The sequence below is a fragment of the Streptomyces sp. NPDC101152 genome, from assembly GCF_044768275.1.
GTDB lineage: Bacteria > Actinomycetota > Actinomycetes > Streptomycetales > Streptomycetaceae > Streptomyces.
In genome coordinates this window covers 1-55886 of record NZ_JBIWPO010000035.1, presented here as the reverse complement: position 1 = coordinate 55886, position 55886 = coordinate 1, and the positions used below count along the sequence as shown (strand labels likewise).

53 protein-coding genes, 1 pseudogene and 1 riboswitch (1 of these 55 running past the window's edge) are annotated in these 55886 nt (G+C 71.1%); of the genes and pseudogenes, 33 read left to right on the top strand and 21 right to left on the bottom strand.

Translation table 11 applies throughout. From position 1 onward, the window contains the following. Nucleotides 1–255 carry the 3' end of a cation acetate symporter gene (locus ACIRVK_RS32705; protein ID WP_404253513.1) on the top strand. The gene continues 1338 nt to the left of window position 1, outside the view, so only the last 255 of its 1593 coding nucleotides appear in the window; its start codon lies beyond the left edge, outside the window; the stop codon is at nucleotides 253–255. Nucleotides 256–298: 43 nt separating this feature from the next. On the opposite strand, the gene ACIRVK_RS32700 is transcribed toward ACIRVK_RS32705, so the two are convergent. Further along, complete coding sequence (locus tag ACIRVK_RS32700) at nucleotides 299–991, bottom strand: response regulator (protein WP_404253511.1); 693 nt, start codon at nucleotides 989–991, stop codon at nucleotides 299–301. Between the two features lie 161 nt (nucleotides 992–1152). Here ACIRVK_RS32700 and ACIRVK_RS32695 point away from each other — a divergent pair, with 161 nt between their 5' ends. From ACIRVK_RS32695 to ACIRVK_RS32685, 3 genes are read left to right on the top strand one after another with little or no spacing between them, the layout of a single operon-like run. Then, nucleotides 1153–1968, top strand: coding sequence for an ABC transporter ATP-binding protein (locus tag ACIRVK_RS32695; protein ID WP_404253509.1), 816 nt, complete (start codon nucleotides 1153–1155; stop codon nucleotides 1966–1968). Further along, on the top strand, nucleotides 1958–2836 hold the full coding sequence (locus ACIRVK_RS32690; protein WP_404253507.1) for an ABC transporter permease: 879 nt from the start codon (nucleotides 1958–1960) through the stop codon (nucleotides 2834–2836). The genes ACIRVK_RS32695 and ACIRVK_RS32690 overlap by 11 nt, the downstream gene beginning before the upstream one ends. A 51-nt stretch (nucleotides 2837–2887) precedes the next feature. After that, nucleotides 2888–3949, top strand: a complete 1062-nt coding sequence (locus ACIRVK_RS32685; RefSeq protein ID WP_404253505.1) for an ABC transporter substrate-binding protein — start codon at nucleotides 2888–2890, stop codon at nucleotides 3947–3949. 54 nt (nucleotides 3950–4003) lie between these two features. Here ACIRVK_RS32685 and ACIRVK_RS32680 read toward each other — a convergent pair whose 3' ends face one another. The 4 genes from ACIRVK_RS32680 to ACIRVK_RS32665 form a co-directional block, all read right to left on the bottom strand. Then, nucleotides 4004–4684 carry a response regulator gene (locus ACIRVK_RS32680; RefSeq protein ID WP_404253503.1) on the bottom strand — a complete coding sequence of 227 codons (681 nt, stop codon included), beginning with the start codon at nucleotides 4682–4684 and terminating at the stop codon, nucleotides 4004–4006. Continuing rightward, on the bottom strand, nucleotides 4681–6342 hold the full coding sequence (locus tag ACIRVK_RS32675; RefSeq protein WP_404253501.1) for an ATP-binding protein: 1662 nt from the start codon (nucleotides 6340–6342) through the stop codon (nucleotides 4681–4683). The genes ACIRVK_RS32680 and ACIRVK_RS32675 overlap by 4 nt, the downstream gene beginning before the upstream one ends. 164 nt (nucleotides 6343–6506) lie before the next feature. Continuing rightward, nucleotides 6507–7451 carry a sucrase ferredoxin gene (locus ACIRVK_RS32670; RefSeq protein ID WP_404253499.1) on the bottom strand — a complete coding sequence of 315 codons (945 nt, stop codon included), beginning with the start codon at nucleotides 7449–7451 and terminating at the stop codon, nucleotides 6507–6509. Between the two features lie 78 nt (nucleotides 7452–7529). Next, complete coding sequence (locus tag ACIRVK_RS32665) at nucleotides 7530–8807, bottom strand: citrate synthase (RefSeq protein ID WP_404253497.1); 1278 nt, start codon at nucleotides 8805–8807, stop codon at nucleotides 7530–7532. Between the two features lie 118 nt (nucleotides 8808–8925). Between ACIRVK_RS32665 and ACIRVK_RS32660 the strand changes: the two genes are divergently transcribed. Then, nucleotides 8926–10101, top strand: coding sequence for a citrate synthase/methylcitrate synthase (locus tag ACIRVK_RS32660; RefSeq protein ID WP_404253495.1), 1176 nt, complete (start codon nucleotides 8926–8928; stop codon nucleotides 10099–10101). A 168-nt stretch (nucleotides 10102–10269) separates the two neighbouring features. On the opposite strand, the gene ACIRVK_RS32655 is transcribed toward ACIRVK_RS32660, so the two are convergent. Together ACIRVK_RS32655 and ACIRVK_RS32650 are read right to left on the bottom strand one after the other, a co-directional pair. Continuing rightward, the gene (locus ACIRVK_RS32655; protein ID WP_404253493.1) at nucleotides 10270–10506 is read right to left on the bottom strand and encodes a hypothetical protein; all 237 of its coding nucleotides are present in this window, start codon (nucleotides 10504–10506) and stop codon (nucleotides 10270–10272) included. 150 nt (nucleotides 10507–10656) lie between these two features. Then, nucleotides 10657–11184, bottom strand: coding sequence for a DUF6082 family protein (locus ACIRVK_RS32650; protein WP_404253492.1), 528 nt, complete (start codon nucleotides 11182–11184; stop codon nucleotides 10657–10659). A 320-nt stretch (nucleotides 11185–11504) separates the two neighbouring features. Here ACIRVK_RS32650 and ACIRVK_RS32645 point away from each other — a divergent pair, with 320 nt between their 5' ends. Next, entirely contained in the window at nucleotides 11505–12569 is a 1065-nt protein-coding gene (locus ACIRVK_RS32645; RefSeq protein ID WP_404253490.1) for a CobW family GTP-binding protein, read from the top strand. On the opposite strand, the gene ACIRVK_RS32640 is transcribed toward ACIRVK_RS32645, so the two are convergent. Next, complete coding sequence (locus ACIRVK_RS32640; RefSeq protein ID WP_404253488.1) at nucleotides 12566–15019, bottom strand: DNA topoisomerase (ATP-hydrolyzing) subunit A; 2454 nt, start codon at nucleotides 15017–15019, stop codon at nucleotides 12566–12568. The genes ACIRVK_RS32645 and ACIRVK_RS32640 overlap by 4 nt on opposite strands. 268 nt (nucleotides 15020–15287) lie before the next feature. Between ACIRVK_RS32640 and ACIRVK_RS32635 the strand changes: the two genes are divergently transcribed. The 4 genes from ACIRVK_RS32635 to ACIRVK_RS32620 all read left to right on the top strand — a co-directional run bounded on the left by ACIRVK_RS32635 (nucleotide 15288) and on the right by ACIRVK_RS32620 (nucleotide 20094). After that, on the top strand, nucleotides 15288–16682 hold the full coding sequence (locus ACIRVK_RS32635) for a M16 family metallopeptidase (RefSeq protein ID WP_404253486.1): 1395 nt from the start codon (nucleotides 15288–15290) through the stop codon (nucleotides 16680–16682). After that, nucleotides 16679–18067: a M16 family metallopeptidase gene (locus ACIRVK_RS32630; protein WP_404253484.1), complete on the top strand. Its 1389-nt coding sequence runs from the start codon at nucleotides 16679–16681 to the stop codon at nucleotides 18065–18067. Before ACIRVK_RS32635 ends, ACIRVK_RS32630 begins: the two co-directional genes overlap by 4 nt. Before the next feature lie 203 nt (nucleotides 18068–18270). Beyond that, nucleotides 18271–18434: riboswitch (cyclic di-AMP (ydaO/yuaA leader) on the top strand. A 13-nt stretch (nucleotides 18435–18447) separates the two neighbouring features. Beyond that, nucleotides 18448–19212 carry a M23 family metallopeptidase gene (locus tag ACIRVK_RS32625; RefSeq protein ID WP_404253482.1) on the top strand — a complete coding sequence of 255 codons (765 nt, stop codon included), beginning with the start codon at nucleotides 18448–18450 and terminating at the stop codon, nucleotides 19210–19212. 189 nt (nucleotides 19213–19401) lie between these two features. Then, nucleotides 19402–20094 carry a GntR family transcriptional regulator gene (locus tag ACIRVK_RS32620; protein ID WP_404253480.1) on the top strand — a complete coding sequence of 231 codons (693 nt, stop codon included), beginning with the start codon at nucleotides 19402–19404 and terminating at the stop codon, nucleotides 20092–20094. 140 nt (nucleotides 20095–20234) lie between these two features. Here the strand turns inward: ACIRVK_RS32620 and ACIRVK_RS32615 are convergent, their stop codons facing one another. Further along, nucleotides 20235–20516, bottom strand: a complete 282-nt coding sequence (locus ACIRVK_RS32615) for an HPr family phosphocarrier protein (protein ID WP_007385204.1) — start codon at nucleotides 20514–20516, stop codon at nucleotides 20235–20237. Between the two features lie 198 nt (nucleotides 20517–20714). Here ACIRVK_RS32615 and ACIRVK_RS32610 point away from each other — a divergent pair, with 198 nt between their 5' ends. Genes ACIRVK_RS32610 through ACIRVK_RS32595 form a run of 4 tightly spaced genes read left to right on the top strand, consistent with a single transcriptional unit; the run spans nucleotide 20715 to nucleotide 26112 of the window. Then, the gene (locus ACIRVK_RS32610) at nucleotides 20715–23537 is read left to right on the top strand and encodes a GNAT family N-acetyltransferase (RefSeq protein ID WP_404253478.1); all 2823 of its coding nucleotides are present in this window, start codon (nucleotides 20715–20717) and stop codon (nucleotides 23535–23537) included. A 43-nt stretch (nucleotides 23538–23580) separates the two neighbouring features. After that, nucleotides 23581–24177: a DUF5998 family protein gene (locus ACIRVK_RS32605; RefSeq protein ID WP_404253554.1), complete on the top strand. Its 597-nt coding sequence runs from the start codon at nucleotides 23581–23583 to the stop codon at nucleotides 24175–24177. Then, a complete protein-coding gene (locus ACIRVK_RS32600; RefSeq protein WP_404253476.1) occupies nucleotides 24177–25421 on the top strand; it encodes an alkaline phosphatase family protein in 1245 nt (414 codons plus the stop codon). Before ACIRVK_RS32605 ends, ACIRVK_RS32600 begins: the two co-directional genes overlap by 1 nt. A gap of 43 nt (nucleotides 25422–25464) precedes the next feature. Continuing rightward, complete coding sequence (locus tag ACIRVK_RS32595; protein WP_404253474.1) at nucleotides 25465–26112, top strand: thymidine kinase; 648 nt, start codon at nucleotides 25465–25467, stop codon at nucleotides 26110–26112. Between the two features lie 23 nt (nucleotides 26113–26135). Here ACIRVK_RS32595 and ACIRVK_RS32590 read toward each other — a convergent pair whose 3' ends face one another. Next, nucleotides 26136–26939 carry a VOC family protein gene (locus tag ACIRVK_RS32590; RefSeq protein WP_404253472.1) on the bottom strand — a complete coding sequence of 268 codons (804 nt, stop codon included), beginning with the start codon at nucleotides 26937–26939 and terminating at the stop codon, nucleotides 26136–26138. Nucleotides 26940–27146: 207 nt separating this feature from the next. On the opposite strand from ACIRVK_RS32590, the gene ACIRVK_RS32585 reads away from it, so the two are divergent. Further along, complete coding sequence (locus ACIRVK_RS32585; protein ID WP_404253470.1) at nucleotides 27147–27998, top strand: sulfurtransferase; 852 nt, start codon at nucleotides 27147–27149, stop codon at nucleotides 27996–27998. A 73-nt stretch (nucleotides 27999–28071) separates the two neighbouring features. On the opposite strand, the gene sepH is transcribed toward ACIRVK_RS32585, so the two are convergent. From sepH to ACIRVK_RS32570, 3 genes are all read right to left on the bottom strand, one after another. Continuing rightward, entirely contained in the window at nucleotides 28072–29112 is a 1041-nt protein-coding gene (sepH, locus tag ACIRVK_RS32580) for a septation protein SepH (protein WP_404253468.1), read from the bottom strand. 414 nt (nucleotides 29113–29526) lie between these two features. After that, nucleotides 29527–30846, bottom strand: a complete 1320-nt coding sequence (locus tag ACIRVK_RS32575; protein WP_404253466.1) for a D-arabinono-1,4-lactone oxidase — start codon at nucleotides 30844–30846, stop codon at nucleotides 29527–29529. Beyond that, nucleotides 30806–32044 carry an MFS transporter gene (locus ACIRVK_RS32570; RefSeq protein ID WP_404253464.1) on the bottom strand — a complete coding sequence of 413 codons (1239 nt, stop codon included), beginning with the start codon at nucleotides 32042–32044 and terminating at the stop codon, nucleotides 30806–30808. Before ACIRVK_RS32570 ends, ACIRVK_RS32575 begins: the two co-directional genes overlap by 41 nt. Before the next feature lie 163 nt (nucleotides 32045–32207). Between ACIRVK_RS32570 and ACIRVK_RS32565 the strand changes: the two genes are divergently transcribed. Next, nucleotides 32208–33335, top strand: coding sequence for a ferrochelatase (locus ACIRVK_RS32565; protein ID WP_404253462.1), 1128 nt, complete (start codon nucleotides 32208–32210; stop codon nucleotides 33333–33335). An 8-nt stretch (nucleotides 33336–33343) separates the two neighbouring features. Continuing rightward, nucleotides 33344–34162, top strand: coding sequence for an inositol monophosphatase family protein (locus ACIRVK_RS32560; RefSeq protein WP_404253460.1), 819 nt, complete (start codon nucleotides 33344–33346; stop codon nucleotides 34160–34162). A gap of 95 nt (nucleotides 34163–34257) precedes the next feature. Here ACIRVK_RS32560 and ACIRVK_RS32555 read toward each other — a convergent pair whose 3' ends face one another. Next, nucleotides 34258–34422 carry a hypothetical protein gene (locus tag ACIRVK_RS32555; protein WP_404253458.1) on the bottom strand — a complete coding sequence of 55 codons (165 nt, stop codon included), beginning with the start codon at nucleotides 34420–34422 and terminating at the stop codon, nucleotides 34258–34260. Between the two features lie 473 nt (nucleotides 34423–34895). On the opposite strand from ACIRVK_RS32555, the gene ACIRVK_RS32550 reads away from it, so the two are divergent. From ACIRVK_RS32550 to ACIRVK_RS32535, 4 genes are all read left to right on the top strand, one after another. Further along, nucleotides 34896–35549 carry a response regulator transcription factor gene (locus tag ACIRVK_RS32550; protein WP_003993508.1) on the top strand — a complete coding sequence of 218 codons (654 nt, stop codon included), beginning with the start codon at nucleotides 34896–34898 and terminating at the stop codon, nucleotides 35547–35549. Nucleotides 35550–35555: 6 nt separating this feature from the next. Beyond that, nucleotides 35556–36797 carry a sensor histidine kinase gene (locus ACIRVK_RS32545; protein ID WP_404253456.1) on the top strand — a complete coding sequence of 414 codons (1242 nt, stop codon included), beginning with the start codon at nucleotides 35556–35558 and terminating at the stop codon, nucleotides 36795–36797. 394 nt (nucleotides 36798–37191) lie between these two features. Then, nucleotides 37192–37488: a DUF4193 domain-containing protein gene (locus tag ACIRVK_RS32540; RefSeq protein ID WP_003997302.1), complete on the top strand. Its 297-nt coding sequence runs from the start codon at nucleotides 37192–37194 to the stop codon at nucleotides 37486–37488. Between the two features lie 13 nt (nucleotides 37489–37501). Then, nucleotides 37502–38443, top strand: a complete 942-nt coding sequence (locus ACIRVK_RS32535) for a hypothetical protein (RefSeq protein WP_404253454.1) — start codon at nucleotides 37502–37504, stop codon at nucleotides 38441–38443. Between the two features lie 18 nt (nucleotides 38444–38461). Here the strand turns inward: ACIRVK_RS32535 and ACIRVK_RS32530 are convergent, their stop codons facing one another. Next, on the bottom strand, nucleotides 38462–38926 hold the full coding sequence (locus tag ACIRVK_RS32530; protein ID WP_404253452.1) for a DUF3093 domain-containing protein: 465 nt from the start codon (nucleotides 38924–38926) through the stop codon (nucleotides 38462–38464). 58 nt (nucleotides 38927–38984) lie between these two features. Between ACIRVK_RS32530 and ACIRVK_RS32525 the strand changes: the two genes are divergently transcribed. From ACIRVK_RS32525 to ACIRVK_RS32490, 8 genes are all read left to right on the top strand, one after another. After that, a complete protein-coding gene (locus ACIRVK_RS32525) occupies nucleotides 38985–39569 on the top strand; it encodes a PaaI family thioesterase (RefSeq protein ID WP_404253450.1) in 585 nt (194 codons plus the stop codon). Beyond that, nucleotides 39566–40117 carry a dUTP diphosphatase gene (dut, locus tag ACIRVK_RS32520; RefSeq protein ID WP_404253448.1) on the top strand — a complete coding sequence of 184 codons (552 nt, stop codon included), beginning with the start codon at nucleotides 39566–39568 and terminating at the stop codon, nucleotides 40115–40117. Before ACIRVK_RS32525 ends, dut begins: the two co-directional genes overlap by 4 nt. Before the next feature lies 1 nt (nucleotide 40118). Further along, nucleotides 40119–40880 carry a DUF3710 domain-containing protein gene (locus tag ACIRVK_RS32515; protein ID WP_404253446.1) on the top strand — a complete coding sequence of 254 codons (762 nt, stop codon included), beginning with the start codon at nucleotides 40119–40121 and terminating at the stop codon, nucleotides 40878–40880. Between the two features lie 92 nt (nucleotides 40881–40972). After that, nucleotides 40973–41668: an ABC transporter ATP-binding protein gene (locus ACIRVK_RS32510; protein ID WP_404253444.1), complete on the top strand. Its 696-nt coding sequence runs from the start codon at nucleotides 40973–40975 to the stop codon at nucleotides 41666–41668. Nucleotides 41669–41897: 229 nt separating this feature from the next. Then, nucleotides 41898–44441, top strand: coding sequence for an ATP-binding protein (locus ACIRVK_RS32505; protein WP_404253442.1), 2544 nt, complete (start codon nucleotides 41898–41900; stop codon nucleotides 44439–44441). Then, complete coding sequence (locus ACIRVK_RS32500; protein WP_404253440.1) at nucleotides 44438–45124, top strand: response regulator; 687 nt, start codon at nucleotides 44438–44440, stop codon at nucleotides 45122–45124. Before ACIRVK_RS32505 ends, ACIRVK_RS32500 begins: the two co-directional genes overlap by 4 nt. 90 nt (nucleotides 45125–45214) lie before the next feature. Next, nucleotides 45215–45613, top strand: coding sequence for an OB-fold nucleic acid binding domain-containing protein (locus ACIRVK_RS32495; RefSeq protein ID WP_404253438.1), 399 nt, complete (start codon nucleotides 45215–45217; stop codon nucleotides 45611–45613). 3 nt (nucleotides 45614–45616) lie between these two features. Further along, nucleotides 45617–46357, top strand: coding sequence for a DUF3159 domain-containing protein (locus tag ACIRVK_RS32490; protein WP_404253436.1), 741 nt, complete (start codon nucleotides 45617–45619; stop codon nucleotides 46355–46357). Nucleotides 46358–46520: 163 nt separating this feature from the next. Here ACIRVK_RS32490 and ACIRVK_RS32485 read toward each other — a convergent pair whose 3' ends face one another. Together ACIRVK_RS32485 and ACIRVK_RS32480 are read right to left on the bottom strand one after the other, a co-directional pair. Continuing rightward, nucleotides 46521–47198, bottom strand: a complete 678-nt coding sequence (locus ACIRVK_RS32485) for a potassium channel family protein (RefSeq protein ID WP_404253434.1) — start codon at nucleotides 47196–47198, stop codon at nucleotides 46521–46523. Beyond that, nucleotides 47198–47869: a potassium channel family protein gene (locus ACIRVK_RS32480; protein ID WP_404253432.1), complete on the bottom strand. Its 672-nt coding sequence runs from the start codon at nucleotides 47867–47869 to the stop codon at nucleotides 47198–47200. Before ACIRVK_RS32480 ends, ACIRVK_RS32485 begins: the two co-directional genes overlap by 1 nt. A gap of 424 nt (nucleotides 47870–48293) precedes the next feature. On the opposite strand from ACIRVK_RS32480, the gene ACIRVK_RS32475 reads away from it, so the two are divergent. The 3 genes from ACIRVK_RS32475 to ACIRVK_RS32465 all read left to right on the top strand — a co-directional run bounded on the left by ACIRVK_RS32475 (nucleotide 48294) and on the right by ACIRVK_RS32465 (nucleotide 52642). Further along, nucleotides 48294–50357 (top strand): APC family permease, encoded by a 2064-nt coding sequence (locus tag ACIRVK_RS32475; protein ID WP_404253430.1) that lies wholly within the window; start codon nucleotides 48294–48296, stop codon nucleotides 50355–50357. A gap of 92 nt (nucleotides 50358–50449) precedes the next feature. Then, the gene (locus ACIRVK_RS32470; protein WP_404253428.1) at nucleotides 50450–51781 is read left to right on the top strand and encodes a class I SAM-dependent RNA methyltransferase; all 1332 of its coding nucleotides are present in this window, start codon (nucleotides 50450–50452) and stop codon (nucleotides 51779–51781) included. A 603-nt stretch (nucleotides 51782–52384) separates the two neighbouring features. After that, nucleotides 52385–52642 (top strand): hypothetical protein, encoded by a 258-nt coding sequence (locus ACIRVK_RS32465; RefSeq protein WP_404253426.1) that lies wholly within the window; start codon nucleotides 52385–52387, stop codon nucleotides 52640–52642. A 78-nt stretch (nucleotides 52643–52720) separates the two neighbouring features. Here ACIRVK_RS32465 and ACIRVK_RS32460 read toward each other — a convergent pair. From ACIRVK_RS32460 to ACIRVK_RS32450, 3 genes and pseudogenes are all read right to left on the bottom strand, one after another. Further along, nucleotides 52721–53342 (bottom strand): annotated as a pseudogene (locus ACIRVK_RS32460) (nucleotidyl transferase AbiEii/AbiGii toxin family protein). A gap of 5 nt (nucleotides 53343–53347) precedes the next feature. Further along, nucleotides 53348–53740, bottom strand: a complete 393-nt coding sequence (locus ACIRVK_RS32455; protein ID WP_404253424.1) for a hypothetical protein — start codon at nucleotides 53738–53740, stop codon at nucleotides 53348–53350. A gap of 249 nt (nucleotides 53741–53989) precedes the next feature. After that, nucleotides 53990–54922, bottom strand: coding sequence for an LLM class flavin-dependent oxidoreductase (locus ACIRVK_RS32450; RefSeq protein ID WP_404253422.1), 933 nt, complete (start codon nucleotides 54920–54922; stop codon nucleotides 53990–53992). 108 nt (nucleotides 54923–55030) lie between these two features. Here ACIRVK_RS32450 and ACIRVK_RS32445 point away from each other — a divergent pair, with 108 nt between their 5' ends. Then, nucleotides 55031–55504 (top strand): MarR family winged helix-turn-helix transcriptional regulator, encoded by a 474-nt coding sequence (locus ACIRVK_RS32445; RefSeq protein ID WP_404253420.1) that lies wholly within the window; start codon nucleotides 55031–55033, stop codon nucleotides 55502–55504. A gap of 65 nt (nucleotides 55505–55569) precedes the next feature. Here ACIRVK_RS32445 and ACIRVK_RS32440 read toward each other — a convergent pair. Next, on the bottom strand, nucleotides 55570–55886 hold a 317-nt coding region (locus ACIRVK_RS32440; protein WP_404253418.1), incomplete at its 5' end, for a nuclear transport factor 2 family protein.

Below are 55886 nucleotides of genomic sequence, written 5' to 3'. Positions count from 1 at the left end.
GTGTGGTCCGTATACGGAGGGCTGGTCCCCGCACTGGGGCTCGTCGTGCTCTCGCCGGTGGTGTCGGGCAGCCCCGAATCCCTTTTCCCCGGCCTGGACTTCCAGTACTTCCCGCTGCAGAACCCCGGCATCATGTCGATCCCGCTCGGCTTCCTCGCGGGCTGGCTCGGCACGGTCACCTCGTCCGAGAGCCCCGACGAGGCCAAGCACGCGGAAACCGAGGTGCGGTCGTTGACCGGGGCAGGAGCGGTGTAGGGGGCGCCCCCCACACCGTCGTACCGCGGAGCGTGGCCCCGGGCTACGGCGCCACCCAGGCGTACCGGTGTTCCGGGCGTCCCGTGTCGCCGTACCTGAGGGAAAGGCGGAGGCGGCCGGCCTGTTCGAGGTGGCGGAGGTAGCGCTGGGCTGTGGAGCGGCTCAGGCCGGTCTCGGCGGCGACCTCGTGGGCGGAGAGCGGACGGTCGGCGTGGTGCAGGACACGGCAGATGAGGTCGGTCGTCGGCTCCGAATGGCCGCTGGGCAGGCCCGGTGACGCCGGTAGCGGGGTGGTGCGCAGCGCTGCGAAGATCCGGTCGACCTGTTCCTGGCCGGCGACGCCGCGGCCGCCGACCCGGTCGACCGTGCGGCGCAGCGCAGCGTAGGAGTCGAGTCGGGTGCGCAGGGCCGCGAAGGTGAACGGTTTCACCAGGTAGTGCAGCGCGCCGAGGCGCATCGCGGCCTGCACGGTCGTCACGTCACTGGCCGCGGTGATCATGATGACGTCCGTGCCGTGACCCTGCTCCCGCATGCGGTGGACGAGATCGAGGCCCGTCTGGTCGGGCAGGTAGTGGTCGAGCAGCACCAGGTCGACGCCTCCGCGCTGCACGGTGGCGAGCGCCTGCGCAGCACTGTGCGCGCGGGCGGCCACCCGGAAGCCGGGAACCTTCCCCACGTACTTGGCGTTGATCTCGGCGACGCGGAAATCGTCGTCCACGACCAGGACGTCAATCATCGGGCCTCTTTCTGTCAAGGCCTGGCGGGCGTTACGCCCGCGTTTCGGCTCCGCTGTTGTAGCGCGAGCAAAAAGAGCACAACAGGTTGTTGCGAGCAAAAGAACCGCATGCGCTCAGAAGACTGCTGCCGTGGCGCGGGCCACATCTACCGTCCCCGGCCATGAGCGCAGACACCAGCCCCGCCATCCAGCTGCGGGGCGCGAGCAAGATCTTCAAGACCCCGTCAGGGGGCCTGCACACGGCCGTCAGGGAACTGGACCTCACCGTCGGGCGTGGGGAGTTCGTGGCCGTCGTGGGCCCGACCGGCTGCGGCAAGTCGACTACGTTGACGCTGGTCAGCGGGTTGGAGGAGCCCACCGAGGGGGACGTCCTGGTCGCCGGGGACCCGGTTCGCGGAGTCGGCGACAAGGTCGGCTTCGTGTTCCAGCAGGACGCCACCTTCCCCTGGCGCACCGTGCTGTCCAACGTCATGGCGGGCCCGCGCTTTCGCGGCGTTCCCAAGCCGGAGGCCAGGCAGAGGTCCCGTGAGTGGCTGGCCCGGGTCGGGCTGGCGGCCTTCGAGGACCGCTATCCGCACCAGCTCTCCGGCGGCCAGCGCAAGCGGGTGGCGCTCGCCGCGACCTTCGTCAACGACCCCGAGATCCTGCTGATGGACGAGCCGTTCTCGGCGCTCGACGTGCAGACCCGGGCGCTGATGTCGGACGAACTGCTGGAGCTGTGGGAGGGCACGGGCGCCTCCGTCGTCTTCGTCACCCATGACCTCGAGGAGTCCATCGCGCTCGCGGACAGGGTCGTGGTGATGACCGCGGGACCCGCCACCGTGAAGCAGGTCTTCGACATCGATCTGCCGCGGCCCCGCAAGGTCGAGTCGGTGCGGCTGGAGCCGCGGTTCATCGAGATCTACCGCGAGATCTGGGAGTCCCTCGGCGAAGAGGTCCGCATCACCCGGGAGCGGGGTGCCGCGCATGTCGCCTGACGTCATGCCCGAGGCACAGGTCGCGCCCGCCGCGGCCGAGATCGGCAACAAGACGGACCGCGCCTCCTCACGCGCGCGTGCCGCCCGCAGACGAAAGATCGTCGTCACTGCAGCGCGTGTGGTCCTGCTGGTGGCCGTCCTCGGTCTGTGGGAGGCGCTCTCCCGGGCCAAGGCCATCGATCCGTTCAACTTCTCGATGCCCTCGAAGGTCTGGGACCAGATCTACACCTGGGTGACGCACGGGACCGCCATCGGCTCCCTGGGCGAACAGATCTGGTACACGCTGTACGAGGCCCTGCTCGGCTGGGTCTTCGGCGTGATCGCCGGTGTCGTGTTCGGCATCACGCTCGGGCGGATCACCTTTCTCGCCGATGTCCTTGGTCCATACATCAAGGTGCTCAACTCCATACCCAGGATCGTCCTTGCCCCGATCTTCGTGATCTGGTTCGGGCTGGGGCCCGCGTCCAAGGTGGCGTCGGCGGTCGTTCTGGTCTTCTTCCCGGTCTTCTTCAACGCCTTCCAGGGGGCCCGCGAGGTCGACCGCAACCTCGTCGCCAACGCCCGGATCCTCGGCGCCAGTGACCGCAGGGTGACGCTTCAGGTGGTCGTCCCGTCCGCCACCTCGTGGATCTTCACCAGCCTCCACGTCAGCTTCGGTTTCGCCCTCATCGGCGCCATCGTCGGCGAGTACATCGGCGCGACCAAGGGCGTAGGCCTGCTGATCGCACAATCGCAGGGGACCTTCAACACCGCGGGCGTGTACGCCGCGATGGTCATCCTCGCGGGCGTCGCACTCGCCGCCGAAGGCCTGCTGACCTTCGCCGAGCGCCGCATCTTCCGGTGGAAGCCGTCGAGTTCCGACAGCTGAACCCCCAATCCCCTTTCCCCGCACCGCCCTCTCACAAGGACGTGAACCGCCATGCGCAAGTCCGCCAGCTACTCGTCCCTGGCCGCAGCCGGCCTGCTCGCCCTCTCCTCCCTCACCGCCTGCGCCGACGACGCCGCGTCCACCACCGCCACCGGCTCCGGCGGCAAGGGTGACGGCAAGGGTACGAAAGTCAAGATCATGGTCGGCGGTCTCGACAAGGTCATCTACCTGCCGGCGATGCTCACCCAGCGGCTCGGCTACTTCGACGCCGAGGGACTCGACGTGGAGCTGCTGAGCGAACCGGCCGGCGTCCAGGCCGAGACCGCGCTCGTCTCCGGGCAGGTCCAGGGGGCCGTCGGCTTCTACGACCACACTCTCGACCTGCAGACCAAGGGCAAGTCCGTGGAGTCCGTGGTGCAGTTCGCGCAGGCACCCGGCGAGGTGGAGATCGTCTCCAACAAGGCGGCGGGCGACATCACCTCGCCGAAGGACTTCAAGGGCAAGAAGCTCGGCGTCACCGGCCTCGGCTCCTCCACCGACTTCCTGACCAAGTACCTCGCCGTCAAGAACGGCGTGAAGGTCAGCGAGTTCACGCCGGTCGCCGTCGGCGCGGGCCCGACCTTCATCTCGGCGCTCCAGCAGGGCTCCATCGACGGCGGCATGACGACCGACCCGACCGTCGCGACGATCCTGGACAAGAAGGCGGGCAAGGTCCTCCTGGACATGCGGACGCCGGATGGATCGAAGAAGGCGCTCGGCGGCCCCTACCCGTCGTCAAGCCTGTACATGCAGACGGACTGGGTCAACGGTCACAAGGACACGGTCCAGAAGTTGGCCAATGCACTCGTCAAGACGCTCAAGTGGATGTCCACACACAGTGCTTCCGAGATCGCCGCCAGGATGCCCGCCGACTACTCGCAGGGCAACAAGACGCTCTATACAGAGGCCATCAAGAGCACCCTGCCCATGTTCACCAAGGACGGTGTGATGCCCGCGGAGGGTCCCGCAACAGTTGAGAAGGTGCTCAAGGCGTTCAACCCCAACCTCAAGAACACCAAGGTGGACCTGAGCAAGACCTTCACCACCGAGTTCGTGGAGAAGGCCGCGGGCTGAATCCGTATGTAAGGGGGGCATGGCCACTTCCCCCGCCCCCACCCGGCTGTGCCCTCAGGCGCGGGTCGCCCACACGTAACGGTGTTCAGGGCGGCCCGCGTCGCCGTACTTCAGAGTGAGCCGGGCCCGTCCCGTGCGCTCCAGGAGCTTCAGATAGCGCTGGGCGGTCTGCCGGCTCACGCCGGTCCGGTCGGCGATCTCCTGGGCCGACAGCGGGCCTTCGGCGTTCATCAGGCAGCTGCGGACCAGTTCGGCGGTCGTGGGGGAGTGCCCCTTGGGCAGCCCCGGCTCCGCGGGCGCGGACAGGGCGCCGAAGATGCGGTCGACCTCGGCCTGTTCCGCCTCGCCGCCGCCGTCGAGCGTGCGGCGCAGCTCCGCGTAGGCCTCCAGCTTGGCGCGCAGCCCCGCGAAGGCGAACGGTTTCACCAGGTACTGCAGGGCACCGTGCCGCATGGCGGCCTGCACGGTCGTCACGTCCCGGGCCGCCGTCACCATGATCACATCGGTCTGGTGGCCGCGCCGGCGCATCTCCTGGACGACCGTCAGGCCTGTCTCGTCGGGCAGGTAGTGGTCCATGAGGACCAGGTCCAGCCGGGGCAGAGCCTCCAGCTGACGCAGCGCCTCGGCCGCGCTGTGCGCCTCGCCGGCGACGTGGAACCCCGGCACCTTCTCGACGTAGGCGGCGTTGACATGCGCGACCCTGGTGTCGTCGTCCACGACCAGGACCTCGATCATCGGGACTCCTCCTTGACGGGCGTGTCGGTGGGGAGACGCGACGGCGCCGGCTCGGCCAGCGCCTCAGGCAGCACGACGGTGAACTCCGCGCCGCCGCCGTTCGCCTGACGCACCGTGGCGCTGCCTCCCTGTCGCTCGGCCAGCTTGCGCACCAGGGAGAGGCCGATTCCGCGCCTGCGGTGGGCGGGCGGCTCCTTGGTGGACCACCCGTCCGTGAAGATCACCTCGTGCTGCTCCGCCGGAACCCCGGGTCCCGTGTCGCGCACCCGGAGGACCGCGGTACGGCCTTCGGTGCGCAGCTCGACCTCCACGCGCGCGTGGAGCGTGCCCGCCACCGCGTCGAGCGCGTTGTCGACCAGGTTGCCGACGATGGTGACCACCCCCCTGGCGTCGACCAACCGGTCCGGCAGCCATGTCCGGTCCGCCACCCACAGGGCGACGCCACGCTCGGCGGCGACCGTCGCCTTGCCGACCAGCAGCGCCGCCAGCAGGGGGTCCTGGATCTTCTCGGTGACCTGTTCAGCGGTGGCCCGATGGTCGCCGACCACCTCTCCGACGAACTCCACGGCGTCGTCGTACATCTCCAGTTCGAGCAGTCCCAGGACGGTGTGCATGCGGTTCGCGTGCTCGTGGTCCTGGGCCCGCAGGGCGTCGATCAGGCCGCGCGTCGAGTCGAGCTCCCGGCCCAACTGCTCCAGCTCGGTGCGGTCGCGCAAAGTGGCGACGGCGCCGCCGTCGTCGGTGGGCATGCGGTTGGCGACCAGCACCCGCTGGCCGCGGACGGTGAGCAGGTCGGTGCCGGTCACCCGGCCGGCCAGGATGTCGGCCGTACGTCCAGCGCCCAGCGCCTCGTCGGGGGAACATCCGACGGCGCTGTCGTCGATGCCCAGCAGGCGGTGCGCCTCGTCGTTGAGCAGCCGTACGCGGCCGTTGCGGTCCAGGGCGACGACGCCCTCCCTGATGCCGTGCAGCATCGCCTCGCGCTCCGCCAGCAGCGCCGAGATGTCCGAGAAGGCCAGGTCGCGCGTCTGCCGCTGGACCCGGCGCGAGATCAGCCAGGCGGCCAGGGCACCGACGGCCAGGGCACCCCCGGCGTAGGCGAGTAGCCCGGGGATCGCGCTGAAGAGCTCCGAGCGCACGCTGTCGTACTTGATCCCGACCGAGACCGCCCCGACGACCCTGCCCTTCGCGTCCCGCACCGGCACCTTGCCGCGGGCCGAGCGGCCGAGGGTGCCGCTGTCGATCTCCATGACCTGTTCGCCGGCGAGGGCGTCACCCGGGTAGGTCGAGACGGGCCCTGCGATCTGCCTGACGTCCGTGTGTGACCATCGCACCCCCCGCCAGTCCATGACCACGACGTACTCGGCGTCGGTGGCCTTGCGGATACGTTCCGCCTCCTGCTGGATGGGGCCGTCGACCGTCGGGGCGGTCCGTCGGAGGTCCTCGGCGAGCCGCGGTTGTTCCGCGGTGGTCTGCGCGATGGCGAGCGCGCGGTGCATCGCCTCCCTGTCGAGCTGTTTGCTGAGGGGCGCCAGGAACAACCCGGTCACGAGCACCGCGACCCCCGCGGCGATCGCCACCTGCATCAGCAGCACCTGCGAGAAAGCCCGCTTCGGCAGACCGAGACGTAGGCGGCGTGCGGGGGGAGTGGGGCTCATGCCCATGACCGTACGTGGACCTGCGGAAGGCGCCGTAGGGGAGGCGGGGGGATTTCTTGTGTGGGGTGGATCTCCTGTGTGGGGTGGATCTCTTGATCAATGAGGACGGGCACGATGCACCGTCAGCGCACGGCGAGGACCGCGCGTGGTGTTGATCGGCCGGATCAACACGCCAGGGCCGTCGTCGTCGCGAGCTCCCGGATCTCCACGACGTCCATGCGGGCGGGTGACCCCAGGACGGACGTGCCGCAGCTCTCCGGGCGGGGCGGTGCCGAGGCGCCCTGGACCACCACGACGTGCCAGCGCCGTCCGTCCGCGTGGGCGACGGTCACCTCCCAGCGAGGGGCGGCACCTTTGGTCCGCATGACGCTCAGGGCGTCCGCCCCGTACTCGCGCACCGCGGTCCGCACCGCCAGTTCGGCCGCCTGACCCGGTCGCTCCCAGGCGGAGTTCCCCCGGCAGCCCGCCACGACGATCCGTCCCTCCAGGACGCCGTGCAGGACCTCCTGGACGGCATGGGCCTCGGCGCGGCCGTAGGCGTAGCCGTAGGGCAGGACGAGCAGGGTCGGCGAGAAGCGATGACCACCCAGATGGGTGACCTCCCAGACGCCCTCCACCCCGGAGGCGGCGAGTGCGGCGGCCAGGGGGCGGCCGAGCAGGGCGCAGCAACGGTCGCGCTTGCCGTTGGTGCACACGAGCGCGAGCGGGGCGCCGGTGTGCGGCCGGGCCCCGAGCACCGAGTCGAAGGTGTGGTACCCACCCCTGCCCAGCGCGGCGAAGTCGAGGTCCAGCAGCTGACGCGGATCGTCGATCGTGGCCGAGTGCAGCCAGACGCTGCCCGGCACCGTGTGGGCGGCGTACACCTGCCGCGCGGTGGGTGTGCCGAAGTCGGCGTGGCGGCCTGGGCGGCGGATGAGCGCGATGCGTACACCCGTTCCCTTGGCGGCCGCCTCCAGGGCGCGGCCGAGCGCCGGATCGAGGTGGCTCGATGTGAGCGCCTTGGCGCCCCAAGGACCCGGCTGTTCCAGCAACAGCCAGGTCCGCGCGGTGGCCGCGGTTCCCGCGAGGGGCTCGTCGAGCTCCTGGGACGCGGTTGAGCACGTACTCACAGAGGTGAGCCTAACCTGACTTGGTCTGCGGCGGCTTCCGGCCGCCCTCGCTCGTGCTCCGGCCGGGGCGGACGCGGCCTACTCCGTCAGGGCCGGGGCCTCCTGTTCCGGCAGGGGCTGAGGCGGCTTCGGGCCCACGTAGTGGCCGCTCGGACGCATGCGCAACGGGCGTTCCCCGTACTCCTCCAGGGCGTGGGCGATCCAGCCCGCGGTACGGGCCACGGCGAAGACCGTCTCGCCCGCTGTCGCGGGCATCCCACAGGACGCGGTGAAGACGGCGAGCGCCAGGTCGACATTGGCGTGCAGCGGGGTGTGCCGGGCGGTGGTGGTCACGATGTCGCGGGCCGCGGCGAGGGCCGGGGCCGCCCGCGGGATGTCCTCCAGAAGGCCGAAGAGGACACGCGCGCGGGGGTCCTCGCCGGGGTAGAGCCGGTGGCCGAGGCCCGGGATACGGCGTCCGGCCCGCAGTTCGTCGGCGATGACGGGGGCCGCGTCGCCCTCGTCCAGCACGTCGAGCAGCAGCCGGTGCGCGAGTTTGCTGGCCGCCCCGTGCAACGGGCCCTCGAGCACCCCGAGACCGGCGGAGACCGCCGCGTACGCGTGCGCGCGGGCCGACGCGGCGACGCGTACCGCGAGCGTCGACGCGGCGAGGTCGTGGTCGACGAGCAGGGCGAGCGCGGTGTCCAGCACCCGCAGTGAGGCCTCGTCGGGGTCCCGTCGGGTCAGCCGCGTCCACAGCCGGTGGGCCAGCGGGCCCTCGTCCCGGTGCCGGAGCCGGGGTGGGAGGGCGGCGACGAGCGTCGGGATGAGGGTGCGCGCGGTGCCGAGCACGGCGTCCTCGGAGAGGTCGAAGCGCAGGGGGTCGGCCACCGCGGCGGCGATCGCCGCGACCCGCAACCGGTCGGTGGGACCGGTGTGTTCGGGCAGTGCGTCCACGGCCCGGCGGGCGGCGGCGACGGACGCCTCGGGCGCGGTGAAGGTGACGCCCGGGCGCAGTCGGCCGGTCCACAGCCACTCGGCGACCTCTTCGTAGGAGTGGCGTACGGCCAGTTCGGTGGCGTCGACGCCGCGGAAGTAGTACCGGTCCGGCTCGATGAGCGTGATGCGGGTGCGGACGGACAACTCGCCGGGGGAGGCGGAACCGCCGTCGCTGTCACGCCGGTTGCGCCGGGCGAGCGTCTCCACCTCCTTGGCGTCGAAGGTGCTGCCCCGGCCGCCGGGTACGCGTCGGCTGGTGAGCTGGCCGCGGCTCACATAGGCGTACACGGTCTCGGGCTTCACGCCCAGCAGTTCCGCGGCTTCCTTGGTGGTCAGCCGCCGCTCGGCGTGTCCGGGGGAGGGCTGTTGATCGCGCATGGGAGTCACCGTATCGGCATCAGGACGTAATGACTGATCGCTCGCTTAGATTGATTGAATCAATATTGACAGAGTTTGAGTCAATCATGGACAGTCAAATCAAGTCCAGGGAGGAATCATGTCCGTCAAGTCCGTCAACAGGCCGGTCGCGGCCACCGTCGACGTACCCAGGGGCCTCGCCGGCGTCGTCGTCACCGACACCGAGGTCGGGGACGTCCGGGGGCTCGAGGGCTTCTACCACTACCGTCAGTACTCGGCCGTCGAGCTGGCGCGGACCCGCGGCTTCGAGGACGTCTGGCAGCTCCTGATCGGCGGCGAACTGCCGGACGCGACGCGGAGCGCGGCCTTCGCGGCCGAGACCGCGGCTCTGCGGCGGCTGCCCGACGAGGTGCGCCAGGCACTGCCCGCCATCGCCGCAGCCGGCGGGCGCTCCGGCCCGCTGGCCGGGATGCGCACCGCACTGTCACTCCTCGGCGCAGCGCAGGGCTTCCGGCCGGTGTACGACATCGACGCGGAGGAGCGCCGGCGGGACACCCTGGTGGTGGCCGCGGCCGTACCGACCCTGCTGACGGCGCTGCACCGCTTGGGCCGGGGACTGGACCCGGTCGAGCCGCGGGACGACCTGTCGTACGCCGCCAACTACCTCTACATGCTGACGGGCACGGAGCCGGATCCGCGTCGGGCGCGGGCGATCGAGCGGTACTTGATATCAACCATTGATCACGGCTTCAACGCGTCAACCTTCACGGCGAGGGTCATCGCCTCGACGGGCGCGGATGTTGCCGGGTGTCTCGTGGGGGCGGTGGGGGCGCTCTCGGGCCCGCTGCACGGTGGCGCTCCCAGTCGTGCGCTGGACACCCTGGACGCGATCGGCACGCCCGACCGCATCGACCCCTGGATCCGCGAACGGGTCCTCGCGGGTGACCGCATCATGGGCTTCGGTCACGCCGTCTACCGCACGGAGGACCCCCGTTCCCGCATGCTGCGTGAGGTGGCCCAGAGCTTCGGCGGTCCGCGCGTGGCGTTCGCTGTGGAGGTCGAACGCCGAGTGGAGGCGATCCTGGCGGAGCTGAAACCCGGCCGTGAACTGCACACGAACGTCGAGTTCTACGCGGGTGTGGTCATGGAACTGTGCGGTCTGCCCCGCGAGATGTTCACTCCGACCTTCGCGGCGGCGCGGGTGGTGGGCTGGAGCGCGAACATCCTGGAACAGGCACAGGACCCCAAGATCATCAGGCCGGTCGCGAGGTACGTGGGGCCCCGGGCGCCGGTGGCGGTGCCGGAGGTGGCCTGAGACACACGTGCGGCCCGGTGCTTCTGGCGCCGGGCCTACAGGGAGTACTGAGCAGGAAGGGGGTCGTGCTGCTCGGAACGGCGGGCCCCGGTATCGCTCTTCGGTGGAGTGCGGTGGGGCGGTGCGACGGGAAACGGGTGGGGATGGGTCGTCGCCCGTGCCCTGTCGTCACGCGTCGGGAATGTCGGCCTTCGCGCGGATCAGGGTCTCTCGGCTCACGATGACGATCCGCTCGTGGTCGGCGCGCGCCGCGTCGGAGGGCAGCTCGCCGTCGAGCACCGCGGTGGCCTCGGTCCCGATGACGGCGAAGTTGCCGTCGCTGAGCTCGAAAATGTCGGGGCAGGTGTCGCCGGTCATGCTCCCGCGTTCCCTGGGAGAGGCACCAATGCGACGCACGATTCTCAAGGGGGTCCCCGTTCTCACGGTGTGGGTGTTGGGCGGGGGACAGGTTAGCCCCACCGCGGCCCCTCGTTGGCGCACCTCGTGTCCACAAGTTGAGACGCCCTACGCCGAACGGATCTGTCCTGCGAGCGTATCGCCTTGCCCCAACTGGTCTTAGTCGCTCGGAGGTTCACCCACCACCCACCACTCCTCCGTGTCGGCCTCGTCCAGATCGCGAATGAGGTTGTCCACCATCCGACCGATGCGTCCCTCCTCCGAGTCCTCCTTGAGGCTGGACCGGTGCTGCCAGGTGGACTCCCAGTACCTGCGAAACAGGGCACTCCTGCAGAGCACCCGAAGGTGGCCGTGCAACTCCTCCAGCGTCACCACGCCGATGCGGTAGCCGAACAGGGCATTGGAGTAGAGGGCGTTCGCGAACAGATGCTGCCTCAGATGGGTCGGGGACTCGGCCTCGAAAGTGCTCAGTACGGCCGCAAGCTCCGGATCGTCGATGGCTCGTTCCAGGAGGCGGAGCTGCAGCCGCTGGTAGTCCACCAGGTCGGCGCGGTGACTCTCGGCGCGCAGGGTGCGTTCCGTCCTGCCTCGTCGCGCGGCCAGTGCGGTGAGGACTCCCGCGGTGAAGGCGACTCCCGCCAGCACGGCGGAGTCGAGCCCTCGGGACCCAGAGTTCTGTGTGGCCATGTCAACCCCCGAATCAGGCGGCCGTCCGCCGGTCGTCGGGGTGCGGGTCGACTGGAGGGGACCGGCGAGCGATGGGCGGCGCTTGCCGTCTCCCAGGGTGCCGATCGGCTCTGATCGGCGGGGGAGGCGGAGAGGAGGCGCACGGAGGGATGCGAGGGTCGCACACAGCGGCGCCTTGCCCAACGTCTGCCCCGCAAGTGCTGCTAACAATCGTTCACTTCGCGGTGATTCTTCCGGCTCGTATCCTGGTTCGGCATTCAAACCCCGTACGTGCGCCGGCAGCACGATCCGGCGCACGGCAGCGCGAAAGAGGTCGCACGTTGAGTCAGCCGAGCCACGGCCTTCGGCAGATCCCGGTCGTCGTACTCGCCGGATTCCTCGGCTCCGGCAAGACCACGCTGCTCAATCACCTCCTCCATCGCAGCGGTGGCAGCCGTATCGCCGCCATCGTCAACGACTTCGGTGCCATCGAGATCGACGCCATGGCGGTCGCAGGCGCACTCGGGGACTCCACGGTGTCGCTCGGCAACGGCTGTCTGTGCTGCGCCGTCGACGTGTCCGAGCTCGACGGCTACCTCGCCCGGCTCGCCGCGCCCTCGACCGGCACCGACGTCATCGTCATCGAGGCCAGCGGCCTCGCCGAGCCGCAGGAACTGGTGCGCATGGTGCTCGCCAGCGAGCATCCGGGGATCGTGTACGGCGGTCTCGTCGAGGTCGTCGACGCCGCCGAGTTCGACCGGACCCGCCTTCAGCACCCCTCGGTCGACCGGCATCTCGCCCTCGCCGATCTCGTCGTCGTCAACAAGCTCGACCGCGCCGACGACGCCGAGCGGGTCCTCGGGCTCGTGCGGTCGCTCGTCGACCGCGCCGCCGTCGTACCGGCGACCTACAGCCGCGTCGACCCCGAGTTCCTCTTCGACTGCCGGCCGAGCGAGGAGCGCGTCGGACAGCTCTCCTTCGACGACCTGCACGAGCACGGCGAGCACGAGCACGCCGAGCATCTGCACGCCGCCTACGACACCCTCTCCTTCAGCTCCGAAACGCCCATGGACCCGCGCCGGCTGATGCGGTTCCTCGACAGCCGGCCCGAGGGGCTGTACCGGATCAAGGGGTACGTCGACTTCGGAGCGCACGACGCCCGCAACCGTTACGCCGTCCACGCCGTGGGGCGCTTCCTGCGGTTCTATCCGGGGCCGTGGCCGTCGGGCGAGACCCGCCGCACCCAGCTCGTCCTCATCGGCTCCGGCATCGACACGGCCGCCCTCGGCAAGGAACTGGAAGGGTGCCTCAGCGCCCCCCCGCACACCGCCGACGAGCACAGCATGTGGGGCGTCCTGCGTTACGTGCGGGACCCGGACGCCGACCCCGCCCAGTCACCGGCCTAGACCGGCCCCGCCACCACCGCCACCGTCTTCGGCAGGGACACGCCCGAGCCGTCGCGGCGCGGGTCGATCTCCGGGAGGTCGGCCGGGGTGCCGTTCTTCTGGGCCGCCTTGGCCGGGACCGGGCCCGCCCAGGCCAGGGACAGGCAGTCCTCGCCCTTCAGGAACCGCTGGCAGCGGACACCGCCGGTGGCGCGGCCCTTGCGCGGGTACTGGTCGAACGGGGTCAGCTTCGCCGTCGTCTGGACCGAGTCGTCGAGCGTGCCCCGGGAGCCCGCGACCGTGAAGACCACCGCGTCCGTCGCCGGGTCGACCGCCGTGAAGGAGATGACCTTCGCGCCCTCGGTCAGCTTGATGCCGGCCATACCGCCCGCCGGACGGCCCTGCGGGCGTACCTGCGAGGCCTGGTAGCGGAGCAGTTGGGCGTCGTCCGTGATGAAGACCAGGTCCTCCTCGCCGGTGCGCAGCTCCACCGCGCCGACGATCCGGTCGCCTTCCTTGAGCGTGATGACCTCCAACTCGTCCTTGTTGGACGGATAGTCGGGGACCACACGCTTGACGACGCCCTGTTCGGTGCCGAGGGCGAGACCGGGGGAGGACTCGTCCAGCGTGGTCAGGCAGACCACCGTCTCCTCGTCCTCCAGGGAGAGGAACTCCGACAGGGGCGCCCCGCCCGAGAGGTTCGGCGCCGACGCCGTCTCCGGGAGCTGCGGGAGGTCGACGACGTTGATCCGCAGCAGACGGCCCGAGGACGTCACGGCGCCGACCTCGCCGCGCGCGGTCGCCGGCACGGCCGAGACGATCACGTCGTGCTTCACGCGCCGGGCGTCGGCGTCCTCCAGGAACGGCTCGCCGTTCGCCGTACGCGCCAGCAGGCCCGTCGAGGACAGCAGCACCCGGCACGGGTCGTCCGCGACCTGCAGCGGTACGGCGGCGGCCGCGCCGGCCGACTCCAGCAGGACCGTACGCCGCTCGGTGCCGAACTTCTTGGCCACCGCGGCCAGTTCGGCGGAGACCAGCTTGCGCAGCTCGGCGTCCGAGTCGAGGATCCGGGTCAGCTCCGCGATCTCCGCGTTGAGCCTCTCCTTCTCCGACTCCAGCTCGATGCGGTCGTACCGGGTCAGGCGGCGCAGCGGGGTGTCCAGGATGTACTGGGTCTGGATCTCCGACAGGGAGAAGCGCTCCATCAGGCGCTCCTTCGCCTGCGCGCTGTTGTCACTGGCGCGGATCAGACGGATGACCTCGTCGATGTCGACGAGCGCCGTCAGCAGACCCTCCACCAGGTGCAGGCGGTCGCGCCGCTTGCCGCGGCGGAACTCGCTGCGGCGGCGCACGACCTCGAAGCGGTGGTCGAGGTAGACCTCCAGCAGCTCCTTGAGGCCGAGGGTGAGCGGCTGGCCGTCCACCAGTGCGACGTTGTTGATGCCGAAGGACTCCTCCATCGGCGTCAGCTTGTACAGCTGCTCCAGGACGGCCTCCGGCACGAAGCCGTTCTTGATCTCGATGACCAGGCGCAGGCCGTGCTGGCGGTCGGTGAGGTCCTTGACGTCGGCGATGCCCTGGATCTTCTTCGAGCCGACCAGGTCCTTGATCTTGGCGATCACCTTCTCCGGGCCGACCGTGAAGGGAAGTTCGGTGACCACCAGGCCCTTGCGGCGGGCGGTGACGGTCTCGATCTCGACCGTGGCGCGCATCTTGAAGGTGCCGCGGCCGCTCTCGTAGGCGTCCCGGATGCCGGCGAGGCCCACGATCCGGCCGCCGGTGGGCAGGTCGGGGCCCGGGACGTGCCGCATCAGGGTGTCCAGATCGGCGTTCGGGTAGCGGATCAGGTGGCGGGCGGCGGCGATGACCTCGGCGAGGTTGTGCGGCGGCATGTTCGTCGCCATGCCGACCGCGATCCCCGACGAGCCGTTCACCAGCAGGTTCGGGAAGGCGGCCGGCAGGGCGACCGGCTCCTGCTCCTGGCCGTCGTAGTTGGGGGCGAAGTCGACCGTGTCCTCGTCGATCGACTCGGTCATCAGGCTGGTCGCCTCGGCCTGACGGCATTCGGTGTACCGCATGGCGGCCGGCGGGTCGTCGTTGCCCAGCGAGCCGAAGTTGCCGTGGCCGTCGACCAGCGGCACCCGCATCGAGAAGGGCTGGGCCATGCGCACCAGAGCGTCGTAGATCGACGCGTCGCCGTGCGGGTGCAGCTTGCCCATGACCTCGCCGACCACGCGCGCGCACTTCACATAGCCGCGGTCGGGGCGCAGGCCCATCTCGTTCATCTGGTAGACGATGCGGCGGTGCACCGGCTTGAGGCCGTCCCGGGCGTCCGGCAGGGCTCGGGAGTAGATGACCGAGTACGCGTACTCGAGGAAGGAGCCCTGCATCTCGTCGACGACGTCGATGTCGAGGATCCGCTCCTCGAACGAGTCGTCGGGCGGCGGGGTCTTCGTGCTGCGGCGGGCCATCGCTGCCGGCTCCTTGCTGAAGCGTTTGACGGTAACTGACGCGGACCATTGTGGACCGCGGCACTGACAACGCGGGCCAGGACCCTCGGTCGGCGGTCCGGCCCGGCGCGCGGGTCACCCTCACCGCGGCTGCCCGCAGGCTACGCGATCCGCTGTGGGCGTACCTCCCCCGGGAACTTCGCCGCGGGTCCGCACGCTTGCATACAGTGGCAGGACCGGCAGCAAAACCGCGGTTCCCATCACCGCGACCGCGATCGAAGGGACGTACATGCCCATGGGTCACACGGCCACAGACCAGGCAGGCACCGGGGGCCTGACAGCGACCGAGCACCGCCTGGCCAACGGCCTGCGCGTGGTGCTCTCCGAGGACCACCTGACCCCGGTCGCGGCGGTGTGCCTCTGGTACGACGTCGGCTCCCGGCACGAGGTCAAGGGGCGTACCGGCCTGGCTCACCTTTTCGAGCACCTGATGTTCCAGGGCTCGGGACAGGTCAAGGGCAACGGCCACTTCGAGCTGGTGCAGGGCGCGGGCGGTTCGCTCAACGGCACGACCAGCTTCGAGCGCACCAACTACTTCGAGACCATGCCCGCCCACCAGCTGGAGCTCGCGCTGTGGCTGGAGGCGGACCGGATGGGCTCGCTGCTCGCCGCCCTGGACGAGGAGTCCATGGAGAACCAGCGGGACGTGGTCAAGAACGAGCGCCGGCAGCGCTACGACAACGTTCCCTACGGCACCGCGTTCGAGAAGCTGACCGCCCTCGCCTACCCGGAGGGCCACCCCTACCACCACACCCCGATCGGCTCGATGGCCGACCTGGACGCGGCGACCCTCGAGGACGCGCGCGCGTTCTTCCGTACCTACTACGCACCCAACAACGCCGTCCTGTCGGTCGTCGGCGACATCGACCCCGAGCAGACGCTCGCCTGGATCGACAAGTACTTCGGCTCCATCGCCTCGCACGACGGCAAGCCCGAGCCCCGCGACGGCTCGCTGCCCGAGGTCATCGGCGAGCAGCTGCGCGAGGTCGTCGAGGAGGAGGTCCCGGCGCGCGCCCTGATGGCCGCCTACCGGCTCCCGCACGACGGCACACGCGCGTGCGACGCCGCCGACGTGGCGCTGACCGTCCTCGGCGGCGGTGAGTCCTCCCGCCTGTACAACCGGCTGGTACGCCGGGACCAGACGGCCGTCGCGGCCGGCTTCGGCCTGCTGCGGCTGGCCGGGGCGCCCTCCCTGGGCTGGCTGGACGTGAAGACGTCCGGGGACGCCGAGGTGCGGGTCATCGAGGAAGCCATCGACGAGGAACTCGCCCGGTTCGCCGACCAGGGCCCGACGGCGGAGGAGATGGAGCGCGCGCAGGCGCAGTTGGAGCGCGAGTGGCTGGACCGGCTCGGCACGGTCGCGGGCCGCGCCGACGAACTGTGCCGGTTCGCCGTCCTGTTCGGCGACCCGCAGCTCGCCCTCACCGCCGTCGAGCGCGTCCTGTCGGTGACCCCGGAGGAGGTCCGGGAGGTCGCCGGGGCCCGCCTGCGGCCCGACAACCGCGCGGTGCTCGTCTACGAGCCGATCGCAGGAGAACCCGCCGAGGACGCCGATCCCCCCGAAGACCCCGAGGCCGAGGCCACGGTCGAAGCCGGCGACGACAACGAGGAGGCGGCCAAGTGACCGAGCTCGCCACGATGGACTTCCACCCGCAGCCCCAGGCCGGCGAGGCCAGGCCCTGGGCGTTCCCGGCGCCCACGCGCGGGGAGCTCGGCAACGGCCTGACCGTGCTGCGCTGCCACCGGCCCGGCCAGCAGGTCGTCGCCGTCGAGGTGCTCCTGGACGCGCCCCTGGAGGCCGAGCCGGCCGCCGTGGAAGGTGTCGCCACGATCATGGCGCGCGCCTTCTCCGAGGGCACCGACAAGCACTCCGCCGAGGAGTTCGCCGCCGAACTGGAGCGCTGCGGCGCCACCCTCGACACGCACGCCGACCACCCGGGCGTGCGCCTGAGCCTCGAGGTCCCGGCCTCGCGGCTGGTCAAGGCGCTCGGTCTGCTGGCCGACGCCCTCAGGGCGCCCGCCTTCGCCGACAGCGAGGTCGAGCGGCTGGTCCGCAACCGTCTCGACGAGATCCCGCACGAGCTGGCCAACCCCTCCCGCCGTGCCGCCAAGGAACTCTCCAAGGAGCTGTTCCCGGCGACCTCGCGCATGTCGCGCCCGCGCCAGGGCACCGAGGAGACCGTCGAGAAGATCGACGCGGCCGCCGTCCGCGCCTTCTACGACCGCCACGTCCGGCCCGCGACGGCCACCGCCGTGGTCGTCGGCGACCTCACCGGCATCGACCTGGACGCCCTCCTGGGCGAGACCCTGGGCGCCTGGACGGGCTCCCGGGCCGAACCCCGCCCGGTGCCCCCCGTCGCCGCGGACGACACCGGGCGCGTGATCATCGTGGACCGTCCCGGCGCGGTGCAGACGCAGCTGCTCATCGGCCGCGTCGGCCCCGACCGGCACGACCGCGTGTGGCCCGCGCAGGTGCTCGGCACGTACTGCCTCGGCGGCACCCTCACCTCGCGCCTGGACCGCGTCCTGCGCGAGGAGAAGGGCTACACCTACGGTGTGCGCGCGTTCGGCCAGGTCCTGCGCTCCGCCCCGGACGGGACCGGCGCCGCCATGCTCGCCATCAGCGGCTCCGTCGACACCCCGAACACCGGACCGGCGCTCGACGACCTCTGGAAGGTGCTGCGCACCCTCGCGGAGGGGGGCCTGACCGACGCCGAGCGCGATGTCGCCGTCCAGAACCTCGTCGGGGTGGCGCCGCTGCGGTACGAGACCGCGGCGGCCGTGGCGAGCACGCTGGCCGACCAGGTCGAGCAGCACCTGCCGGACGACTACCAGGCGACGCTGTACCAGCAGCTCGCCGCGACGGGCACCGTGGAGGCCACCGCGGCCGTCGTGAGCGCCTTCCCGGTGGACCGCCTGGTGACCGTCCTCGTCGGTGACGCGGCCGAGATCAAGGAGGCCGTCGAGGCCCTGAACATCGGTGAAGTGACCGTCGTCTCCGCCGAGTAGCGGCACGCGTGCGTGGCGGGGCCCTGGTGACGGAAGCGTCACCAGGGCCCTCGTATGTCCGAATTGAAGGAAATTTGAAGGAGAGTGGGCTGTTTGCCCTGTGGGATGCGCTACAAACTCCGTGATCCGTTTGGGAATTGAAAGTCGCCCCGCTTAGCGTCGTCCGGGCTGTCCGTCAGGCACCGCGCCGCACCCGCGGCACCGGACAGTCATCGCCGAGTCCCCGTACGGCGCGAGCCAGGGGAGCCGGGGACCCAAGTCAGTCCCTGGGGTGAATCGGACGCCCGCGCGTGCAGCGAGGGGGTCCGTAGGAGACCTTCCTGCTCCGAACCCGTCAGCTAACCCGGTAGGCGAGAAGGAAGGAAAGGACCAGCCTGTACATGGCGTTCATGTGCGCCACCGGGAAGCACCGTCTTCCCAGCCGGATCAAGCGTTCCACCGCCCACGCCGCAGGCGTCGCGGCCCTCGCCGCCACCGGCGTCGTCGGCTCCCTCGCGGCCCCCGCGCTCGCCGCCGACAACTCGGTCGAGCAGACCGGCCTCACCCCCGTCATCACCATCGGCGACTCGATCGCCGCCAAGATCGACGCCCAGGCCGCCGCGCAGAAGCAGGCCGCCGAGACGGCCGCCCGCAAGAAGGCGGCCGAGGAGGCCGCGCGCAAGAGGGCCGAGGCCGAGGCGAAGCAGGCCCGCGAGGCAAAGGCGCGCGCCGCCCGCGAGGCCGAGCGCAAGCGCCTCAACACGTTCGTCGCGCCGATCTCCGACTCGTACGTCTCCACGGGCTACAAGGCCAGCAGTTCGCTGTGGTCCTCCGGCAGCCACACCGGTATCGACTTCCACGCCGCCACCGGCACGACCGTCCACGCGGTCGGCTACGGCACGGTCGTCCAGACCGGCTGGGGCGGCGCGTACGGCAACCAGATCGTGATCAAGATGAACGACGGGACGTACACCCAGTACGGCCATCTGTCGTCCATCGGGGTCTCCGTCGGCCAGCAGGTCGCCACCGGCCAGCAGATCGGCCTGTCCGGCTCGACCGGCAACACGACCGGACCGCACCTGCACTTCGAGGCCCGTACGACCCCCGAGTACGGCTCCGACATCGATCCCGTCGCCTACCTGCGCTCGCACGGCGTGGACGTCTGACGAAGGATCGCGAGATCCCGTGAAGGCCCCGGCTCCCCGAGCCGGGGTTTTCGCCGTTTGTGCCGCCCCGCTGGCCAAAAAATATCCATGGATTCCGGTCCGCCGTCGGAAATTCCCGCCCATTGCAATAGAGTCACGGAACACACGTCAATGGTCGACGTTTCACGGGGATTAAGGCGGAGGTCGGACATGCGTATTCCGGCGCACTCGGTGTGCACGGCCATCCGGGACGACATCGTCGCGGGTGTCTACGAGCGCGGCAGCCGCCTCACCGAGGAACTCCTCGCCCGCCGCTACGGCGTCTCGCGCGTCCCCGTCCGCGAGGCCCTGCGCACCCTGGAGGCCGAGGGCTTCGTCGTGACCCGCCGGCACGCGGGCGCGTGCGTGGCCGAGCCGACCGAGCAGGAGGCCTCCGACCTGCTGGAGATGCGTCTGCTCCTGGAGCCGCTCGGCGCCTCACGGGCCGCCCAGCGGCGCACCGAGGCTCATCTCAAGGTGCTGCGCGGCCTGGTCAGGCTGGGCCAGGAGCGGGCCAGGAGGGGCAACAGCGAGGATCTGCGGTCCCTGGGGGCCTGGTTCCACGAGACGCTCGCCCAGGCCTCCGGCAGCCCCGCCATGACCTCGACGCTGACCCAGTTGCGCCACAAGATCGCCTGGATGTACACCGTGGAGGCGCCGGCCGACCCGGTCGAGTCCTGGGCCGAGCACGGGGCGATCGTCGACGCCGTGGCGCGCGGCGACGGCGAGCGCGCGCGGGCGATCACGGCCCTGCACACCGAGCGCTCCGCCGCGGCGCACCGGCTGCGTTTCGGCGCCCCTGAACGGGTGAACGGTGTGAGGAACTCGCAACATGCCGTAAACACGCCGAGCCTGCGGCATTAACACGAGCGCCGTATACAAAGAGAAGAGAATTCGCAGGGGGGTTATTCATGCTGCCCGTCGCGGAGAATTCTGCGGCCTGGGCGCGGGAAATGCGAAGGGCTCGCCCGGTAATTCGGACGAGCCCTTCTGTGGTGCCGTGATCAGACGGTCTCGGGAAGCTCCTCGAGCCCCTCGGCGACCAGCTTGGCGAGCCGGTCGAGGGCGGCGTCCGCGCCCTCGGCGTCGGAGGCGAGGACGATCTCCTCGCCGCCCTGGGCGCCCAGGCCCAGAACGGCCAGCATGGAGGCCGCGTTGACGGGGTTGCCGTCGGCCTTGGCGATCGTCACCGGGATACCTGCGGCCGTGGCGGCCCGGACGAAGATGGAAGCGGGGCGGGCGTGGAGGCCCTCGGCCCAGCCGACGTTGACGCGGCGCTCAGCCATGTGATGCTGCCCTTCGGTGTTCAGGGTTGTCTAGACCAGTTTCCCACAACGTGAAGCGTCTCCGGAGCGGACCTTCGTTCCGTCCGGGGTGAGTGGTCGGGCCGCGGCCTCGGCCCGACCTCCGTCCCTCGCACTGCTCGGTCGTCGTCCACAGACTGCCTCGCGCCGTTGTCGGACGCGAGCCGTAGTCTGGGGCCCATGCAGACCTCGTCGGACCGGCACGAGTACCCCGCCCACTGGGAAGCCGACGTGGTGCTGCGCGACGGCGGCACCGCGCGCATCCGCCCCATCACCGTTGACGATGCGGACCGGCTGGTCAGCTTCTACGAGCAGGTGTCGGACGAGTCGAAGTACTACCGCTTCTTCGCGCCCTACCCGCGCCTGTCCGCGAAGGACGTCCACCGCTTCACGCACCACGACTTTGTGGACCGGGTGGGACTCGCGGCCACGGTCGGCGGCGAGTTCATCGCCACCGTACGCTATGACCGCATCGGCGCCGACGGGCTGCCCGCCTCCGAGTCCGACGAGGCCGAGGTCGCCTTCCTCGTCCAGGACGCCCACCAGGGCCGCGGCGTCGCCTCCGCCCTCCTGGAGCACATCGCCGCCGTCGCGCGCGAGCGCGGCATCCGCCGCTTCGCCGCCGAGGTGCTGCCCGCCAACACCAAGATGATCAAGGTGTTCACTGACGCCGGGTACACCCAGAAGCGCAGCTTCGAGGACGGCGTCGTGCGCCTGGAGTTCGACCTCGAACCCACCGACCGCTCCGTCGCCGTCCAGCGCGCGCGTGAGCAGCGCGCCGAGGCGCGGTCGGTACGGCGGCTCCTGGTGCCGGGCTCGGTCGCCGTCGTCGGCGCCGGACGCACCCCCGGGGGCGTCGGCCGCGGCATCCTCGACAACATCAAGGAAGCCGGTTACGCCGGACAGCTGTACGCGGTGAACAAGGCGTTCCCCGAGGACCTCAAGGAACTCGACGGCGTCCCCGCCCACCGCTCGGTGCGGGACATCGACGGGCCCGTCGACCTCGCGGTCGTCGCCGTACCGGCCGAGCACGTCCCCGAGGTCGTCACCGAGTGCGGCGAGCACGGCGTGCAGGGACTGGTCGTCGTCTCCGCCGGGTACGCCGAGAGCGGCCCCGACGGGCGCGAGCGCCAGCGCGAACTCGTCCGGCACGCGCGCACGTACGGCATGCGGATCATCGGGCCGAACGCCTTCGGGATCATCAACACCTCCCCCGAGGTGCGGCTCAACGCCTCCCTCGCCCCCGAGATGCCCCGCCCCGGCCGCATAGGCCTGTTCGCCCAGTCCGGCGCCATCGGCATCGCCCTGCTGTCCCGGCTGCACCGGCGCGGCGGCGGCGTCACCGGCGTCACCGGCGTGTCGACCTTCGTCTCCTCCGGCAACCGCGCGGACGTCTCCGGCAACGACGTCATCCAGTACTGGTACGACGACCCCGACACCGATGTCGTCCTCATGTACCTGGAGTCCATCGGCAACCCCCGCAAGTTCACCCGCCTCGCCCGGCGCACCGCGGCCGCGAAACCACTGGTCGTCGTCCAGGGCGCCGGCTCCGCGCCGCAGGGGCACGCCGTACGGGCGACCCGGCTGCCGCACGCCACCGTGTCCGCGCTGCTCAGGCAGGCCGGGGTGATCCGGGTCGACACCATCACCGAACTCGTCGACGCGGGGCTGCTGCTGGCCCGGCAGCCGCTGCCGGCCGGGCCGCGGGTGGCGATCCTCGGGAACTCCGAGTCGCTGGGCCTGCTCACCTACGACGCCTGTCTCTCCGAGGGACTCAGGCCGCACCGGCCCCTGGACCTCACGACGGGTGCCACGGCGGGCGACTTCCACGCGGCGCTGCTTCGGGCCCTCGGCGACGACTCCTGCGACGCGGTGGTCGTCACCGCCATCCCGGCGATCGGCGAGGCGTCGGTCGCGGACGCCGAACTGGCGCAGGCACTGAAGTCCGCCGCCGACCAGGTCCCCGGCAAACCGGTGCTCGTCGTGCACGTGGAGCTCGGCGGGCTCGCCGAGGCGCTGTCGGCGGCGGTCAGCACCGCACCCGAGCCGGACGCCGCGGCCTCGGGCACCCGCAGGCTGCGCCCCTCGCAGCAACTGCCCGCCCCGGCACCGGCGCAGGCCCCCACCCCGGACGTCGGCCCCCGCCTCATCCCGGCCTACCCCGCGGCCGAGCGGGCCGTCCGGGCCCTCGCCGAGGCCGTGAAGTACGCCCAGTGGCGGCGCGAGGCCGCCGAGCCCGGCAAGGTGCCCGAGTTCGACGACATCGACGAGAAGGGCGCCGCGCGGCTCATCGACGGCATGCTCGCGCGCGGGCAGGGCCTCACCCTCGGCACCGAGGAGACGTACGAGCTGCTCGGGCGGTACGGGATCACCCTGCACAGGGCGATACCCGCGTTCACCCCGGACGACGCCGTCCGGGCCGCCGGCGAGCTCGGCCACCCCGTCGCCCTCAAGGCCACCGCCCCGCACCTGCGACACCGCGCCGACCTCGGCGGCGTCCGCCTCGACCTCGCCGACGAGGAGCAACTGCGGCGGGCGTACGCCGAGTTGACCGGCCTGTTCGGCAAGGCGGAGGAGCTGCGGCCGGTCGTGCAGGCGATGGCACCGCGCGGCGTCGACACGGTCGTACGGGCCGTCATCGACCCGGCCGCCGGTGCCGTCCTCTCCTTCGGGCTGGCCGGGGCGGCCTCCCAGCTGCTCGGCGACATGGCCCACCGGCTGGTCCCGGTCACCGACCGGGACGCGACCTCGCTGGTCCGGTCGATCCGGACGGCACCGCTCCTGTTCGGCTGGCGCGGCTCCACCCCGGTCGACACACCCGCGCTGGAGGAACTGCTGCTGCGGGTGTCCCGGCTGGTCGACGACCACCCCGAGGTCGTCGCGGTCACCCTGGAGCCGGTCGTGGTCGCCCCGCGGGGCCTGAGCGTTCTCGGTGCCTCCGTGCGCCTCGCGCCGCCGCCCGCCCGTGACGACCTCGGTCCGCGCACGCTCCCGGTGTACTGAACGACCCCTGAGCGGTGCCTCGCAGTCAGTGCGCCCCCGTAGGATGGACGCCATGGCCAAGACCAGTACGACGACCCAGGGGCTGCGAGCGGCGATCGAGCGCAGCGGCTACTACCCGGCCCTCGTGGCCGAGGCGGTGGAGGCCGCCGTGGGCGGCGACTCCATCCGGTCGTACCTGGTCCACCAGGAGACGACGTTCGACCAGAACGAGGTGCGGCGGCACGTGACCGTGCTCGTCCTCACCGGCAACCGCTTCATCGTCAGCCACACCGACGAGCAGGCCGCCGACAGCACCTCCCCGACGCCGTACGCGACGACGTCCACGGAGTCCGTGAAGCTCGGCCGGATCTCCTCGGTCGTGGTCAGCCGGGTGGTGGCCAACCCGGAGCAGTACACCCCGGGCACCCTGCCCCGCGAGGTCGTCCTGACCATCGGCTGGGGTGCCGTCTCCCGCATCGACCTCGAGCCCGCCGCCTGCGGCGACCCCAACTGCGAGGCCGACCACGGCTACACGGGCAACTCCACGGCGGACGACCTGAGCCTGCGCGTCAGCGAGGCCGGGGACGGCCCGGAGACCGTGCGCCAGGCCCTCATCTTCGCCCAGTCGCTCTCCGAGGCGACCGCGGACATCACCCGCTGATGACCCACCCCTCTCCCCGCGCCGCCCACGACCCGGGGCGCCCCGCACCCACCCCTCCCGACGCCGTCTGGGACGCCCACATCGAACCCCTGTCCGTCGACTCCGCGCCGCTGCCCGAGTACGGCAGCGGTTCGCTCGCCGACCTGCTGCCGACCCTGGCGGCCGGCATGGGCGTGCCGGGGACAGCGGCCGCGATCGCCGAGCTGGCGCCCGCCGACCGGAACTGCGTGTTCCTTATCGACGGCCTCGGCTGGGAGCAGCTGAGAGCACACCCCGAGGAGGCGCCCTTCCTGACCTCCCTGCTCGGCAGCTCCCGCGGCGGTACCGGCCGCCCGCTGACCGCCGGCTACCCGGCGACCACGGCGACCTCCCTCGCCTCCGTCGGCACCGGCCTGCCGCCCGGCGCGCACGGTCTGCCCGGCTACACCGTGCGCGATCCGGACACCGGCGTGCTGATGAACCAACTGCGCTGGCAGCCGTGGACGGCACCGCATGTGTGGCAGCCGTACCCCACCGTCTTCCAACGCGCCCACGAGGCCGGTGTGCACGCGGCGCAGGTGTCCTCGCCGACCTTCGAGAACACCCCGCTGACCAAGGTCGCGCTCAGCGGCGGAACGTTTCACGGGCGGCTGTCGGGCGAGGACCGCATGGATCTCGCGGCACAGGAACTGGCCGCCGGCGACCGCTCCTTGGTCTACACGTACTACGCGGAGCTCGACGGCGCAGGCCACCGCTACGGCGTCGACTCCGACACCTGGCGCGGCCAGCTCATGCACGTCGACCGGCTCGTGCAGCGCCTCGCCGAGCAACTGCCGCCGCGCAGCGCGCTGTACGTCACCGCCGACCACGGCATGCTCGACGTGCCCTTCGACGAACAGCACCGCATCGACTTCGACGAGGACTGGGAACTGCGCGCCGGCGTCGCCCTGCTGGGCGGCGAGGGCCGGGCACGTCACGTGTACGCCGTCCCCGGCGCCGCGAACGACGTGCTGACCTGCTGGCGCGAGGTGCTCGGCGAGCAGTTCTGGGTGGCCTCGCGCGACGAGGCGATCGCGGCGGGCTGGTTCGGACCGCGGATCGACGAACGGGTGTACGCCCGGCTCGGCGACGTGATCGCGGCCGCGTGCGACGACGTGCTGATCATCGCGTCCGAGCGGGAGCCGAAGGAGTCGGCGATGGTCGGCAACCACGGCTCGATGACCCCCGCCGAGCAGCTGGTCCCCCTGCTCGACGTACGCTCCTGAAGCCCGTTTCCCGTACCGCTTGCCGAAAGGTGCTCAACCACCCATGCCCGAGCTGGTGTTCTTCTCCGGAACCATGGACTGCGGGAAGTCGACGCTGGCGCTGCAGATCGAGCACAACCGCTCGGCGCGCGGACTGGTCGGGATGATCTTCACCCGCGACGACCGCGCTGGCCAGGGGAAGCTCTCCTCCCGCCTGGGGCTGGTCACGGACGCGGTGGAGGTCGAGGACGAACAGGACCTGTACGCCTACCTGGTCGACCACCTCTCCCAGGGCGGCCGGGCGGACTACGTCATCGCCGACGAGGCGCAGTTCCTGGCACCCGGGCAGATCGACCAGCTCGCGCGCGTGGTCGACGACCTGGGCCTGGACGTCTACGCCTTCGGGATCACCACGGATTTTCGCTCCAAGCTCTTCCCGGGCTCCCAGCGCCTGGTGGAACTGGCCGACCGCGTGGAGGTCCTCCAGGTCGAGGCCCTGTGCTGGTGCGGCGCCCGCGCCACGCACAACGCCCGCACGATAGGCGGGGAGATGGTGGTCGAGGGCGCCCAGGTCGTGGTCGGCGACGTCGACCAGTCGGACACCATCGGCTACGAGGTCCTGTGCCGCCGCCACCACCGCCGCCGGATGACCGCGGCCACGGCCCGGGCTGCGGCCCTGTCCCCGGACGTGCTGCCGGTGTCGTCCCTCTGAGAGGTCCTGCCGCGGACTGAAGGTCAGTGCGGGCTGTGGACCAGGGCGAAGCGGGCGCCCTCGGGGTCGGAGACGATCGCCAGCCGGCCGTGGGCCGTGTCGTGCGGGGCCTTGAGGGTGTGGCCGCCCAGGTGGGCCACGTGGTCGACCGCGTCGTCCGTGTCGACTACCTCGAAGTACGTCAGCCAGTGCGGTCCCTGGTCGCGGGGCAGGGCGTGGCCGACGCCGTGGATGCCGGCGACCGGGCGGCCGTCGATGTGGAGGGTGACGTAGTCGAAGTCGGCGGAGACGACCGGCTCCTCCTCGTAGGCGAAGACCGTCTCGTAGAACTTGGCCACGCTCGCCGACTCGAAGGTCAGCAGTTCGTTCCAGGCCGGGGTTCCGGGGACGCCGGTGAGGGTGGTGCCGTAGTGCTCGGCGGTCTGCCAGATGCCGAAGACGGCGCCCGAGGGATCGGAGCCGATGGCGAGACGGCCGGCCTCGGCGGCGTCCAGCGGCCCCACCCCGATCGTGCCGCCGCACAGCCGAACCGTCTCTGCGGTCAGGTCCACGTCGTCCGAGGCGAGGTACGGCGTCCAGGCGATGGGGAGGTGGCGGTCCGACGGCAGCTGTCCGATGCCGGCCACCTCGTGGCCGTCGAGCAGGGCGCGCGAGTACGGGCCGAGTTGCTGGGGGCCCGGCTGGAACTCCCAGCCGAACAACGAACCGTAGAAGTCCTGGGTGGCCGTCAATCCGTGCACCATCAGACTCACCCAGCAGGGTGTACCGGGTGTGTGCCGAGTGTGCGTCTCGCCGTTCGGGCCGGCCGACCCCCGTGCCTCGGTCATCGTCACTCTCTCCTCGACCCCTCGCGGTGGCCGCGTCGCTTGCACCCGCCGTGCGGAGTCCTGTCCGTTCCCGGGCGACGGCCGACGGGCGTCGATCGGTTGTACAGCATGTGCCCGAGTCCGTACGCCTGGTGATCGGGCCTGTCCGGCCGAGCAGAGTAGCCGGACATGGACGGCACGGCCACCCCGTGCGCGAGGATGGTGGCCATGAACGCCATCATCTCCGCTTCTCGACTCGCGAACTGCCTGGCGGGAGCGAACCCGCCCGTCCTGCTCGACGTCCGCTGGCAGCTGACCGTGGCCAAGGCGGCCGGTGAACCGCCCTTCGACGGCCGCGCCGCGTACGCGGCCGGGCACATCCCGGGTGCCGTCCACGTCGACCTCGACGCGCAGCTCGCCTCCGCGCCCGGCGAGCGCGGCCGGCACCCGCTGCCCGACCTCGAGGTCTTCGGCTCCGCGATGCGCGCGGCCGGCGTCTCGGCCGGGAGGCCGGTGGTCGTGTACGACGGCGGACAGGGCTGGGCGGCGGCCCGCGCGTGGTGGCTGCTGCGCTGGACGGGTCACCCGGACGTGCGGGTCCTCGACGGCGGGTTGCCGACCTGGGAGGGCCCGCTGGAGACGTCCGTGCCGACGCCGGACGAGGGCGATTTCCAGCCGGTTCCGGGGGATGCCGGGTTCCTCGACGCCGACGGCGCCGCGGCCCTCGCGCGCTCGGGGGTGCTGTTCGACGCGCGGGCGGGGGAGCGGTACCGGGGAGACGTGGAGCCGATCGACCGGGTCGGCGGCCACATCCCGGGCGCGGTGTCGGCGCCCACCACGGAGAACGTCGGAGCCGACGGACGCTTCCTCCCCGCCGAGGAACTCGCCGAGCGCTTCAAGGCGCTGGGGGCCACCGACGCCTCGCAGGTCGGCGTGTACTGCGGCTCGGGCGTCTCCGGCGCCCACGAGGTGCTGGCCCTGGCCGTCGCAGGCATCCCGGCGGCGCTGTACGTCGGTTCGTGGTCGGAGTGGTCCTCGGACCCGTCACGACCGGTCGCCGTGGGCCCCGACCCGCAGTAGCCCGGCAACGGCTGAGGGCCGCACCGGAAACGGCGCGGCCCTCCAGTGCCGCGGCACCGGCTCGTACGACCCGTTACTCCTGCTTCTTGCGGCGGGTGCCGAAGACGATCTCGTCCCAACTGGGCACCGCCGCGCGGCGGCCCGGGCGGACGCCGTCGGCTTCGGCCTGGCGGTCGGTCGCGCCGACGAGGCGGTCGCGGTGGCTGCCGACCGAGCGGGGCATGAGGACGTCCGCGTACGCGGAACCCGCCGAGGCAGCGGGTGCCGGCGGCTCCTCCGCCTCGGACTCGGCGGCGGGCTCCTCCGGTGGCGGGGGCGTCTCGGCCGGGCGTTCCGGGACGACCAGGTCGCCGCGGAAGCTCGGCACCGCCTCCAACAGGCTGGTCAGCGAGTCCCGTTCACCGGCCGTGCTCTCCTCGGCCGGCTCCGATGACTGCGCCGGAAGGCTCGGCCGGTGCAGGGCGCCGTCCAGCGGGCGGTCGCGGGGCAGCCGTGCGATGCGCGGCACGAAGGGGAAGCTGGGCTCGGGCGCGGCGAGGTCCTCGGACTCGCCGATCAGCGAGCGCGCCTCCTCGTCGACGGCCTGCACGAGCCGCCGGGGCGGGTCGTAGGTCCAGCTCGCCGAGTGCGGTTCGTCGGCCACCCGGTAGACCAGCAGGACCTCCCAGGTGCCGTCGTCGCGGCGCCAGGAGTCCCACTGCACGGTGTCCTTCTCGGCGCCGCGCAGCAGCAGGCGCTCCTGGACGGCCTCGCCGAGCTGCGGACCGGCGGCGTTCTCGCCGGGCCGGCGCACCGGGGTCTTGCGGGCCCGCTCGGCCATGAACGCGCGCTCGGCGAGGACGGGGCCCTCGAAGCGGCGCACCCGGTCGACCGGGATCCCTGCCAGCTGCGCGACCTCCTCCGCGGTGGCACCGGCGCGTATACGCGCCTGGATGTCACGGGGACGGAGATGGCTCTCGACCTCGATCTCGATCTGGCCGAGGCGGGGACGGTCGCCGCGGACCGCCGCACGCAGCCGTTCGTCGATCGGAAGCGTGTACTCCGTAGAGTCGGCAGCCTTCAGCACCAGCCGTGTGCCGTCATTCGAGACGGCCACGACACGCAGTTCGGGCATGGGGACCTCCCGGGTGGTGCCTGCCGACGTCACGTGCGTCGCTGCTTCCGCTAGTCGAGTGTGGCCTGCCCGGGTGCAGCCTGCCACAACCTTGCCGAGTTGCCCGGCGTGTCGGGCACGGGCCCGGGAACGCCGTTATGGCACGGTTACCTATTCGCAACGCTAAGTGACCAACTCCGTCACCCTGTGCAACTCGCCCCCTCCCGGCGGTCCGGCAAGGCTCCGGACGCCCTGGCGGGAGACCGGACCCAGGGTTCGCAACAGTACTCCATTCGGACCACGTGCGTGGATTGGCACGCCACCCAATATCTGGCAAGGCGTGTGCCCGGGCCGCCTGTTGAGAGGGTTGAGGATCTTGAAAGTGGCGTACTTCACGCAATCGCCGGAAACGGAACCAATGGCCCGCCCCCTTTCCTACGCCCCCAACACCCGCCGCAGGTAGTCGTTCTGGAACCGGCGGTCCGGGTCGAGGCGGTCCCTCAATGCGGTGAACTCGCCGAACCGCGGGTAGACGCCCGCGAAGTACTCGGCGTCCCGGGTGTGCACCTTGCCCCAGTGCGGCCGGCCCTCGTGCGCGGTGAGGATGCGCTCGGCGGCCGTGAAGTACGCGTGGTACGGCGTGCCCTTGAACATGTGGACGGCGACGTAGGCGCTGTCCCGGCCCGAGGCGGTGGACAGCGTGATGTCGTCGGCCGGAGCCGTGCGCACCTCGACCGGGAAGCTGACCCTGAGGCCGGAGCGGTCGACCATCGCCTTCAGTTCGCGCAGCGTCTCGGTCAGCGCCGCGCGCGGGACGGCGTACTCCATCTCCACGAAGCGCACGCGGCGCGGCGACGTGTAGACCTTGTAGGGGATGTCGGTGTACGTGCGGGCGGACAGGGCCTTGCTGGAGACGCGGGCGATCGTCGGGATCGTCGCCGGGGCCGCGCGGCCGACCCACTGGGCCACCTGGAAGACGCCGTTGGAGAGGAACTCGTCCTCGAACCAGCCGGACACCGGGGGCACGGGCTTCTCCGGGCCCGCGCTGCGGTTGTTGCGCTTGGTGTTGGTGTTGCCGGTGTGCGGGAACCAGTAGAACTCGAAGTGCTCGTTCTCCGCCCAGAGTTGGTCGAAATCGGCCAGCACCTTGTCGAAGGGCATCGGTTCCTCGCGGGCCGTGAGCAAAAAGACCGGCTCCACGGCGAAGGTGATGGCGGTGACGATGCCGAGCGCGCCCAGCCCGATCCGGGCCGCCGCGAACACCTCCGGGTTCTCCTTCTCGGAGCAGACGAGGACCGTGCCGTCCGCGGTGACCAGCTCGAGCCCCTTGATCTGGGCCGCGATCGACGCCGACTCACGGCCGGTGCCATGGGTGCCGGTGCTGGTGGCCCCGGAGACCGTCTGCTCCATGATGTCGCCCATGTTGGTGAGCGACAGGCCCTCGCGCGCGAGCGCCATGTTGAGCCGCTTGAGCGGGGTGCCGGCCTCCACCGTGACGGTCATGGCGTCACGGTCGATCCCGCGGATGCCGGTCAACAGTTGAGGGCGGATCAACACACCGTCGGTGGCGGCGATGGACGTGAAGGAGTGCCCGGTGCCGACCGCCTTCACGGTCAGCCCGTCCTCGGCCGCCCGGCGCACGGCCGCGGCGAGCTCCTCCACGGAGGCCGGCGTGACCTCCCGCGCGGGACGGGCGGACACGTTGCCGCCCCAGTTACGCCACGTGCCGTTCTTCCCGCTCGCTGTGCTGCTCAACGGTGCCTCCCCGACGCGGAGCCGGCCTGCTGAGCCGGCGGTACCCCAGGAAACCGACCGTGACCGCGACGGCCCCGGACACCGCCGGGACCCCGTACCCGGCCCGCGCCCCGGCCGCGTCGATGACCCAGCCGGCCACGGAGGAGCCGAGCGCGACGCCGACCGCGAGTCCGGTGCTGATCCAGGTCATGCCCTCGGTCAACTGCGCGCGTGGTACGTGCTCTTCGATCAGGGACATCGTCGTGATCATCGTGGGTGCGATGGACAGGCCCGCCACGAAGAGCGCCACGGCCAGAAACGGCAAGTTTCCGACCAGTAGGAGGGGGATCATACTCACGGCCATCGCGCATATGCCCAGCAGCCAGCGGCGCTGCGGTGACCCGGAGAAGCGCAGCAGCCCGAACACGATCCCCGCGACGCAGGAACCCGCCGCGTACAGCGCCAGGACGACGCTCGCCGCGGCCTTGTGCCCCCGCTCGTCGGCGAAGGCCACCGTGACCACGTCCACCGCCCCGAAGATCGCCCCGGTGGCCACGAAGGTGGCGACCAGAACCCGCAGTCCACGCGCGCGCAGCGCCGAACCGCCGCCCCGGTGCTCGCGCGGGTGCGGCACCGGCTCGGTGGCCCGCTGAGCCGTCAGCCAGAAGACGCCGACCGCGAGGAAACAGGCCGCCAGCAGCGGCCCGGCCTCCGGGAACCAGGCGGTCGACAGCCCGATGGAGATGATCGGCCCGAAGATGAAGCACACCTCGTCGACCACCGACTCGAACGAGTACGCGGTGTGCAGGTGCGGAGTGCCCCGGTACAGGGCGGCCCACCGTGAGCGGACCATCGCCCCGAGACTCGGCACGGCCCCGATCCCCGCGGCGCACACGAACAGCACGGGGTCCGGCCACCCGAAGCGCGCGGCGAACAGCAGCCCCGCCGCCGAGGTGAGCGCGACGAGCGTGGCCGGCCGCAGCACGCGCCGCTGCCCGTACTGGTCGACGAGGCGCGAGATCTGCGGCCCGATCGCCGCGGCGGCCAGCGCGATGGTGGCCGAGAGGGCGCCCGCGAGCCCGTAGCGCCCGCTGATCTGGGAGATCATCGTGACCACGCCGATGCCCATCATCGACAGCGGCATCCGGCCGACGAACCCCGCGGCGGAGAAGCCCTTGGAGCCGGGGGCGGCGAACAGGGCGCGGTAGGGGCTGGGCACGGCGGCTCCGGTCAGGGGAAGGGCGGCGGGGCGGTAAGGCGCGAATGCAACCGATACAGCTTACGAGTGCGGCGGCCTTGGCGCACCTGTCCGAACGGCACGGGAACCCGGGTGGTCACCCCGCCGTTTCCCGGCTGTCAGCACCGGATGACAGGATCGACCCATGCCAGACGCGCTCGATGCCACCCCCTACGACGCCCTCCTCCTGCTCTCCTTCGGCGGCCCCGAGGGGCCCGACGACGTGGTCCCGTTCCTGGAGAACGTGACGCGCGGGCGGGGCATCCCCAAGGAACGCCTGAAGGAAGTCGGGCAGCACTACTTCCTGTTCGGCGGGGTCAGTCCCATCAACGACCAGAACCGCGCCCTCCTTGACGCCCTGCGCAAGGACTTCGCGGACCACGGCCTGGACCTGCCGGTCTACTGGGGCAACCGCAACTGGGCGCCCTACCTGACGGACACCCTGCGCGAGCTGGTCGCCGACGGCCGCCGCCGCGTCCTGGTGCTCGCCACCAGCGCCTACGCCTCGTACTCGGGCTGCCGGCAGTACCGGGAGAACCTCGCCGACTCCCTCGCCGCCCTGGAGGCCGAAGGGCTGGACCTGCCGAAGGTCGACAAGCTCCGGCACTACTTCAACCACGAGGGCTTCGTGGAGCCCATGGTCGAGGGTGTGCTGAAGTCCCTGGCCGACCTGCCCGAGGACGTCCGGGACGGCGCCCACATCGCCTTTTCGACCCACTCCATCCCGGTCGCCTCCGCCGACACCTCCGGCCCGGTCGAGGAACACGGCGACGGTGGCGCGTACGTCGCCCAGCACCTGGAGGTGGCGCGGCTGATCGCCGACGCGGTCCGCGAGCGCACCGGCGTCGACCACCCCTGGCAGCTCGTCTACCAGTCCCGTTCCGGCGCCCCGCACATCCCGTGGCTGGAGCCGGACATCTGCGACCACCTCGAGGAACGGCACGCGGCGGGCGTCCCGGCGGTCGTGATCGCCCCCATCGGCTTCGTCTCCGACCACATGGAGGTCCTCTACGACCTCGACACGGAGGCGAAGGCGAAGGCCGAGGAACTGGGCCTGCCGATGCGGCGCTCGGCCACCGTGGGCGCCGACCCGCGCTTCGCCGCGGCCGTCCGCGACCTCGTCCTGGAGCGCGCGGCCGTCGAACGCGGCCAGGACGTCAGCCCCTGCGCCCTGGGTGCGCTCGGCGCGAGCCACAACCTCTGCCCGATCGGCTGCTGCCCGGCCCGCGCCCCGCGCCCGGCCGCCGCGGGCGCCGACAGCCCCTACGCCTGAGGAGCCCCGTGCCCGACGACGCGCTGCACACCGATCTGCTCGCCCTCGCCCGGCAGGCCGCCCACGAGGCCGGCACCCTGCTGCGGGACGGCCGTCCCGCCGACCTCGCGGTGGCGGCCACCAAGTCGAGCCCCATCGACGTGGTCACGGAGATGGACATCGCGGCGGAGAAACTGATCACGGACCTGATCTCCTCCCACCGCCCCGACGACGGCTTCCTCGGCGAGGAGGGCGCGTCCGTCGAGGGCACGAGCGGCGTCCGCTGGGTGATCGACCCGCTCGACGGCACCGTCAACTACCTCTACGGCCTGCCGACCTGGTCCGTCTCCATCGCGGCCGAGCAGGAAGGCGAGACGGTCGTCGGGGTGGTGGCGGTCCCGATGCGCGGTGAGACCTTCCACGCGGTCCGGGGAACCGGAGCCTGGGCGACGGGTGCCTGGGCCGGCGAGCGCCGTCTGGCCTGCCGCCCCACCGCCCCGCTGGACCAGGCCCTGGTCTCGACCGGCTTCAACTACGTCGCCGAGGTGCGCGGCCACCAGGCCGAGGTGGCCGGGCGGCTGATCCCGCTCCTGCGGGACATCCGGCGCGGCGGCTCGGCTGCGGTCGACCTGTGCGACCTCGCGGCGGGCCGTCTCGACGGCTACTACGAGCGTGGCCTGAACGCCTGGGACGGCGCCGCGGGCGATCTCATCGCCCGGGAGGCGGGCGCCCTGACCGGTGGACGCCCCGGAGAACGCCCCTCACGCGACCTGACGGTCGCCGGGACCCCGGGTGTCTTCGAGCCCCTCCAGCGCCTCCTGGAGGACTTCGGCGCCTGGCACGACTGACGGGACCCACTGCCGCGGCGCCGGCAGCACGCACAGCGGGCCCCCGGCGCTGGATTCGCCGGGGGCCCGCTGTCGCGCTCACGAGCGATCAGACGCTATGCGCCGACCTCCACACCGTGCTCGGCGGCGAGGCGGCGCAGGTCGTCGAGCTCTCCCTGCTCCACCTCGACGAGGAAGTCGTCGCCCTCGTCGAGAGCCCGCGTCAGGTCGGACTCGGTCGCCTTTATGCGCTGCAGAAGTCCTGCGGTGAATGCGTCCATGCTGCGCCCCCTCGTCCTGGGTCGTGGGTCGATGGCACGGGGGTGTGCCGTTCGGAAGGGGCGATCACGTCTCCGGCAGATGCCCAGCCGCGTTGCCCTGCTGGGCGGCGACGATGCCGGGCACCCGCACGTCCACTCTGCGGAAAGCGGATTGCGCCGTGCCGCATGGTGTTGCGGCACTAGCAGAGCGTGATCGCGGGGTATGAACCGTCCTCCCCGCGCTTCCTTCCACGGAAACCTCAACCGCGCGAGAAAATTTCGCATTCCCGGTCTCACACCCGCCCTTCATCTCACGACCACCCACCACCCCCCGGCGCTTAACCGCCGCTCACCAGGCCCCGGACCGTCTTACAGCCGACTTACGGCCGAAAAGGGCAGGATGGAGGCACACACTCTCGAAGAACCCTGCCCATAACCCCTGCCCGCGAGCCCGGTCGGTGCCGCGCGGGCGGACCTCAGGAAGGACAAGCGACGTGCGCGTACTCGTCGTCGAGGACGAGCAGCTGCTCGCCGATGCGGTGGCCACCGGACTGCGCCGGGAGGCCATGGCCGTCGACGTCGTGTACGACGGTGCGGCCGCCCTGGAGCGCATCGGCGTCAACGACTACGACGTGGTCGTCCTCGACCGCGACCTCCCGCTCGTCCACGGCGACGACGTCTGCCGCAAGATCGTCGAGCTGGGCATGCCCACGCGCGTGCTCATGCTCACGGCCTCCGGCGACGTCAGCGACCGCGTGGAGGGCCTGGAGATCGGCGCCGACGACTACCTCCCCAAGCCCTTCGCGTTCAGCGAGCTCATCGCACGCGTGCGGGCCCTCGGCCGGCGCACCAGCGTGCCGCTGCCGCCCGTCCTGGAGCGCGCCGGCATCAAGCTCGACCCCAACCGCCGCGAGGTCTTCCGCGACGGCAAGGAGGTCCAGCTCGCGCCCAAGGAGTTCGCCGTCCTGGAGGTCCTGATGCGCTCCGAGGGCGCCGTCGTCTCGGCGGAGCAGCTGCTGGAGAAGGCCTGGGACGAGAACACCGACCCGTTCACCAACGTCGTCCGCGTGACCGTCATGACCCTGCGCCGCAAGCTCGGCGAGCCGCCCGTCATCGTGACCGTGCCCGGCTCCGGCTACCGGATCTGATCCCCGATGGCAGCAACACCCGCTCTCCCCACGGCACCCCCCAAGCCCACCTGGGACCCCAGGAAGCCCGAACCGCCGTTCCCGTGGCTGCGGCCCACCATCCGCATACGCCTCACGCTGCTGTACGGCGGCATGTTCCTGATCGCCGGGATCCTGCTGCTGTCGATCATCTATCTGCTGGCGGCCCAGGCCCTGCATGAGGGCAGCGGGCAGTCCTTCTCGGTGAGCGGCACCAACCTCAGCATCACCAGCGGTACCTGCCCCCAGCTCAATCAGGCGAGCAGCAACGCCGAGCTGAACTCGATCCTCAAGTCGTGCGACGCCGTTCAGCGCCAGCACGCCCTGGACGACCTCCTCAGCCGCTCGCTGCTGGCCCTGCTCGGCCTCGCCGTGATCGCCTTCGCGTTCGGCTACGCGATGGCCGGCCGGGTCCTGGCGCCGCTCGGCCGCATCACGCGCACCGCGCGCGCGGTGGCCGGCTCGGACCTCTCCCGGAGGATCGAGCTGGACGGCCCGGACGACGAGCTCAAGGAGCTGGCGGACACCTTCGACGACATGCTGGAGCGTCTGCAGCGCGCCTTCACCGCCCAGCAGCGCTTCGTCGGCAACGCCTCGCACGAGCTGCGCACCCCGCTCGCGATCAACCGCACGCTGCTCGAGGTCCACCTCTCCGACCCGAACGCGCCCGTGGAGCTCCAGCAGCTCGGCAAGACCCTGCTGGCCACCAACGAGCGCAGCGAGCAACTGGTGGAGGGTCTGCTGCTGCTCGCCCGCAGCGACAACCAGATCGTCGAGCGCAAGCCCGTTGACCTCGCCGAGGTCGCCGAGCAGGCCGTCGACCAGGTGATGGCGGAGGCGGAGGCCAAGGGCGTGGTGATCCGCGGGGAGCAGAAGCCCGCGGTCGTCCAGGGCAACGGCGTGCTGCTGGAACGCATCGCGCTGAACCTCGTCCAGAACGCCGTGCGGTACAACGTTCCCGAGGGCGGCTGGGTCGAGGTCACCACCGACGTCCAGCACGGCCAGGCGATCCTGGTCGTGTCGAACACCGGGCCGGTCGTGCCGGCGTACGAGATCGACAACCTTTTCGAGCCCTTCCGGCGGCTGCGTACGGAGCGCACGGGCAGCGACAAGGGTGTCGGGCTCGGTCTGTCCATCGTGCGGTCCGTGGCGCGGGCGCACGGCGGGCACATCTCGGCTCAGCCGCGTGAGGGGGGTGGGCTGGTGATGCGGGTCGCACTTCCCATCTGAGATCATGTCGCCAACACACGAAGTTGTTCGCTTTACGCGGAATTTTCGGGCCACCGAAGCGGGCACTCCATGTGTGATCGATCACATGGGCGATTTTCCGGCCATCTACTCTCCGTGATCAAGTCGGCCGCCGCAAAGTCGGGAAAATCCGGGTTTTCGGGGGTCTTGATCACGGGAAGTACAGGTTGAGACGCCTTTGAAGAGCGGTAGGCGGACCGTGTACGGTCCCGTTCGCCATCCAAGCCGATCACTCTTGAGGAGTCCGGTTGGGTGTCGATTGAGTAACAGACCTTGATGTGAGGCAAAATCTCCGCCTCGAGGCGGGCACAAGTCCGGCCTCTCACGCGTTACGTGCGCTGGAGACACCCGCAGACACCCAGAGGGGGAGAGCGAAATGGCAACGGATTACGACACCCCACGCAAGACCGACGACGATGTGGACTCCGACAGCCTGGAAGAGCTGAAGGCCCGGAGGAACGACAAGTCCACCTCGTCGGTCGACGTCGACGAGTTCGAGGCCGCTGAAGGCCTGGAACTGCCCGGGGCCGACCTCTCCAACGAGGAGCTGGCCGTCCGGGTACTGCCCAAGCAGCAGGACGAGTTCACCTGCATGAGCTGCTTCCTGGTGCACCACCGCAGCCAGCTGGCCCGCGAGAAGAACGGTCAGCCGATCTGCCGCGACTGCGACTGAGGACGGGTCGGCCGTGACTGGCTCGACCCCTCCCTGGAAGCGCCGCTCCTCCCCGGGAGCGGACGAAGGGCCGCAGGACGGCCCTCACCACGCGCGTGACGACGAGCGGGGCTCATCCGGTACGACTTCGCACACCACGGAGTCCGCGGGATCGGCCTCGCTCGAAGCGCCGGCCGGCCGGGCCGACCACCCGGTGCCGACGCAACGGACGAATCCCGCGCCCGTCGCCCGGCGGCGGGCCGCGGCGATCCGGGACAAGGCCAGGGAAGGCGTCCGCGAAGGCGTCCGCAAGGGCGGTGGCCGGGCCCGGGCGGGCCTCGCCTACCTCGCCGACCGGATCATCGAGAACGCCCCGCGGGTGCCCGTACGTGACCTCCCGACCCTCCGCAGGCAGTTTCCGGGTCTGGGGCCCGAACAACTCGCCGACAAGCTCGTGGTGGGCGCGGCGAGCGCCACCGCGACGGTCGGCGCCAGCGTCGGGGCGGCGGCCATGCTGCCCGTACCGCCCGCCATGCCCACCGAACTGGCCGCCGAGATCACCGGCGTGGCCGCGATCGAGCTGAAGCTGATCGCCGAGCTCCACGAGGTCTACGGCGTACGGCCGCCCGGCAACCTCAAGGACCGCAGCACCGCCTACCTGAACGCGTGGGCGGGGGAGCGCGGCATCGAGGTGACCAAGCCGTCGACCTTCGTCGGAGCCGTCAACTCCCCGCTGAAGCAGCGGCTGCGGCAGCAGATCATGAGGCGCGTCGTGCGCGACCTGCCCAACCTGATGCCCTTCATGGTGGGTGCCGCGGTCGGGGCGGTCATGAACCGCCGCGACACCAGAAAGCTCGCCGACCGCATCCGCAAGGACCTGCGCGGGATCCAGGTCCCCTGGGACGCGCTGGACGACCTGCCGCCCTTGGACGCCCCGGCGCATCCACTGGAGCTGGGGGACGGCGCCGAGGCCTGATCCTCGCGGGCGAGTGTCCTACGCAGCCGCCTCGCGCGCCGCCTCCAGCGCCTGGGCCAGTCGCTGCGGCTCCCGGGTCGACAGGTACAGGTACGGCGTCGGGTCCGCGGGGTCGGTGACCTCGACCCGCAGCGCCGTCGGGATATAGGCGCGCAGCAGCATGAACGCGCGCGTGTCCGCCTTGTACGTCCGCCAGGCCCGCGCCTCCTCGCCCTCCAGGACCTCCGCGCCGCCCAGGGCCGTCACCGGGATCTTCGCCTCGCCCGCGATCAACGAGCCGCCCACCACCCGGATGCGGACCGAGCCGTACGAGCTCGCCATGACGGCCGCGACCGCCGTGCCGCCGACCAGTCCGCCCAGCAGCGGCAGCGTGCCGAAGGGCAGCAGGATCAGGGCGAAGGAGACGCCCACCAGGAAGGAGATCAGCCACCACGAGCGGGGAGCGGTGAGGCGTTCTTCGTAAGGGGCGGTGGAGAGCTGCATGGGGCCAAGCTTGGCACGGTGTCCGGACAGGCCGGACGCGCGGGTAAGGTCTGCGGCTGTGAGTGGTACTTCCGCAGCTCTCAGGCCCCCCGCCGACGCGGTCCGACCCGTGCGTCACGCTGACGCGCCCGCGCCCGGCGAGCTTCTGGGTGCCCACTACGAACAGTGTTTCGGGTGCGGCGGCGCACAGCCCCACGGCCTGCACCTCGCGGCGAGGGCCGGTGAGGGCGTCACCATCACCGCCGAGTTCACCGTGCAGCCCGCGCATCAGGGCGCTCCCGGCCTCGCGCACGGCGGGGTGCTGGCGACCGCGCTGGACGAGACCCTGGGCTCGCTGAACTGGTTGCTGCGCACGATCGCGGTGACCGGACGACTGGAGACCGACTTCGTGCGGCCGGTGCCGGTCGGGACCACCCTGTACCTGACGGCCGAGGTCACCGCGGTCGCGGGCCGCAAGATCTACTCGACCGCCACCGGCCGGCTCGACACGCCGGACGGGCCCGTCGCGGTCCGTGCCGACGCGCTTTTCATCGAGGTCGCGGTCGACCACTTCATCGACAACGGCCGCCCGCAGGAGATCCGCGCCGCCATGGACGACCCGGACCAGGTCAGGCGGGCCCGCGCCTTCGAGGTCAACCCGTGAGCCGGGACCCCCTGAACGTGCTCGTCCGGCGCGTCGACCCGGACGTACCGCTTCCGTCGTACGCGCACCCCGGTGACGCGGGTGCCGATCTGCGCACCACCGAGGCGTGCGAGCTGGGTCCCGGGGAGCGGGCCGTGCTGCCCACCGGGGTGTCGATCGCCCTCCCGGAGGGGTACGCGGCCTTCGTGCACCCCCGATCCGGTCTGGCCGCCCGCTGCGGTGTCGCTCTCGTGAATGCCCCGGGGACGGTTGATGCCGGGTACCGTGGGGAGATCAAGGTGATCGTGGTGAATCTCGACCCGCGCGAGGCCGTGCGGTTCGAGCGCTTCGACCGGATCGCCCAACTGGTCGTCCAGCAGGTCGAGAAGGTCCGCTTCCAGGAGGTCGCGGAGCTTCCCGACTCGGCGCGCGCCGAAGGGGGCTTCGGGTCCACCGGAGGACATGCGGCGGTGACCGGTACGAACAGCACAAGCGGTCAGGCCGCCGTGAGCGGCACTACGGGTGGGAATCGATACGCTTCGGTCGTATCCGACCGGGAAGGACAGTGACGTGTTCGGACGTCGCAACAAGAAGGGTGCCGCCGAGGACGCGGCCGGCGAGGCCGAGCAGGTCGTCGACAGTGTCGACGCTGAGGCGGACGACGAAGAGGTGGAGCGCGAGCGCGTACGGCTCGAGCCCGAGCCCCGGCCCGACGGGCCCTGGGACGACTCCGAGGTGCGCGAGCCCGGCGAGGGCCGGGTGGACCTGGGCGGTCTGTTCGTGCCCGGGGTCGAGGGCATGGAGCTGCGGGTCGAGGTCGCGGGCGACGCGATCGTCGCGGCCACCGTCGTGCTGCGCGACAGCGCCATCCAGCTGCAGGCCTTCGCCGCGCCCAAGCGCGAGGGCATCTGGGGCGAGGTGCGTGAGGAGATCGGCGCCGGCATCACCCAGCAGGGTGGCATCGTCGACGAGGTCGAGGGCCCGCTCGGCTGGGAGCTGCGCGCTCAGGTGCCGGTGCAGCTGCCGGACGGCACGGGCGGTTTCCAGGTCGTGCGATTCGTCGGTGTGGACGGCCCCCGCTGGTTCCTGCGCGGGGTGATCTCCGGCCAGGGTGCGGTGCAGCCGCAGGCGGCCGGTGTGCTCGAGCAGATCTTCCGGGACACGGTCGTGGTCCGCGGCGAGGGCCCGATGGCGCCCCGCGACCCCATCGTCCTGAAGCTGCCGAACGACGCGCAGATGGTCCCCGAGGGCGTCCAGCAGGAGGAGTCCTCCCGCTTCTCGGGCGGCATGGGGCAGCTCCAGCGCGGCCCGGAGATCACCGAGGTGCGGTAGAGGACCCGAACCTCTCCGCCTGCCCCGGCCGAACCGTTGATCGGCCGGGGGCCCGGCGGCGATACTGGCGCCCGGTCGACGGGGGAGGCGACATGAGCGGCCAGGTGGTCACCGAGACCATGGTGCGGGTCGAGAACGTCCACAAGTCGTACGGGCGGGGAGCGGCCGCCGTGCACGCCCTGCGCGGTGTCTCCTTCGAGGTGCCGCGCGGTGAACTCGTCGCCCTCAAAGGGCGCTCAGGGTCGGGCAAGACCACCCTGCTCAACATCGTCGGCGGACTCGACGTACCGGACCGGGGACGGGTCACCGTCGACGGCCAGGACCTCTCCGGGCTCGGCGAGGAAGGGCTGCTGGCGCTGCGCCGGGACCGGGTCGGCTTCGTCTTCCAGTCCTTCGGGCTGATCCCCATCCTCACGGCCGCGGAGAACGTCGGCGTCCCGATGCGGCTGCGCCGCACCGACGTACGCGCGCGTGAGGAGCGCGTCGAACTGCTGCTCGCGCTGGTCGGGCTCGCCGACCACGCCGCCCAGCGGCCCGCTGAGCTGTCCGGCGGCCAGCAGCAGCGCGTCGCCATCGCCCGCGCGCTCGCCAACAGCCCCGCCCTGCTCGTCGCGGACGAGCCGACCGGCCAGCTGGACGCCGAGACCGGCCACGCGGTCATGGAGCTGTTGCGGGCCGTCGTCCACAGCGAGCAGGTCACCGCCCTCGTCGCCACCCACGACGCGACCCTCCTCGACCTGGCCGACCGGGTGCTGGAGCTGAGCGACGGGGAGATCCAAGGGCCATAGGGCCTGTTGCGAAAGTGGCGCCTGCCGCGCGACGCCCGGCACGCTCCCTCAGGGGGGCACCCCCACTCGCCGCACCGCCCGAAAGCCCGAGTACGCCCAGTACGACAGGCCCTGGGCGTCAGAGTTCCGTCAAAGAGGGTCTCGGGCACCGTCACGGCACCATTTGTCGTGATTGTTGGCCGTAAGGTCGACGCTGCGTGGGCAGCAGTGACCGGAAGACAATGGGGCCATGGGACGCGGCAAGCTTCGGATCTACCTCGGTGCGGCACCCGGCGTGGGCAAGACGTACGCGATGCTCTCCGAGGCGCACCGGCGGGTCGAGCGGGGCACCGACTGCGTGGTGGCCTTCGTGGAGCACCACGACCGGCCGCGCACCGAGGTGATGCTGCACGGCCTGGAGCAGGTCCCGCGCCGGGAACTGGAGTACCGGGACGCCACGTTCACCGAGATGGACGTGGACGCCGTACTCGCGCGCCGCCCCCAGGTCGCCCTGGTGGACGAACTCGCCCACACCAACGTCCCCGGCTCCCGCAACGCCAAGCGCTGGCAGGACGTCGAGGAACTGCTCGCCGCCGGCATCGACGTGGTGTCGACCGTCAACATCCAGCACCTGGAGTCCCTCGGCGACGTCGTCGAGTCGATCACCGGCGTGCGCCAGCGGGAGACCGTGCCGGACGAGACGGTACGGCGGGCCGACCAGATCGAGCTCGTCGACATGTCGCCGCAGGCCCTGCGCCGCCGTATGGCGCACGGCAACATCTACCAGTCGGACAAGGTCGACGCGGCCCTGTCGAACTACTTCCGCCCCGGCAACCTGACCGCCCTGCGCGAGCTGGCCCTGCTCTGGGTCGCCGACCGGGTCGACGAGTACCTCCAGCAGTACCGCAGCGAGCACCAGGTCTCGAAGATCTGGGGTTCCCGGGAGCGGATCGTGGTCGGTCTGACCGGCGGCCCCGAGGGGCGCACCCTGATCCGGCGCGCCGCGCGGCTCGCGGAGAAGGGCGCCGGCGGCGAGGTGCTGGCGGTCTACATAGCCAGCAGCGACGGCCTGACCGCCGCCTCCCCGAAGGAACTCGAAGTCCAGCGCACCCTCGTGGAGGACCTCGGCGGCACTTTCCACCACGTCGTCGGCGACGACGTGCCGGCCGCGCTGCTCGCCTTCGCGCGCGGCGTCAACGCCACGCAGATAGTGCTCGGCGTCTCACGGCGCAAGACCTGGCAGTACGTCTTCGGTCCCGGCGTCGGCGCCACCGTCGCCCGGGACTCCGGTCCCGACCTCGACGTCCACCTCATCACCCATGGCGAGGCGGGCAAGGGGCGCGGGCTGCCGGTGTCCCGGGGAGCGCGGCTCGGGCGGTCCCGGATCATCGCCGGCTGGCTGGCCGGCGTCCTCGGCCCGGCCGTGCTGACGGTGCTGCTGAGCACCGTCCACCTCGGCCTCGCCAACGACATGCTGCTGTTCCTGGCGCTGACGGTCGCGGCGGCGCTGCTCGGCGGACTGCTCCCGGCGCTGGCCTCGGCGGCGGTGGGTTCCCTGCTGCTGAACTACTACTACACACCGCCCCTGCACCGCTGGACCATCGCCGACCCCCGCAACATCGTCGCCATCGTGATCTTCGTCGGCGTCGGTGTCTCGGTCGCCTCCGTCGTCGACCTCGCCGCCCGCCGAACCCACCAGGCGGCCCGGCTGCGCGCCGAGTCGGAGATCCTGTCCTTCCTCGCCGGCAACGTGCTGCGCGGCGAGACCGGCCTCGAGGAGCTGCTGGAGCGGGTCCGGGAGACCTTCGGCATGGAGTCGGCGGCCCTGCTGGAGCGGGCGAGCGACCACGACCCGTGGACCTGCGCGGGCCGCGCCGGGTTCGGGCCGGCCGTCTCCCGGCCGGAGGAGGCCGACGTGGACGTGCCGGCCGGCGACCACATGGCGCTCGCGCTGACCGGCCGGGTACTGCCCGCCGAGGACCGCCGGGTGCTCGCCGCGTTCGCCGCGCAGGCCGCCGTCGTCCTGGACCGCCGGCGGCTCCAGGAGGAGGCCGACCGGGCCCGCGCGCTCGCCGAGGGCAACCGGATCCGTACGGCGCTGCTGGCCGCCGTCAGCCATGACCTCCGTACCCCGCTGGCCGGCATCAAGGCCGCCGTCTCCTCGCTGCGCTCGGACGACGTGGCGTGGTCCGAGGAGGACCAGGCGGAACTGCTGGAGGGCATCGAGGAGGGCGCCGACCGGCTCGACCACCTCGTCGGCAACCTCCTCGACATGTCCCGCCTGCAGACCGGTACGGTCACCCCGCTGATCAGGGAGGTGGACCTCGACGAGGTGGTGCCGATGGCGCTCGTCGGCGTCCCCGAGGACAGCGTGCAGCTGGACGTCCCGGAGACCCTGCCCATGGTCGCCGTCGACCCGGGGCTGCTGGAGCGGTCGGTGGCCAACCTGGTCGAGAACGCCGTCAAGTACAGTCCGCCCGGCAGGGCCGTCCTGGTGGCCGCCAGCGCCATCGCCGACCGGGTCGAGGTCCGGGTCGTGGACGGCGGCCCGGGCGTCCCCGACGACGCGAAGGAGCGCATCTTCGAGCCCTTCCAGCGCTACGGTGACGCACCGCGCGGCGCCGGCGTCGGCCTCGGCCTCGCGGTCGCCCGCGGCTTCGCCGAGGCCATGGGCGGCACCCTCGACGCCGAGGACACGCCCGGCGGCGGCCTCACCATGGTGCTCACCCTGCGTGCGCAGGCCACGCGCGCGAAGGTTCTCCACCCAGCGGAACCCGAAAGGCAGGTCACATGACCCGGGTGTTGGTCATCGACGACGAGCCGCAGATCGTGCGTGCCCTTGTGATCAACCTGAAGGCGCGCAAGTACGAGGTCGACGCGGCCCACGACGGCGCCACCGCCCTGCAGCTCGCCGCCGCCCGCCACCCCGACGTGGTCGTCCTCGACCTGGGCCTGCCCGACATGGACGGCGTCGAGGTGATCCGCGGCCTGCGCGGCTGGACCCGGGTGCCGATCCTGGTGCTGTCCGCCCGGCACACCTCCGACGAGAAGGTCGAGGCCCTGGACGCGGGCGCCGACGACTACGTCACCAAGCCCTTCGGCATGGACGAGCTGCTGGCCCGGCTGCGGGCCGCCGTCCGGCGCGCCGAGCCGGTGGGGCCCGGCGAGGACGAGGTGACGACCGTGGAGACCGCGGAGTTCACCGTCGACCTGACCGCGAAGAAGGTCAACCGGGGCGGCAAGGACGTACGGCTGACGCCCACCGAGTGGCACCTGCTGGAGGTGCTGGTCCGCAACACGGGCCGGCTGGTCAGCCAGCGGCAGCTGCTGCAGGAGGTGTGGGGGCCGTCGTACGGGACGGAGACGAACTACCTCCGGGTGTACATGGCCCAGCTGCGCAGGAAGCTGGAGGCGGACCCGTCCCATCCGAAGCACTTCATCACCGAGCCGGGGATGGGGTATCGGTTCGAGGCGTGACCGGTACCCGTTCGCGGAGTGACGAGGTACCGGTTCGTGGGCCGGGGTCGTGGGTACGAAGCTGTCAGTGCACCCCGGTACGCTTCAGGTATGAGTGCTGTTCCTCGTTCCGAAAAGCCGCCGGGCCGGTTCAGGCGCATGCTCGACCGGCTCTCCTCCACGCAGGAGGACCTGGAGTCCGAGGAGCTGCGGGAGGACGCCGAGACGGCGGGCTGTGTGCGGATCGGTGACTGCCACGACCGACAGGTCGTCACGGTTACTGGTACCTTGCGCACGGTCACCCTGCGGCCGCGGGCGGGCGTCCCGGCCCTGGAGGCCGAGCTGTTCGACGGCTCCGCCGCGCTGGACGTGGTGTGGCTCGGGCGGCGCTCCATCGTCGGGATAGAGCCGGGGCGCAGACTGATCGCATCGGGCCGGATCTCGATGAGCCGGGGCCGCCGGGTGCTGTTCAATCCCAAATACGAACTCAGACCCCTCGGACGGGAGTAGCCGGTGACGTCGCTCGACAAGCCGACACAGGACACGTCTGCCGACGACGCACGGGCGGTGACCGAGGCCGCGCTGTTCGAGGCGTTCGGCGGCGTGCGGGGCATGGTCGAGACGGTGCTGCCCGGCCTCCTCTTCGTCACCATCTTCACGATCAACAAGGACCTGCACTGGTCGGCGATCGCCGCCCTCGCCGTGTCCCTGCTGCTCGTGGTGGTCCGGCTGGCCATGCGCACCACCGTCAAACACGCGTTCAGCGGCGTCTTCGGTGTCGCCTTCGGTGTGGTCTTCGCGATGATGACCGGCAACGCCAAGGACTTCTACCTCCCCGGCATGCTCTACACACTGGGCCTGGCGCTGGCGTACATCGTCACGACCCTGTGCGGGGTCCCCCTGATCGGCCTGATCCTCGGCCCGGTCTTCAAGGAGAACCTCTCCTGGCGCACCCGCAATCCCGGTCGCAAGAAGGCGTACGCGAAGGCCAGTTGGGCCTGGGGTCTGATCCTGCTCGCCAAGTGCGCGATCCTCTTCCCGCTGTACTGGTGGGCCAACACCGCGCAACTGGGCTGGGTCCTGGTCGCGTTGAAGATCCCGCCGTTCCTGCTGGCGGTCTGGCTGACCTGGGTGTTCCTGGCGAAGGCGCCTGCGCCGATCGACGTGTTCGCGGAGATGGAGGCGGAGGAGAAGGCCGAGAAGGAGCGGGCGGCTGCCGCGGCTGACGCGAGTGGCGGGCGGCACCGTCGGTAGGTCTGGACCCGGCGTTGGTGCGGGCGTTGCTGGGGGGCTGCCGCCCCCAGGCCCCCGCTTCGGCCCTGGACGGGCGCGTCGGACGGGCCGGTACGGCTGGCCGGAGCTGAGAAGCAAAGGGCGCCCCTGCAGTGGGGCGCCCTTCGTCGTTGTAGCGCCGCGGCTAACCCGCCGTGTCCTCCCGGCGTACCGACAGCAGGTCCTCGAGTTGTTCCTCCCGGGCCTGGGCTGCGACGAACAGGAGTTCGTCGCCGGGTTCCAGGGAGTCCTCGGGGGACGGGGTGAGTACCCGGGTGCCGCGGATGATGGTGACCAGGGACGTGTCCTCGGGCCACTCGACATCGCCCACCGGGGTGCCGGCGAGGGCCGACTCCTCCGGCAGGGTCAGCTCGACCAGGTTCGCGTCACCGTGGCTGAAGCGCAGCAGGCGGACCAGGTCGCCGACCGAGACGGCCTCCTCGACCAGGGCCGACATCAGGCGGGGAGTGGACACGGCCACGTCCACGCCCCAGGACTCGTTGAAGAGCCACTCGTTCTTCGGGTTGTTCACACGGGCGACGACGCGCGGAACCCCGTACTCCGTCTTCGCCAGGAGCGAGACGACCAGGTTCACCTTGTCGTCGCCCGTCGCGGCGATCACCACGTTGCAGCGCTGGAGCGCCGCCTCGTCCAGGGACGTGATCTCGCAGGCGTCGGCCAGCAGCCACTCCGCCTGGGGGACGCGCTCGACCGAGATGGCGGTCGGCGTCTTGTCGACGAGCAGGACCTCGTGGCCGTTCTCCAGCAGCTCACCCGCGATCGAGCGGCCGACCGCGCCGGCACCGGCAATGGCGACCCTCATCAGTGACCGCCCTCCTCTTCGGGACCCTTGGCGAAGGACGCCTCGACCTTGTCGACCTCGTCGGTGCGCATCATCACGTGCACCAGGTCACCCTCCTGCAGCACCGTCTGCGAACTGGGCAGGATCGCCTCGCCGAGCCGGGTGAGGAACGCCACGCGGACGCCCGTCTCCTCCTGCAGCTTGCTGATCTTGTGGCCGACCCAGGCGGCGGAGGTGTGCACCTCGGCGAGCTGGACACCGCCGCTGGGATCCCGCCACAGCGGCTCGGCGCCCGAGGGGAGCAGCCGGCGCAGCATCTGGTCGGCGGTCCAGCGGACCGTGGCCACGGTGGGGATGCCGAGGCGCTGGTAGACCTCGGCGCGACGGGGGTCGTAGATCCGGGCCGCGACGTTCTCCACGCCGAACATCTCCCGGGCGACGCGCGCCGCGATGATGTTCGAGTTGTCACCGCTGGAGACGGCGGCGAAGGCCCCGGCCTCCTCGATGCCGGCCTCGCGCAGGGTGTCCTGGTCGAAGCCGACCCCGGTGACCCGGCGGCCGCCGAACCCGGGACCGAGGCGGCGGAAGGCGGTGGGGTCCTGGTCGACCACGGCGACCGTGTGCCCCTGCTGCTCCAATGTCTGGGCCAGAGCGGAACCCACTCGTCCGCAGCCCATGATGACGATGTGCACGACCGTCCTTCCGGTGTCCAAAATCTACTGCTCGGTATCAGGGTCTCAGACCGACGCCCAAGCTACACACGCGCGGTAGGACGTCGGCACCCCTGTGCACGGTTGCCGTCACTCCGGGTGCGTCAGCGGCTGCCGATGCTGCGGACGCTCGCCAGGGTGAGGATTCCGGCGCCGACGAGGGCCGCGGCGGCGCCGATCAGTTCCGGTGCGGCGTGCAGGGGACCTCCAGAGGGCGGCTACGGCCGGGAAAAAGGGCGGGGTCACCATATAGGCACGGGGGCCGGGAGGCCTGCGGAATCCGCAGCCGGAGCGGTCGTGCATTTCACCCGGTGGGCAGATGCCGGACGGGGGGCTGCCCGCTCTGGCGTGTCGAGGGTGGGGGAGGGTGGTTGCGCACCCGTTCGAACGCCTACGATGCTCTGTTGTGTCCAAACTGACCGACGTGCCCAAACGGATCTTGATCGGGCGCGCACTGCGCAGTGACCGGCTGGGGGAAACGCTCCTGCCGAAGCGCATCGCCCTCCCCGTCTTCGCCTCCGACCCGCTGTCCTCCGTCGCCTACGCGCCGGGGGAGGTCCTGCTGGTCCTGTCCATCGCGGGCGTGTCGGCGTACCACTTCAGCCCCTGGATCGCCCTCGCGGTCGTGGTGCTGATGTTCACCGTGGTCGCCTCCTACCGGCAGAACGTGCACGCCTACCCCAGCGGCGGCGGCGACTACGAGGTGGCCACCACCAACCTCGGTCCCAAGGCGGGTCTGACCGTCGCCAGCGCCCTGCTCGTCGACTACGTGCTGACCGTCGCCGTGTCGATCGCGTCCGGCATCGAGAACCTCGGCTCGGCGATCCCGTTCGTCGTCCAGCACAAGGTGCTGTGCGCGGTCGCGGTGATCCTGCTGCTGACGCTGATGAACCTGCGCGGCGTCAAGGAGTCCGGCAAGCTCTTCGCCATCCCGACGTACGTGTTCGTCGGCGGCGTGTTCCTCATGATCGCGTGGGGCGCCTTCCGCGGACTGGCCCTCGGTGACACCATGCGGGCGCCGACGGCCCAGTACACGATCAGGGCCGAGCACCAGGGCCTGGCGGGCTTCGCCCTCGTCTTCCTGATGCTGCGCGCCTTCTCCTCCGGCTGTGCCGCGCTCACCGGTGTCGAGGCGATCTCCAACGGCGTGCCGGCCTTCCGCAAGCCCAAGTCGAAGAACGCGGCCACCACGCTCGCCGCGATGGGCCTGCTCGCCGTCACCATGTTCTGCGGGATCATCGTCCTCGCCCTGACGACCAAGGTCCGCATGGCCGAGAACCCGGCCACCGACCTGCTCAAGCACGGTGTCGGCGTCGGCTCCGGCTATGTCCAGAACCCGGTGATCACCCAGGTCGCCGAAGCCGTCTTCGGCAAGGGCAGCTTCTTCTTCGTCGTCCTCGCAGCGGCCACCGCCCTGGTGCTGTTCCTCGCCGCCAACACCGCCTACAACGGCTTCCCGGTACTCGGCTCGATCCTCGCCCAGGACCGCTATCTGCCCCGCCAGCTGCACACCCGCGGCGACCGCCTCGCCTTCTCCAACGGCATCGTGCTCCTCGCGAGCGCGGCGACCCTGCTGACCGTGATCTACGGCGCGGACTCGACCCGGCTGATCCAGCTCTACATCGTCGGCGTGTTCGTGTCCTTCACGCTCAGCCAGACCGGCATGGTCCGCCACTGGAACCGCCATCTCGCGGTCGAGAAGGACCAGGCCAAGCGCCGCCACATGATGCGCTCGCGGGCCATCAACGCCTTCGGCGCCTTCTTCACCGGCCTGGTGCTGGTCGTCGTCCTGGTCACCAAGTTCACCCACGGCGCCTGGGTGGCGCTGCTGGGCATGTGCATCTTCTACGCGACGATGACCGCCATCCGTAAGCACTACGACGGCGTCGCCGCGGAGATCGCGGCCCCCGAGGGCCCGAGCGACGACAGCGTGCGGCCCTCCCGCATCCACTCGGTCGTACTGATCTCCAAGATCCACCGCCCCACCCTGCGCGCCCTGGCCTACGCCAAGCTGATGCGCTCGGACTCGCTGGAGGCGCTCACCGTCAACGTCGACCCGGCGGAGACCAAGGCGCTGCGCGAGGAGTGGGAGCGGCGCGGGATCGACGTGCCGCTGAAGGTGCTGGACTCGCCCTACCGCGAGATCACGCGGCCGATCATCGAGTACGTGAAGAGCCTGCGCCGGGAGTCGCCGCGGGACGCGGTGTCCGTGATCATCCCGGAGTACGTGGTCGGTCACTGGTACGAGCACCTGCTGCACAACCAGAGCGCGCTGCGCCTGAAGGGCCGCCTGCTGTTCACGCCGGGCATCATGGTCACGTCCGTGCCCTACCAGCTGCAGTCCTCGGAGGCGGCGAAGGCCCGGGCCCGCAAGCGGCAGGAGTGGAACGCGCCGGGTTCGGTGCGACGCGGCCCCGCCCACGGCGACCGGCCCAAGGAGCCGTCGGGCACCCCGGGCGGCCAGGGCTGACGCTCGCCGGTCAACGGCCGGACGACACCCACGTAGACTGGTGGGCTGTTGTCCGGCCGCCGTGCTTTTCTCACCTCTGGAGTCACCCCGCCATGCAGGCAGAACCGAAGAAGTCGCTGGTCGGGGCGGAGTACGAGGTCGAGGTCGGCCCGGTCGCCCACGGCGGGCACTGCATCGCCCGTACGGAAGCGGGTCAGGTGCTGTTCGTCCGGCACGCGCTGCCCGGAGAGCGGGTCGTGGCGCGGGTGACGGAGGGCGAGGAGGGGGCCCGCTTCCTGCGCGCGGACGCGGTGTCGGTGCTCGACGCCTCCAAGGACCGTATCGAGGCGCCCTGCCCCTACGCCGGTCCCGGGCGCTGCGGCGGCTGCGACTGGCAGCACGCCAAGCCGGGGGCGCAGCGCCGGCTGAAGGGCGAGGTCGTCGCCGAGCAGCTGCTCCGGCTCGCCGGGCTCACGCCCGAGGAGGCCGGCTGGGACGGCACGGTGATGCCGGCCGAGGGCGACAAGCTCCCGGCCGGGGAGGTGCCGCAGTGGCGCACACGCGTGCAGTACGCCGTGGACGCCGCCTCCGGGCGGGCCGGTCTGCGCCGGCACCGCTCGCACGATGTCGAGCCGATCGACCACTGCATGATCGCGGCGGCCGGAGTGAGCGAACTCGGCATCGAGAAGCGGGACTGGACGGGCATGGCGTCGATCGACGCGATCGCCGCGACCGGTTCGCAGGACCGCCAGGTCATCCTGACGCCGACGCCGGGCGCCCGGCTGCCCATCGTCGAACTCGACAAGCCGGTCTCCGTCATGCGGGTCGGCGAGAAGGACGGCGGCGTCCACCGCGTCCACGGCCGCCCCTTCGTCCGGGAGCGCGCCGACGGCCGTACCTACCGCGTCGGCAGCGGCGGCTTCTGGCAGGTTCACCCGAAGGCGGCCGACACCCTGGTCACCGCGGTCATGCAGGGCCTGCTGCCGCGCAAGGGCGAGATGGCCCTCGACCTGTACTGCGGCGTGGGCCTGTTCGCGGGCGCCCTCGCCGACCGGCTCGGCGAGAAGGGAGCCGTCCTCGGCATCGAGTCAGGCAAGCGCGCCGTCGAGGACGCCCGGCACAACCTCGCCGACTTCGACCGCGTCCGCATCGAACAGGGCAAGGTCGAGTCCGTCCTGCCCCGCACCGGCATCACCGAGGTGGACCTCATCGTCCTCGACCCGCCCCGCGCGGGCGCGGGCCGCAAGACGGTCGAACACCTCTCGTCCCTGCGCGCCCGGCGCATCGCCTACGTCGCCTGCGACCCGGCGGCCCTGGCCCGCGACCTGGCGTACTTCCGGGACGGGGGGTACCGGGTGCGGACGCTGCGGGCTTTCGATCTGTTTCCTATGACGCATCATGTGGAGTGCGTGGCGATCCTGGAGCCTGCCGCAAAGGGGATCTGACCTGCGGTGGGCCAGCACGACGGCAGATTTTACTGACGCTCGGATGACGCTCGCTCTGATGGTCTGTCAGAGCAGCGTCGACCGCGCTCGGTCCGGTGGACCGTCCGTCGCGTTCCGGCGTCACGTGCCCCGGAGGGACGGCGGCGGGGTCGCCGAGGATCTGTTCGCGTCCGGCGGTGAGGGCGCCGGCGTGGGGGCCGCGGGTGTCGGGGATGACGGTGACGGGGAAGGTCAAGAAGGCGGTCCGGCGTGGGCCGAGGCGGGCGTCGATGCCTGGTCTCAGCCAGGGCAGCCAGTTGCGAGGTGGCCGCCGAGGAGGATGTGGTTGAGGTCGGTTGGGCCGGTGACCGCCTGGAGGGCGGCGCCCAGGCGTGTCCGGCGCGATCCAGGGTGGCGCGGGTGTGGATGTAGGTGGTCAGGCAGCCGGTCGCGCCGCACCCGCGGGCGGATCCGTCGAGGGAGACGGGGATGTGACCGAGCACGCCAACTCTCGGCGAGGCCAAGGCCATCGCCCTCGATGCCTGGCGCAAAGACCTGGTCGCATCCGTCAAAGAACAGGGCATCGCCAGCCGTCGGGCCCAACTCACCGTCCAGCGCACGGCTGTGGAGTCCGAGACCGATGCGCTGCGTGTGAAAGCACGGAAGCAGATGGAGGACGCTCAGATGCGGCTCACCCGAGAGAACACGTTTGCGGACGATCAGGCCCGTCAGCAGCGAAAGGGGTTCAGCCAGCGAACCGCCGCCCTCCAGCAGAAAAGCGCGCTCCACGGAACGCTGAGCGCCTCCGTCGAGGCCGCCGGGCTCCGGCAGCGTCGACTGTCGTTCGCGTGCTACGTGCGGTTTCTCTATATCGGTCGCTGACGTCCGGTTCGGCTGCCGCAGACAGCAGTATGTAAGGGGCGGACGATCGTTCGCAGCTACGATCTCTCCGGGGCTTGATCAGTCGTTGTCCGGAGCACCGCCCTCTTCGAGGAGACGAGCAGCGAGGTCGTCGGCCCACTCCACGGCCCAAGCGCAAAAAGCGGTGATCGTGGCGTCATCGAGTCCGTAGGCGGCGAAGGCTCCGTCGTCGGTCCACTCGGCGCCTGTCAGGTTTGCCTGCAGGTCATCGCGCTCGAAGCGGCAGCGGGCATGGCGGCGGCCGAACTCTTCGAGCTCGGCATTGGTTCAGCGGCGGGAGGCCGCGAACACGTCGATCAGGTCGCGGGGAGCTCCGCGGTCGGCGACGGCACGGACCTTGGTCCCGATCACATCCTCCTCCGCGAGGACAGGGCCATACGGGCTCTGGGTGACCGGCCGCCAGAAGATCTCCTTGAGGATGTCGACTTCGCATTCTTCCCCTGTAGCCGAGTCGGCCACGCTGAAGCGGGCCGAGAGTGGGGCCGTCTCCAGCGCGTGCACCTTCCAGCCGCGGGCTTCCAGGCCGACGCGGAGCGTGGCGGCGATGTCGGCAATTCACCAGGTGGTGCGCCCGCACGGCGTACCCGCCGGTGAGAACCAGGGGGTACGGAGAGCCGAGTGCGATCACGTCCGCCAGGAGCCGTGTGTGCAGCTCTGGCATTTCCGTCACGCGGCTGCCCGGGTGCGGGAGGCGAGCTGGGGGAACGCGTCTTCCCAGACGGTGCGCACAGTACGGCCGACGAGGGTGCGCAGCACCGGCCACAGATGGAGGAGCAGGGCCCGGTTGAGGTAGCGGGGCAGATCGTCGTGCAGGTCCTCGTGCAGGACGGTGCGGTACAGGCCCATGCGCTGGCGAGGGTTGCTCATGTCGTACGAGGTCAACCCGGACCAGGCCAGGTGCAGCGGCAGCTCCACGACCCCCTGGGTCGGGCCCTGCAACTGGTCCAGCGACTCAGGCAGGCGCCGCCGGAACTTCTCCCGATACAGCGCGAGGTCTTCGGCATCCGCGGGCGAGAAGCCCCTTGATACGGATGCAGAGTGCTGTGGACTGGAGGACAAGAGTCCATTATGACGGCCGGAGAGATGGTGCGGGCCATGATGCGAGGACGGTCTGTTCCGCCCTGGGCAGTACGGACGGGCCACGGTGACGCTCGTTTGACGCTCTGGGCGCCTCAAGCTGCACAGCGCGCCGAGGAGATGCCTCTGGCCTGGCCGTTTCTGCGGCTCGCTCAGGCCGACATCTTTCCGACACGCATCATGTGGAGTGCGTGGCGATCCTCGAAACCGGCCGCCAAGGGCTCCTGAAACTCAGAGCTCCCCGGTCGTGCTGAGCACGGGCCTGATGATCCGGTCGGTGAGCCGTAGTGCGGCCCGGGGAGGATAGGGGCTCCGCAGGCTCAGCACGATGTGCGTCACGCCTGCGGCGACGAGCTCCGTGATGGCCTTGCGGTCGGTGGCCGGGTCGTCGTAGGAGACGATGTACTGGACGGAGCGGGTGATCGTCCGCGGATCGCGGCCGATGGCGGCGCAGTGGTCGTCCAGAACGCGTCCGCGCTCGATGATGCGGTCCAGCGTGTTGTGCGGTGGTCCGGGGATGTTCCAGATGTCGGCGTGTTCGGCGACCACGCGGAGCGTCCTGTTTCCCCAGCCGCCGATGAGCAGGGGTGGGCCTGGCCACTGGACGGGTTTCGGCTCGTTGCGGTTGCCGGTCAGGGAGTAGTGGCGGCCCTGGAAGTCGAAGACGTCCCGCGTCCACATGCCGCGGAGGATGGCGATGGTCTCCTCCAGGCGGGCGATGCCTTCGGCGGGCGGGACGAGCGTGAGGCCGTAGGCCGCGTACTCCGCGACGGCCGGGTTCTCGCCGACGACGCCGCCCGCGTCGGGCGGCTGCAAGGTGCCGCCCACGCCGAGGCCCATGATCAGGCGGCCTCCGGAGATCACGTCGACCGTTGTGGCGATCTTGCCGAGGACGGCGGGCGGCCGGATCCGATTGCTCGTGACGAGCAGCCCCAGGCGCAACCGCTCCGTCCTGGCGGCCAGGGCGCTCAGCAGCGTCCACCCTTCGAGGATCTGCCCGTCCTTCGGGCCGGCGATCGGCATGAGGTGGTCCCAGAGCCAGGCGTCCGCGATGTCGGGCAGCTCGTCGGCTTCCTGCCACACGCGGAGGATGTCCTCGTAAGGGACCCGCATCGGGGTGGTCTTGATGCCGAATGTCACGGGAGGCAAGCGCTGGTCGGACATGGGTGCCGTGTGCCCTTCGAGTCGACAAGTCGCCGTTGAGGGCGACGACTTCATCACCCTAGCCGATCGTCAGTATGGCTGACCATCAGTCCCGGATACGCTGTGGTCATGACGCGCGACGCACCCCCCGACGACGTCCTTTCCTCTCGCCTCGGTTATCTGCTCAAGCACGCGTATCTGCGGCTGACGGAGGAATCCGCGCGGTCCTTGGCGCCGCACGGGATCGACGGTCGTGAACTGGCGGTACTCGCCGTCCTCGACTCGCACGGCGAGCTGTCCCAACTGGAGGCGGCGGGCAAGCTGGGCATCGACCGGACGACGATGGTCGCCCTCGTCGACGCGCTGGAGGGCAAGCACCTGGTCGAGCGGCGCCGGAGTCCCCAGGACCGCCGCAAGAACATCGTGGAGCTGACGACGACCGGACGGGAGCGCCTGCGCGACGCCGAAGTCGTCCGCCGGGAGATGGAACGCCGTTTTCTCGCCCCACTCTCCGGCGCGGACGCCACGCTCCTGGTGCAGGCGCTGCAACGTCTCGTCGGTGCCCCGGCGGGCAGTACGGCGCAGGCATCTGACCCGACGTGACAGAGCACGCCTGTCCGACGGCGACACGTCGCCCCTGGTCAGGGACGGGCGTGCCGCCGAGAGTGTCAGTCCGTCATGGCGTCGCGGACCTTCGCCGTGTCCACGAACTGTTCGAAGCGGACGATCAGGCCGCCGCGGACCACGAAGTGGTGGGCGACGCGGACGTCGATCGGCTTGCCGGTGGCCTTGTTGACGGCGGTGTAGCGGGCCAGGACGACGACGTTCTCGCCGTCGACGACGTAGGTGTCGTCGTGGGCGGCCCAGCCGTCCCAGTCCTCGCCGAGCTTCTCCATGACGTTCGAGGTGACGCCTTCGGGCGTGCGGTAGGTCCCGGCCAGGGGGAAGCCGGCCATCTCCGTCCACTCCACGTCGGGGGCGAGGG

Bases quoted from the DNA above. Each gene is read 5' to 3' on its own strand.
- ACIRVK_RS32700 (WP_404253511.1), bottom strand. From the start codon at position 991: ATGATTGACGTCCTGGTCGTGGACGACGATTTCCGCGTCGCCGAGATC.
- ACIRVK_RS32695 (WP_404253509.1), top strand. From the start codon at position 1,153: ATGAGCGCAGACACCAGCCCCGCCATCCAGCTGCGGGGCGCGAGCAAG.
- ACIRVK_RS32690 (WP_404253507.1), top strand. From the start codon at position 1,958: ATGTCGCCTGACGTCATGCCCGAGGCACAGGTCGCGCCCGCCGCGGCC.
- ACIRVK_RS32685 (WP_404253505.1), top strand. From the start codon at position 2,888: ATGCGCAAGTCCGCCAGCTACTCGTCCCTGGCCGCAGCCGGCCTGCTC.
- ACIRVK_RS32680 (WP_404253503.1), bottom strand. From the start codon at position 4,684: ATGATCGAGGTCCTGGTCGTGGACGACGACACCAGGGTCGCGCATGTC.
- ACIRVK_RS32675 (WP_404253501.1), bottom strand. From the start codon at position 6,342: ATGAGCCCCACTCCCCCCGCACGCCGCCTACGTCTCGGTCTGCCGAAG.
- ACIRVK_RS32665 (WP_404253497.1), bottom strand. From the start codon at position 8,807: ATGCGCGATCAACAGCCCTCCCCCGGACACGCCGAGCGGCGGCTGACC.
- ACIRVK_RS32660 (WP_404253495.1), top strand. From the start codon at position 8,926: ATGTCCGTCAAGTCCGTCAACAGGCCGGTCGCGGCCACCGTCGACGTA.
- ACIRVK_RS32650 (WP_404253492.1), bottom strand. From the start codon at position 11,184: ATGGCCACACAGAACTCTGGGTCCCGAGGGCTCGACTCCGCCGTGCTG.
- ACIRVK_RS32640 (WP_404253488.1), bottom strand. From the start codon at position 15,019: ATGGCCCGCCGCAGCACGAAGACCCCGCCGCCCGACGACTCGTTCGAG.
- ACIRVK_RS32635 (WP_404253486.1), top strand. From the start codon at position 15,288: ATGCCCATGGGTCACACGGCCACAGACCAGGCAGGCACCGGGGGCCTG.
- ACIRVK_RS32625 (WP_404253482.1), top strand. From the start codon at position 18,448: ATGGCGTTCATGTGCGCCACCGGGAAGCACCGTCTTCCCAGCCGGATC.
- ACIRVK_RS32620 (WP_404253480.1), top strand. From the start codon at position 19,402: ATGCGTATTCCGGCGCACTCGGTGTGCACGGCCATCCGGGACGACATC.
- ACIRVK_RS32615 (WP_007385204.1), bottom strand. From the start codon at position 20,516: ATGGCTGAGCGCCGCGTCAACGTCGGCTGGGCCGAGGGCCTCCACGCC.
- ACIRVK_RS32610 (WP_404253478.1), top strand. From the start codon at position 20,715: ATGCAGACCTCGTCGGACCGGCACGAGTACCCCGCCCACTGGGAAGCC.
- ACIRVK_RS32605 (WP_404253554.1), top strand. From the start codon at position 23,581: ATGGACGCCATGGCCAAGACCAGTACGACGACCCAGGGGCTGCGAGCG.
- ACIRVK_RS32600 (WP_404253476.1), top strand. From the start codon at position 24,177: ATGACCCACCCCTCTCCCCGCGCCGCCCACGACCCGGGGCGCCCCGCA.
- ACIRVK_RS32595 (WP_404253474.1), top strand. From the start codon at position 25,465: ATGCCCGAGCTGGTGTTCTTCTCCGGAACCATGGACTGCGGGAAGTCG.
- ACIRVK_RS32590 (WP_404253472.1), bottom strand. From the start codon at position 26,939: ATGACCGAGGCACGGGGGTCGGCCGGCCCGAACGGCGAGACGCACACT.
- ACIRVK_RS32585 (WP_404253470.1), top strand. From the start codon at position 27,147: ATGAACGCCATCATCTCCGCTTCTCGACTCGCGAACTGCCTGGCGGGA.
- sepH (WP_404253468.1), bottom strand. From the start codon at position 29,112: ATGCCCGAACTGCGTGTCGTGGCCGTCTCGAATGACGGCACACGGCTG.
- ACIRVK_RS32565 (WP_404253462.1), top strand. From the start codon at position 32,208: ATGCCAGACGCGCTCGATGCCACCCCCTACGACGCCCTCCTCCTGCTC.
- ACIRVK_RS32555 (WP_404253458.1), bottom strand. From the start codon at position 34,422: ATGGACGCATTCACCGCAGGACTTCTGCAGCGCATAAAGGCGACCGAG.
- ACIRVK_RS32545 (WP_404253456.1), top strand. From the start codon at position 35,556: ATGGCAGCAACACCCGCTCTCCCCACGGCACCCCCCAAGCCCACCTGG.
- ACIRVK_RS32540 (WP_003997302.1), top strand. From the start codon at position 37,192: ATGGCAACGGATTACGACACCCCACGCAAGACCGACGACGATGTGGAC.
- ACIRVK_RS32530 (WP_404253452.1), bottom strand. From the start codon at position 38,926: ATGCAGCTCTCCACCGCCCCTTACGAAGAACGCCTCACCGCTCCCCGC.
- ACIRVK_RS32510 (WP_404253444.1), top strand. From the start codon at position 40,973: ATGAGCGGCCAGGTGGTCACCGAGACCATGGTGCGGGTCGAGAACGTC.
- ACIRVK_RS32505 (WP_404253442.1), top strand. From the start codon at position 41,898: ATGGGACGCGGCAAGCTTCGGATCTACCTCGGTGCGGCACCCGGCGTG.
- ACIRVK_RS32500 (WP_404253440.1), top strand. From the start codon at position 44,438: ATGACCCGGGTGTTGGTCATCGACGACGAGCCGCAGATCGTGCGTGCC.
- ACIRVK_RS32495 (WP_404253438.1), top strand. From the start codon at position 45,215: ATGAGTGCTGTTCCTCGTTCCGAAAAGCCGCCGGGCCGGTTCAGGCGC.
- ACIRVK_RS32485 (WP_404253434.1), bottom strand. From the start codon at position 47,198: ATGAGGGTCGCCATTGCCGGTGCCGGCGCGGTCGGCCGCTCGATCGCG.
- ACIRVK_RS32470 (WP_404253428.1), top strand. From the start codon at position 50,450: ATGCAGGCAGAACCGAAGAAGTCGCTGGTCGGGGCGGAGTACGAGGTC.
- ACIRVK_RS32450 (WP_404253422.1), bottom strand. From the start codon at position 54,922: ATGTCCGACCAGCGCTTGCCTCCCGTGACATTCGGCATCAAGACCACC.
- ACIRVK_RS32445 (WP_404253420.1), top strand. From the start codon at position 55,031: ATGACGCGCGACGCACCCCCCGACGACGTCCTTTCCTCTCGCCTCGGT.